This window comes from Streptomyces sp. NPDC038200 (genome assembly GCF_055600785.1).
Genome location: NZ_JBVJYH010000030.1, coordinates 1 through 57019 on the forward strand (window position 1 = coordinate 1; position 57019 = coordinate 57019).

45 protein-coding genes and 10 pseudogenes (1 of these 55 cut by a window edge) are annotated in these 57019 nt (G+C 70.4%); 23 read left to right on the forward strand and 32 right to left on the reverse strand.

Features of this window, described 5'->3' with window-relative positions; genetic code table 11:
* From ACZ7KF_RS38115 to ACZ7KF_RS38135, 5 genes are all read right to left on the reverse strand, one after another.
* Positions 1–968, reverse strand: a 968-nt coding sequence (locus tag ACZ7KF_RS38115) for a condensation domain-containing protein (RefSeq protein ID WP_471086093.1), incomplete at its 3' end; no start/stop codon positions are given.
* 47 nt (positions 969–1015) lie between these two features.
* Positions 1016–7759, reverse strand: a complete 6744-nt coding sequence (locus ACZ7KF_RS38120; protein WP_471086096.1) for an amino acid adenylation domain-containing protein — start codon at positions 7757–7759, stop codon at positions 1016–1018.
* Between the two features lie 263 nt (positions 7760–8022).
* Entirely contained in the window at positions 8023–9429 is a 1407-nt protein-coding gene (locus tag ACZ7KF_RS38125) for an MFS transporter (protein WP_471086099.1), read from the reverse strand.
* A 5-nt stretch (positions 9430–9434) separates the two neighbouring features.
* Positions 9435–10049 carry a helix-turn-helix domain-containing protein gene (locus ACZ7KF_RS38130; RefSeq protein ID WP_471086102.1) on the reverse strand — a complete coding sequence of 205 codons (615 nt, stop codon included), beginning with the start codon at positions 10047–10049 and terminating at the stop codon, positions 9435–9437.
* A gap of 210 nt (positions 10050–10259) precedes the next feature.
* Positions 10260–10976 carry an alpha/beta fold hydrolase gene (locus ACZ7KF_RS38135; protein ID WP_471086105.1) on the reverse strand — a complete coding sequence of 239 codons (717 nt, stop codon included), beginning with the start codon at positions 10974–10976 and terminating at the stop codon, positions 10260–10262.
* Positions 10977–11609: 633 nt separating this feature from the next.
* Here ACZ7KF_RS38135 and ACZ7KF_RS38140 point away from each other — a divergent pair.
* The 3 genes from ACZ7KF_RS38140 to ACZ7KF_RS38150 all read left to right on the forward strand — a co-directional run bounded on the left by ACZ7KF_RS38140 (position 11610) and on the right by ACZ7KF_RS38150 (position 13962).
* Complete coding sequence (locus ACZ7KF_RS38140) at positions 11610–12821, forward strand: hypothetical protein (protein ID WP_471086108.1); 1212 nt, start codon at positions 11610–11612, stop codon at positions 12819–12821.
* 58 nt (positions 12822–12879) lie between these two features.
* On the forward strand, positions 12880–13392 hold the full coding sequence (locus ACZ7KF_RS38145; protein WP_471086111.1) for a RipA family octameric membrane protein: 513 nt from the start codon (positions 12880–12882) through the stop codon (positions 13390–13392).
* 78 nt (positions 13393–13470) lie between these two features.
* Positions 13471–13962: a hypothetical protein gene (locus tag ACZ7KF_RS38150; protein ID WP_471086114.1), complete on the forward strand. Its 492-nt coding sequence runs from the start codon at positions 13471–13473 to the stop codon at positions 13960–13962.
* Positions 13963–14106: 144 nt separating this feature from the next.
* On the opposite strand, the gene tpg is transcribed toward ACZ7KF_RS38150, so the two are convergent.
* Together tpg and tap are read right to left on the reverse strand one after the other, a co-directional pair.
* Entirely contained in the window at positions 14107–14664 is a 558-nt protein-coding gene (gene tpg / locus ACZ7KF_RS38155; protein ID WP_471086117.1) for a telomere-protecting terminal protein Tpg, read from the reverse strand.
* Between the two features lie 12 nt (positions 14665–14676).
* Positions 14677–16902 carry a telomere-associated protein Tap gene (gene tap / locus ACZ7KF_RS38160; protein ID WP_471086120.1) on the reverse strand — a complete coding sequence of 742 codons (2226 nt, stop codon included), beginning with the start codon at positions 16900–16902 and terminating at the stop codon, positions 14677–14679.
* A gap of 576 nt (positions 16903–17478) precedes the next feature.
* On the opposite strand from tap, the gene ACZ7KF_RS38165 reads away from it, so the two are divergent.
* Positions 17479–17976, forward strand: coding sequence for a cupin domain-containing protein (locus ACZ7KF_RS38165; protein ID WP_471086123.1), 498 nt, complete (start codon positions 17479–17481; stop codon positions 17974–17976).
* Between the two features lie 84 nt (positions 17977–18060).
* Here the strand turns inward: ACZ7KF_RS38165 and ACZ7KF_RS38170 are convergent.
* Positions 18061–18279 (reverse strand): annotated as a pseudogene (locus ACZ7KF_RS38170) (IS982 family transposase); the annotation flags it as partial.
* 65 nt (positions 18280–18344) lie between these two features.
* On the opposite strand from ACZ7KF_RS38170, the gene ACZ7KF_RS38175 reads away from it, so the two are divergent.
* Positions 18345–19274 carry a patatin-like phospholipase family protein gene (locus ACZ7KF_RS38175; RefSeq protein WP_471086126.1) on the forward strand — a complete coding sequence of 310 codons (930 nt, stop codon included), beginning with the start codon at positions 18345–18347 and terminating at the stop codon, positions 19272–19274.
* A 460-nt stretch (positions 19275–19734) separates the two neighbouring features.
* Here the strand turns inward: ACZ7KF_RS38175 and ACZ7KF_RS38180 are convergent, their stop codons facing one another.
* From ACZ7KF_RS38180 to ACZ7KF_RS38190, 3 genes are all read right to left on the reverse strand, one after another.
* Positions 19735–21777, reverse strand: coding sequence for a hypothetical protein (locus ACZ7KF_RS38180; protein ID WP_471086128.1), 2043 nt, complete (start codon positions 21775–21777; stop codon positions 19735–19737).
* Positions 21778–21950: 173 nt separating this feature from the next.
* Positions 21951–22187, reverse strand: coding sequence for a hypothetical protein (locus ACZ7KF_RS38185; RefSeq protein WP_471086131.1), 237 nt, complete (start codon positions 22185–22187; stop codon positions 21951–21953).
* 484 nt (positions 22188–22671) lie between these two features.
* Complete coding sequence (locus tag ACZ7KF_RS38190) at positions 22672–23241, reverse strand: TetR/AcrR family transcriptional regulator (RefSeq protein WP_471086134.1); 570 nt, start codon at positions 23239–23241, stop codon at positions 22672–22674.
* A gap of 70 nt (positions 23242–23311) precedes the next feature.
* On the opposite strand from ACZ7KF_RS38190, the gene ACZ7KF_RS38195 reads away from it, so the two are divergent.
* The 4 genes and pseudogenes from ACZ7KF_RS38195 to ACZ7KF_RS38210 all read left to right on the forward strand — a co-directional run bounded on the left by ACZ7KF_RS38195 (position 23312) and on the right by ACZ7KF_RS38210 (position 27213).
* Positions 23312–24487 carry an FAD-dependent monooxygenase gene (locus ACZ7KF_RS38195; protein ID WP_471086136.1) on the forward strand — a complete coding sequence of 392 codons (1176 nt, stop codon included), beginning with the start codon at positions 23312–23314 and terminating at the stop codon, positions 24485–24487.
* A gap of 83 nt (positions 24488–24570) precedes the next feature.
* Complete coding sequence (locus ACZ7KF_RS38200; protein WP_471086140.1) at positions 24571–25476, forward strand: zinc-binding dehydrogenase; 906 nt, start codon at positions 24571–24573, stop codon at positions 25474–25476.
* Between the two features lie 490 nt (positions 25477–25966).
* Positions 25967–26311, forward strand: a pseudogene (locus tag ACZ7KF_RS38205) (transposase); the annotation flags it as partial.
* 122 nt (positions 26312–26433) lie between these two features.
* The gene (locus tag ACZ7KF_RS38210) at positions 26434–27213 is read left to right on the forward strand and encodes a hypothetical protein (RefSeq protein ID WP_471086144.1); all 780 of its coding nucleotides are present in this window, start codon (positions 26434–26436) and stop codon (positions 27211–27213) included.
* Between the two features lie 12 nt (positions 27214–27225).
* Here the strand turns inward: ACZ7KF_RS38210 and ACZ7KF_RS38215 are convergent.
* Positions 27226–28091: pseudogene (locus tag ACZ7KF_RS38215) on the reverse strand (IS5 family transposase).
* A gap of 151 nt (positions 28092–28242) precedes the next feature.
* Between ACZ7KF_RS38215 and ACZ7KF_RS38220 the strand changes: the two are divergent.
* Positions 28243–28833, forward strand: coding sequence for a hypothetical protein (locus ACZ7KF_RS38220; RefSeq protein ID WP_471086146.1), 591 nt, complete (start codon positions 28243–28245; stop codon positions 28831–28833).
* A 292-nt stretch (positions 28834–29125) separates the two neighbouring features.
* Here the strand turns inward: ACZ7KF_RS38220 and ACZ7KF_RS38225 are convergent, their stop codons facing one another.
* On the reverse strand, positions 29126–29377 hold the full coding sequence (locus tag ACZ7KF_RS38225; RefSeq protein WP_471086149.1) for a hypothetical protein: 252 nt from the start codon (positions 29375–29377) through the stop codon (positions 29126–29128).
* 26 nt (positions 29378–29403) lie between these two features.
* Between ACZ7KF_RS38225 and ACZ7KF_RS38230 the strand changes: the two genes are divergently transcribed.
* A complete protein-coding gene (locus ACZ7KF_RS38230; RefSeq protein ID WP_471086262.1) occupies positions 29404–29814 on the forward strand; it encodes a transposase in 411 nt (136 codons plus the stop codon).
* A gap of 351 nt (positions 29815–30165) precedes the next feature.
* Here ACZ7KF_RS38230 and ACZ7KF_RS38235 read toward each other — a convergent pair whose 3' ends face one another.
* A complete protein-coding gene (locus ACZ7KF_RS38235; RefSeq protein WP_471086265.1) occupies positions 30166–30903 on the reverse strand; it encodes an SDR family NAD(P)-dependent oxidoreductase in 738 nt (245 codons plus the stop codon).
* 84 nt (positions 30904–30987) lie between these two features.
* Here ACZ7KF_RS38235 and ACZ7KF_RS38240 point away from each other — a divergent pair, with 84 nt between their 5' ends.
* From ACZ7KF_RS38240 to ACZ7KF_RS38260, 5 genes and pseudogenes are all read left to right on the forward strand, one after another.
* Entirely contained in the window at positions 30988–31629 is a 642-nt protein-coding gene (locus ACZ7KF_RS38240) for a TetR/AcrR family transcriptional regulator (RefSeq protein ID WP_471086152.1), read from the forward strand.
* Positions 31626–31763 (forward strand): annotated as a pseudogene (locus ACZ7KF_RS38245) (IS5/IS1182 family transposase); the annotation flags it as partial. The gene ACZ7KF_RS38240 and the pseudogene ACZ7KF_RS38245, both read left to right, overlap by 4 nt.
* Positions 31764–31880: 117 nt before the next feature.
* A pseudogene (locus ACZ7KF_RS38250) lies at positions 31881–32353 on the forward strand (ATP-binding protein); the annotation flags it as partial.
* Positions 32354–32492: 139 nt separating this feature from the next.
* Positions 32493–33095 (forward strand): hypothetical protein, encoded by a 603-nt coding sequence (locus ACZ7KF_RS38255; protein ID WP_471086155.1) that lies wholly within the window; start codon positions 32493–32495, stop codon positions 33093–33095.
* Positions 33096–33317: 222 nt separating this feature from the next.
* The gene (locus tag ACZ7KF_RS38260; protein WP_471086159.1) at positions 33318–33959 is read left to right on the forward strand and encodes a hypothetical protein; all 642 of its coding nucleotides are present in this window, start codon (positions 33318–33320) and stop codon (positions 33957–33959) included.
* On the opposite strand, the pseudogene ACZ7KF_RS38265 reads toward ACZ7KF_RS38260, so the two are convergent.
* A pseudogene (locus ACZ7KF_RS38265) lies at positions 33909–35078 on the reverse strand (ISL3 family transposase); the annotation flags it as partial. The gene ACZ7KF_RS38260 and the pseudogene ACZ7KF_RS38265 sit on opposite strands and share 51 nt — an antisense overlap.
* Before the next feature lie 988 nt (positions 35079–36066).
* On the opposite strand from ACZ7KF_RS38265, the gene ACZ7KF_RS38270 reads away from it, so the two are divergent.
* On the forward strand, positions 36067–36825 hold the full coding sequence (locus tag ACZ7KF_RS38270) for a hypothetical protein (RefSeq protein ID WP_471086162.1): 759 nt from the start codon (positions 36067–36069) through the stop codon (positions 36823–36825).
* A gap of 327 nt (positions 36826–37152) precedes the next feature.
* Here ACZ7KF_RS38270 and ACZ7KF_RS38275 read toward each other — a convergent pair whose 3' ends face one another.
* Complete coding sequence (locus tag ACZ7KF_RS38275; protein ID WP_351961169.1) at positions 37153–37557, reverse strand: winged helix-turn-helix transcriptional regulator; 405 nt, start codon at positions 37555–37557, stop codon at positions 37153–37155.
* Positions 37558–37701: 144 nt separating this feature from the next.
* Here ACZ7KF_RS38275 and ACZ7KF_RS38280 point away from each other — a divergent pair, with 144 nt between their 5' ends.
* Positions 37702–38574, forward strand: a complete 873-nt coding sequence (locus ACZ7KF_RS38280; protein ID WP_471086166.1) for an SDR family oxidoreductase — start codon at positions 37702–37704, stop codon at positions 38572–38574.
* Positions 38575–38602: 28 nt separating this feature from the next.
* Here ACZ7KF_RS38280 and ACZ7KF_RS38285 read toward each other — a convergent pair.
* The 6 genes and pseudogenes from ACZ7KF_RS38285 to ACZ7KF_RS38310 form a co-directional block, all read right to left on the reverse strand.
* A protein-coding gene (locus tag ACZ7KF_RS38285) for an IS630 family transposase (RefSeq protein ID WP_471086170.1) occupies positions 38603–39669 on the reverse strand; the annotation gives its coding sequence in 2 pieces (ribosomal slippage) (positions 38603–39223 and positions 39226–39669; 1065 coding nt in all).
* 38 nt (positions 39670–39707) lie between these two features.
* On the reverse strand, positions 39708–40208 hold the full coding sequence (locus ACZ7KF_RS38290; protein WP_471086173.1) for a hypothetical protein: 501 nt from the start codon (positions 40206–40208) through the stop codon (positions 39708–39710).
* Positions 40209–40472: 264 nt separating this feature from the next.
* Positions 40473–40946 carry an SMI1/KNR4 family protein gene (locus ACZ7KF_RS38295; protein WP_471086177.1) on the reverse strand — a complete coding sequence of 158 codons (474 nt, stop codon included), beginning with the start codon at positions 40944–40946 and terminating at the stop codon, positions 40473–40475.
* Positions 40947–41018: 72 nt separating this feature from the next.
* Positions 41019–41759 carry a dienelactone hydrolase family protein gene (locus ACZ7KF_RS38300; RefSeq protein ID WP_471086180.1) on the reverse strand — a complete coding sequence of 247 codons (741 nt, stop codon included), beginning with the start codon at positions 41757–41759 and terminating at the stop codon, positions 41019–41021.
* A 604-nt stretch (positions 41760–42363) separates the two neighbouring features.
* Positions 42364–43335, reverse strand: a pseudogene (locus tag ACZ7KF_RS38305) (IS701 family transposase).
* A gap of 113 nt (positions 43336–43448) precedes the next feature.
* Positions 43449–43853: a MerR family transcriptional regulator gene (locus ACZ7KF_RS38310; RefSeq protein WP_471086268.1), complete on the reverse strand. Its 405-nt coding sequence runs from the start codon at positions 43851–43853 to the stop codon at positions 43449–43451.
* Between the two features lie 77 nt (positions 43854–43930).
* Between ACZ7KF_RS38310 and ACZ7KF_RS38315 the strand changes: the two genes are divergently transcribed.
* Both ACZ7KF_RS38315 and ACZ7KF_RS38320 read left to right on the forward strand, forming a co-directional pair.
* Entirely contained in the window at positions 43931–45115 is a 1185-nt protein-coding gene (locus ACZ7KF_RS38315; RefSeq protein WP_471086183.1) for an MFS transporter, read from the forward strand.
* A gap of 38 nt (positions 45116–45153) precedes the next feature.
* Positions 45154–46032 (forward strand): NADP-dependent oxidoreductase, encoded by an 879-nt coding sequence (locus ACZ7KF_RS38320; RefSeq protein ID WP_471086185.1) that lies wholly within the window; start codon positions 45154–45156, stop codon positions 46030–46032.
* Positions 46033–46339: 307 nt separating this feature from the next.
* On the opposite strand, the gene ACZ7KF_RS38325 is transcribed toward ACZ7KF_RS38320, so the two are convergent.
* The gene (locus tag ACZ7KF_RS38325; RefSeq protein WP_471086188.1) at positions 46340–46681 is read right to left on the reverse strand and encodes a transposase; all 342 of its coding nucleotides are present in this window, start codon (positions 46679–46681) and stop codon (positions 46340–46342) included.
* On the opposite strand from ACZ7KF_RS38325, the pseudogene ACZ7KF_RS38330 reads away from it, so the two are divergent.
* Positions 46629–47270, forward strand: a pseudogene (locus ACZ7KF_RS38330) (polyketide synthase dehydratase domain-containing protein); the annotation flags it as partial. The gene ACZ7KF_RS38325 and the pseudogene ACZ7KF_RS38330 sit on opposite strands and share 53 nt — an antisense overlap.
* Positions 47271–47578: 308 nt before the next feature.
* On the opposite strand, the pseudogene ACZ7KF_RS38335 reads toward ACZ7KF_RS38330, so the two are convergent.
* From ACZ7KF_RS38335 to ACZ7KF_RS38365, 7 genes and pseudogenes are all read right to left on the reverse strand, one after another.
* Positions 47579–48390, reverse strand: a pseudogene (locus ACZ7KF_RS38335) (MFS transporter); the annotation flags it as partial.
* A gap of 27 nt (positions 48391–48417) precedes the next feature.
* Positions 48418–48711, reverse strand: a complete 294-nt coding sequence (locus ACZ7KF_RS38340; RefSeq protein WP_471086191.1) for a DUF1330 domain-containing protein — start codon at positions 48709–48711, stop codon at positions 48418–48420.
* A 33-nt stretch (positions 48712–48744) separates the two neighbouring features.
* Positions 48745–50178, reverse strand: coding sequence for an MFS transporter (locus ACZ7KF_RS38345; RefSeq protein ID WP_471086194.1), 1434 nt, complete (start codon positions 50176–50178; stop codon positions 48745–48747).
* Entirely contained in the window at positions 50175–50537 is a 363-nt protein-coding gene (locus ACZ7KF_RS38350) for a MarR family winged helix-turn-helix transcriptional regulator (protein ID WP_471086271.1), read from the reverse strand. The genes ACZ7KF_RS38345 and ACZ7KF_RS38350 overlap by 4 nt, the downstream gene beginning before the upstream one ends.
* 1129 nt (positions 50538–51666) lie before the next feature.
* On the reverse strand, positions 51667–52716 hold the full coding sequence (locus tag ACZ7KF_RS38355; protein WP_471086196.1) for an NAD(P)H-dependent glycerol-3-phosphate dehydrogenase: 1050 nt from the start codon (positions 52714–52716) through the stop codon (positions 51667–51669).
* Positions 52717–52987: 271 nt separating this feature from the next.
* A pseudogene (locus ACZ7KF_RS38360) lies at positions 52988–53404 on the reverse strand (class I SAM-dependent methyltransferase); the annotation flags it as partial.
* A gap of 357 nt (positions 53405–53761) precedes the next feature.
* Positions 53762–54127 (reverse strand): YcaO-like family protein, encoded by a 366-nt coding sequence (locus ACZ7KF_RS38365; protein ID WP_471086199.1) that lies wholly within the window; start codon positions 54125–54127, stop codon positions 53762–53764.
* Between the two features lie 38 nt (positions 54128–54165).
* Here ACZ7KF_RS38365 and ACZ7KF_RS38370 point away from each other — a divergent pair, with 38 nt between their 5' ends.
* On the forward strand, positions 54166–54459 hold the full coding sequence (locus ACZ7KF_RS38370; RefSeq protein ID WP_471086203.1) for a Tn3 family transposase: 294 nt from the start codon (positions 54166–54168) through the stop codon (positions 54457–54459).
* Positions 54456–55145, forward strand: a complete 690-nt coding sequence (locus ACZ7KF_RS38375; RefSeq protein WP_471086207.1) for an SDR family NAD(P)-dependent oxidoreductase — start codon at positions 54456–54458, stop codon at positions 55143–55145. The genes ACZ7KF_RS38370 and ACZ7KF_RS38375 overlap by 4 nt, the downstream gene beginning before the upstream one ends.
* Before the next feature lie 140 nt (positions 55146–55285).
* On the opposite strand, the gene ACZ7KF_RS38380 is transcribed toward ACZ7KF_RS38375, so the two are convergent.
* The gene (locus tag ACZ7KF_RS38380) at positions 55286–56539 is read right to left on the reverse strand and encodes a cytochrome P450 family protein (RefSeq protein WP_471086210.1); all 1254 of its coding nucleotides are present in this window, start codon (positions 56537–56539) and stop codon (positions 55286–55288) included.
* Positions 56540–56857: 318 nt separating this feature from the next.
* Positions 56858–57019: the final stretch of a DUF4232 domain-containing protein gene (locus tag ACZ7KF_RS38385; protein ID WP_471086274.1), read on the reverse strand. It continues 549 nt past the right edge of the window; the window shows 162 of its 711 coding nt (coding positions 550–711); the start codon falls outside the window, past its right edge; the stop codon is at positions 56858–56860.

Sequence of the window (57019 nt, forward strand, 5' to 3'; positions counted from 1 at the left end):
AGCGTGTTGACGAAGAAGCCGATCAGATCCTCGGTCTCCGCACGATTGCGGCCCGCGATCGGAGTGCCGACCGCGATGTCGTCCTGGCGGCAGTAGCGGGCCAGGACGATCTGGAACAGGGACAGCAGCGCCATGAACAGACTCGCGCCCTGCCCGCTCGCCGTCGCCCGCAGCGCCTCCGTCACCTCCGGCGGCACCGAGAAGGTGACCACGTCACCGCCGCCGTTCGGCCGTGCCGGACGCTGGTGGTCCGTGGGAAGTTCGAGGGGCGTGACTCCGGCGAGGCGCTCCCGCCAGTACGCCACGTGCCGCTCCACGGAGTCGCCGCCGAGCTGCTCGCGCTGCCAGACGGCGAAGTCGGCGTACTGGATGGGCAGTTCGGGCAGTGACGCCTCGCGGCCGGAGACGGCGGCCGCGTACAGCTCGCGCAGCTCTCGCGCGAGGATCCCGGACGACCAGCCGTCCGACACGATGTGATGCAGCGTGATCAGCACGTACTGGTCGTCGTCCGCGAGCCGCACCACGTCGGCCCGCAGGAGGCGGCCGGCGTCCAGCTCGAACGGCCGCGTGGCCTCGGCGCGCAGCACCTCGCCCGCGCGGGTCTCCGCGTCCGCCTCGGCCCGCAGGTCGTGGACCGTGACGTCCACCGGCCAGGGTGCGTTGATCACCTGCCGCGGTGTGCCGTTGTCGTCCGCCGGGAACGCCGTCCGCAGCACCTCGTGCCGGGCCACCAGCCCCGACAGTGCCGTGCCCAGGGCGGCGACGTCCAGCGCGCCCCGCACCCGCAGCGCCGTCGGCACCAGGTAATCCGCGCTGTCCGGCGTCAACCGGTCCAGGAACCACAGCCGCTGCTGCGCGAACGACAGCGGCTGCGGTTCGGCCTCCCGGTCGGCGCGTACGATTCGGGTCGCTTCCGCGCGCCGCCGCATACGGGACAGCAGCCGCGCCTCGACCGAGTTCTCGCCCATGATGTTCCGTCCTCTTCGTCTTCTCGCGTGGGCAGTGGGCCGCTGGTTCAGGAATCCTGTTCCTGCGCGTCGAACGATTCGATGAGCTGTTGCTTGATGCCGATGACCGTGGGCGACTGGAAAAGGCGTCGCAGGCCGATGCGTACTCCGGTCGCCGACTCCACCTGGTTGACGAGCTGGATGGCGAGCAGGGAGTGACCGCCGGCGTCGAAGAACCCCTCGTGGACTCCCACGCGTTCGACGCCGAGCACGGCGGCCATGATTCCGGCGATCTCCGCCTCGATCTCGTCCTTCGGCGCGGTGTATCCGGCCGTGCTGTCGCCGTCGCTCCCGAGGGCCGGCAGTGCCGCGTGGTCGACTTTGCCGTTCCGGTTGAGCGGCAGTTCCGGCAGGACGGCGAAGGCGGACGGCATCATGGCGCGCGGCAGGCGTTCGGCGGCCCACTCGCGCAGCGCTCCGGCCCCCACCGTGCCGCCGGGCGCGGGCACGCAGTAGGCGACCAGCCGCTTGTCGCCGGGCGTGTCCTCCCGGACCACCACCGCGCACGCCCCGACCGCGTCATGGGTGAGCAGCGTCGCCTCGATCTCGCCGAGCTCGACCCGGACGCCGCGCAGCTTCACCTGACGGTCGATGCGTCCCAGCAGGTCCAGTTCGCCGTCCGCGGTGAACCGGCCGAGGTCGCCCGTGCGGTACATCCGGCCGCCGCGGAACGGGTCGGCGACGAAGCGCTCGGCCGTGAGCTCGGGCCGCTGGTGGTAACCGCGTCCGACGCTGTCGCCGCCGAGGTACACCTCGCCGAGCACACCCGCGGGTACGGGACGGCGGTCCGGATCCAGGACGTACACGGTCTGGTTGACCATGGGCCGGCCCGCGCGGACCGGGCCGGCCGGGTCGGTGCGCGAGGCCCGCCAGTACGTCGTGTCCACCGAGACCTCGGTGGCGCCGTACAGGTTGACGAGGTCACCGGGGAAGCGTTCGGTGAACCGGCTCACCAGCGTCGGCTGGAGTGGCTCGCCGCTGGCGAAGGCGTACCGCAGGTGCGTGCAGTCCGCGGGCCGCACCCGGGAGACGAACAGGTCCAGCAGGCTCGGCACGAAGTGCAGGCCGACCACGTGGTGGTCGCGCATGAGGCGGGACACCTCGGCCATGTCGAGCCGGTCGGAGCCGGGTACCAGCACGACCTTGGCGCCCTGCCACAGGGGCCAGAAGATCTCGTACGCCGAGACGTCGAAGGACAGCGGCGTGGCCTGGAGGAAGCCCTCGCCCTCGGCGAGCGGGAACGCGTGCTGCATGCCGGCCAGGTAGTTGACCACTCCGCGGTGTTCGATGCGGACGCCCTTGGGGCGGCCCGTGGAGCCGCTGGTGTAGATCAAGTAGCAGAGGTCGCCGGGTTCCGCGAGGGGTTCCGGCGCGTGCGTGGGGAGGGTGTCCGGCAGGTCGGCGGGCCGGTCCACGGCCAGCAGGTCCGGGCCCTCGGGCAGCAGGGCGGCGTGCGCGGTGTCGGTGATGATCAGCGGTGCGCCGGAGTCCGCCACCAGGTACGCCAGCCGCTCCGCCGGGTGCTCCGGGTCGAGCGGCACGTAGGCGGCGCCGGCCTTGAGGATGCCGAGCAGCGTCCACACCATGGCGGGCGAGCGTTCCAGGCAGACGCCCACGCTTACGTCCGGACCGATGCCCGGCACAGCGCGCAGCCGATGGGCGAGGCGGTTGGCCCGTTCGTCGAGCTGACGATAGGTCAGGGCGTCGGTGCCGCAGACGACGGCCACCGCGTCCGGGTTCTGGGCCGCCCGCTGCTCGAACAGCCCGTGCAGTGTCGTCGCCGGAACGGGCGAGGCGGTGTCGTTCCACTCGGTGAGGATGCGGTGCCGCTCGCTCGCGTCCAGCATCTCCATCTCGGACAGCGCGCTGTGCGGGCGAGCCGTGGCCGCGGCGAGCAGGTTGGTGAAGTGGCCGGCCAGGCGGCGCGCGGTGTCCTCGGTGAACAGGTCGTCGGCGTAGACGACGGCGCCGTCCAGGGTGCCGTCCGCCGCCTCCGCGAGGTACATCGACAGGTCGAACTTGGCGTTCCGGACCGGGGTCTCGACGGGTTCCGCCGACAGCCCCGGAAGGTTCCAGGCGTCCGCGCCCGGTGCGTTCTGCAACGCGAACATCGTCTGGAACAGGGGGTTGCGGGACAGGTCGCGGTTGGGGGCGAGTTCCTCCACGAGGCGTTCGAAGGGCAGATCCTGGTGGTCGTAGGCGCCCAGGGCGGTGTCCTTGACCCGGTCCAGGAGTTCGGTGAAGGCAGGGTCGCCGGAGAGGTCGGTGCGCAGGACGAGGGTGTTGACGAAGAAACCGATCAGGTCCTCGGTCTCGGCGCGGTTGCGGCCGGCGATCGGGGTGCCCACCGCGATGTCCCGCTGCCCGCTGTAGCGGGCGAGCAGCAGCTGGAAGACCGCCAGCAGGGTCATGAACAGGCTCGTGCCGCTCTCGGCGGACACCGCGCGGGCACGGGCGGCGACCTCGGCGGGCACGGAGAACCGGACCGCCTCGCCCCGTCCGCCGCGTTCCGTCGGCCGGGCGTGGTCGGTCGGCAGCTCCAGCGGCTCCAGTCCGTCCAAGCGTTCCGTCCAGTAGGCGAGTTGGCGCTCCAGCGGCGCGCCGGACAGCCAGGCGCGCTGCCACACCGCGTAGTCGGCGTACTGCACCCGCAGCGGGCCGGGCCCGGACGTGCCGGACCGGTCCGAGACGGCTTCCGCGTACCGAGCGGACAGCTCGCGCACCAGCACGCCCACCGACCAGCCGTCGAAGGCGATGTGGTGCACGGTGACCGCCAGGACGCACTCGTCGTCGGCCAGCCGGACCAGCAGCGCGCGCAGCATCGGTCCGGTGCCGAGGTCGACCGGCCGCAGTCCGTCCTCGCGCAGTACCTCCGCCAGGGCTTCCTCGCGGGCGGTGACGTCACCCAGCCCGCGCAGGTCGCGTACCAGCATCCGCACCGGCCGCGGCGGGTCGATCAGCTGCACCGGCGAGCCCGCCGTGTCCGTGCCGAAGCGGGTGCGCAGGATCTCGTGGCGCGCCACCACCGCGGTGAACGCGGCGTTCAGGGCGCCCATGTCCAGGGGGCCGCGCAGGCGGAAGGCGAAGGGCAGCAGGTACTCGGCCCGGTCCGGCTCCAACTGGTCGAGGAACCACAGCCGTTGCTGCGCGAAACTGAGCGGCGGCGGACCGCTGTCGCGCGGCACCGACGGGATGCGGTCCGCCCCGGTGCCGTCCAGCTCCGTCACGGCCGCGGCCAGCAGCGCCGGGGTAGGCGCGCTGAACAGCGTGCGCACCGGGACGTCGGCACCCAGCCGCCGGCGCAGCCGCGACACGACCTGGGTGGCCAGCAGCGAGTGCCCGCCCAGTGCGAAGAAGTCGTCGTGCACGCCGACCCGGTCGACGGCCAGCACCTCGGACCACACCTCGACCACCGTGCGTTCGGCGTCCGTGCGCGGCGCGGTGTACGCGGCGCCCAGTCCGGACCGGTCGGCGGCGGGGACGGGGAGCGCCCGGCGGTCCGTCTTGCCGTTCGGGGTGAGCGGTATGCGCTCCAGCGGAACGAACGCCGCGGGCACCATGTAGTCCGGCAGGTCGCGTCGGAGGTGGGCACGCAGCCCGCTCGCGTCGAGGGACCCCACGGGCACCACGTACGCCACCAGCCTCTGCGCTCCGGGAACGTCCTCGCGCAGCATGACGGTGGCGCCGGCGACCGCGGGGTGGGCGAGCAGCGCCGTCTCGATCTCGCCCAGTTCGACGCGGTAGCCGCGCAGCTTGACCTGGTTGTCGGCGCGGCCCGTGAACTCCAGCCGCCCGTCCGGCAGCCATCGGGCGTGGTCACCGGTGCGGTAGACGCGCCGTGGTGCGCCGTCCACGTCCACGACGGTGAACTTCTCGTCGGTCAGCTCGGGCCGGTTGAGGTAGCCGCGGGCCAGTCCGGGGCAGTCGATCCACATCTCGCCCGGCACTCCCACGGGCACCGGCCGGCCGTGGCGGTCAACCACGAAGACCTTCGCGTTGGCGACCGGCCGGCCGATCGGCACCCGGTCGACGGGCCCGGTGATCCTGGCGGTCGTCGCCTCCTGCGCGGCCTCCGTGGGCCCGTAGCCGTTGACCAGAGGCACCGAGCAGTGCCGGAACCACTCCCGGACCTGCTCCCGCTGGAGCGCCTCGCCGCCGAGCCGGACCAGCCGCAGCTCCGGGCCCAGCGTGTCCGGCCCGTCCAGGTCGGCGGCCAGCGCCCCGAACGCCGACGGGGTGAGCCACGCCACCGTGACCCGGTATGCGCGGAGCGCCGCCGCCAGCCGGCCCGGGTCCCAGGCGTCGTCGCGCAGCACCAGGCCGGCTCCGGAGACGAGCGGGGCGAATATCTGGCCCACCGACGAGTCGAACGCGATCGACGCGAACTGCAGGACCCGGTCCTCGGGGGTGAGCTCCAGCTCACGGCATGTCTCGCGCATCCGTGCGCGCAGCGCGCCGTGGGTGATCTGCACACCCTTGGGACGCCCGGTGGAACCACTGGTGTAGATCACGTAGGCCACGTCGTCCGGACCGGCCTGCGCCACCGGACCGGCGGGGGCGGTGTACGGCGGCTCCGGCCAGGACCCGTCCAGCAGCAGCGTCGGCGTGTGGGCGGGCAGGCGGCCGGTGTGCGCGGACTGGGTGACGATCAGCGGGGCGCCGCTGTCCTCGACCATGTAGGCGAGCCGGTCCGTGGGGTACGCCGGGTCCAGCGGCACGTACGCCGCGCCCGACTTGTGGATGCCGAGCAGCGCGCACACCATGTCGGCACCGCGGTCCAGGCAGACCGCCACCAGGGTGCCCGGCCCGGCACCGCGCTCGCGCAGCCGGCCGGCGATCCACTCCGCCCGCTCGTCGAGCTGCCGGTAGGTCAGCCGGTCGGTGCCGCACGTCACGGCCGGCGCGTCCGGGTGGCGAGCGGCCCGCTCCTCGATCAGCCGGGTCACGGTCAGGGTGTCCGGGGCGTCGGTGTCGGCGCCGTTCCACTCGTCCAGGATCGTCCGGCGCTCGGCGGCGGTCAGCATCTCCAGCTCGGACAGCCGGGCGTCCGGGGTGGCGCAGGCGGCGGCCAGCAGTGTCTCGAAGTGTCCGGCGAGCCGCGCCATCGTGGCCTCGTCGAACAGGTCGGTGGAGTACACGACGGTGCCGTCCAGAGCGCCGTCGGCGGCCTCGGTGGCGTAGAAGGTGAAGTCGAACTTGGAGTCCTGGGCGGACACGTCGAGCTGCCGCACGGTCAGGCCCGGCAGCTCCCACGACCGGCTGTCGGGGGTGTTCTGGAGGACGAACATCGCCTGGAACAGCGGATTGCGCGACAGGTCCCGCTGCGGCGCCAGCTCCTCCACCAGGCGTTCGAAGGGCAGGTCCTGGTGGTCGTAGGCGCCGAGCGCGGTGTCCTTGACCCGGTCGAGCAGCTCGGTGAACGTCGGGTCGCCGGACAGGTCGGTGCGCATGACCAGCGTGTTGACGAAGAAGCCGACCATGTTCTCGATCTCGGCCCGGTTGCGGCCCGCGATCGGGGTGCCGACCGCGATGTCCTCCTGGCCGCTGTAGCGCGACAGCACCGTCTGGAAGACCGCCAGCAGTGTCATGAACAGGCTGGCGCCGGTCTCCTTGGAGAGTCTGCGGGCGCCGTCGGCGGTCTCGGCCGGCACGCGGAAGGTGAGCATGGCGCCGTGGCCGCTGCGCCGCGCCGGTCGCCGGCGGTCCGTGGGCAGTTCCAGCGGCTCGGTGCCGGCCAGTCGGCCGCGCCAGTAGTCCAGTTGCTCCGCCAGCACGTCGCCGGTGAACCACTGGCGCTGCCATACCGCGAAGTCGGCGTACTGGAGGGGGGGTTCGGACAGGCCGGTGGCCCTGCCCGCGACCCGTGCGCCGTACAACGCGGTCAGCTCCCGGGACAGCACCCCCGCCGACCAGCCGTCGAAGGCGATGTGATGCACCGTCAGGGACAGCAGGTGCTCGTCCTCGGCCAGCCGGATCAGCAGCGCACGCACCATCGGTCCGGTGCCGAGATCCATCGGGCGGAAGCCCTCGGTGTCCACGAGCGCGGTGGCCGCCTCCTCGCGCGCGTGGTCCCCGGCGACGGATCTCAGGTCGTGGACGGCGAGAGGGAGCGGCCGGGGCGGGTCGACGATCTGGCCGGCGTGGCCGTCCGCGTCGCTGACGAAGCGGGTGCGCAGCACCTCGTGCCGGGCCACCAGCTCCGACAGCGACGCACGCAGCGCCGGGACGTCCAGCGGACCGCGGATGCGCAGTCCCATGGGGATCAGGTATTCGGCCCGGCCGGGCTCCAACTGGTCCAGGAACCAGAGCCGGTGCTGCGCGAACGACAGCGGCAGCGGACGCCCGTCCCGGGGTGCGCGGGGTATGACCGGAGCATCGTCCGGAGTCCCGACCGCCATCAGGGCGCCCATGGCGTCCGCCGCCTCCTCGGCGTCGAAATCGGGCGACTCGAACAGCCGGCGGGCCCTCAGCACGGCTTCCTCCGCGAGGAAGGACGCCACCGCCCGCACCGTCAACGGCTCGGGCAGCGGTTCCGTGCCGAATTCCGAACCGAATTCCTCCGCGATCCGGCGGGCCATTTCCGTCGCCTGCCGACGGGTTCCGCCCAGTCGGAAGAATTCGTCCTCCGCCGCGGCCACCTCAGTGCCGATCACCGCATTCCACACTGCGGCGATGCGGGCTTCGGCCGGGGAGAAACCGCCCCGCTCGGCCGTCTGACCGGAGTCCGCGGTCATCATCGGATTCGTCGTCATGTGTCCACCAGTTCCTCGTCATCGACCGTTCGCGAAAACCCCTCGGAAACTCAGCCGAATCCGATGCTCGCAGAGCGATCTTGAGGAGATAACTGGTTACTTCTGCCCGCCGGACGTGGACACTTCTGCCCCTCCGGATGCGGCACCTGGCGGTTCGCCCGCCGGGCGGAGTGCCGCGCACCTCGGCGGAGGCGGGCGCACGAAGCGGGCAGCCGGCCGGGGCGGTCCCACCGCCCCGGCCGGCGCCGGTCCCCTGCCGCGGCTCAGGCGGCCGCCCTGGCCACCGCTTCCCCGGGGACGGGAGCCGTACCGGCCGTACTCCCGTTCTCGTGCGCGGTGCCGAGGGGGCTCACGTCGGACACCGTCCGCTTGCGCATGCCTGCCCACTCCCGGTTCAGGGCCGGCACGCCGATGGCGACGAGGTAGAGCCCGCCCACGATCCACAGCGCGCCCGAGGTGCCCGCCACCGTCACCAGTCCCGCGCCGAGCAGCCCACCGAACGGGATGCCCGCCCAGGTGACGGCCTGGGCCAGTGTCTTGACCCGTCCCAGCAACGGGGTCGGGATCAGTTCGTACGTCACGGCCCCGACGATCGGATTGACGAAGCCCGACCCCAGGCCGCCCACCGCCAGCACCGTGAGGACCAGCCACAGCGGCGCGCCCGTGGCCATGGCGACGAAACGCGGGACGCCGCCCAGGGTGAAGCCGATCAGGTAGACGGCACGCCGGGGCAGCCGCTCGGCGACTCCCGCCGCCACGAGCGCGGCGACGATCGATGTCGCGGCGAAGACGCTGACCACCAGGCCCACGGCCTCCGCGCCGTTGCCCGTCTCCTTCGCCCAGACCGGCAGCAGCACGGACATGAACGCCTGGTCGAGCAGGTTGGTGGCGGCGAGCATGCACACGATGGACCGCAGCAGCTTGGCGTCGCGCAGGAACACCGCGCCCTGGCGCAGCCGCGAGAGATAGCCCTCGGCCTCGTCGACCGGCGTCTCGTGCGGCTCGGGCACCGGGTCGCTGAGGGTGGTGGAGACGACCAGTGCCGACACGCCGAACAGGCAGGCGGTGATCCACAGGGCGTAGAGGCTGCCGAAGGAGGCGACGACCACGCCGGCGATGGCCGGCCCGATGGTCGTCGCGGTCCGCTCGACCGCCGCTGACAGGCCGGTCCCCCGTTCCAGCGGCACTCGGGCCGCGCGGGTCGCCGCCGGTACGAAGAGCCCCTTGGCCCCGTTGGCCGGGCCGTCCGCCGCGCCGACCACGGCCAGCAGCCCCAGCAGCAGGCCGAAGGACAGGTGTCCCGTGAGGTAGAGCAACGGGGCGGTGGCCGTGGCGACGGTGGAGGCCAGGTCGCCGGCAACGCTGATGCGCTTGGGGCCGACCCGGTCGATGATCGGCCCGGCCAGCGCCTGGGCTATCACGTACGGCACGATCTGGCAGAAGGCGACCAGGCCGGTCTTGCCGACGCTGCCGGTCGTCGTCAGGACGAACCAGGGCAGGGCGATGGAGAGCACCCGGTTGGCCGACAGGGCCGCCGCGTTGGCCGACAGCATGCCGACCAGTCCGCGCAGGACCCGGGGCCCGCCGGCCGGGGCGTCCGGGGCGTCCGGGGAGGGCGTGCATGTGCCGCTGTCCGCCGCCTGCTGGGCGGCCGCGTGCCGAGAGGTCATCTTTCTCACTCCGAGTCTGGGGGGTGGGAGACGTGCCGGTCCGCACTGGTGGGGAACAACTGGAACTGGAAGGCGACCCGCGCCGCGCCCTCGGGCAGCGGCGAACCCGCCGGATCCGGCGGGGAGGTGCGCCGACGGAGCAGTCGGTGGATGTCCGCCGACAGCTCTTCGGCCTCGGCGGGGGTGAGGGTGAGCACGTAGTCGCCGAAGTCCTGGGCTTCGCGCCACTCGGGCGACAGCGAGGCGGTCGCTTCGATGGCGGTCGTCATCGCGTCGGACCAGACGCGGCCGAGCGCCTGCAGGTAGGCGATGCCGAGACCTTCCCCGCCCGCCAGCACCGAGTCGTCCGGTACGACCGTGTTGACGTGCGCCGCCTGCCACCACCGCTCTCTGCGGCCGCCCCGGGACGGCGCCTCGACGATGAAGCCGTACTCGGCGAGCTGGCGCAGGTGATAGCTCGTCGCGCCGGTGTTCTGGTCCAGCCGCCGAGCGAGCGTGGTGGCCGTGGCCGGCCCCTCCGTCCGCAGGACCGTCAAGATCCGCACCCGTAGCGGATGGGCGACGCCCCGCAGGTTGCGAGCGTTCAGTTGGACCTGGGGCGGCTGCTCGGGATGTTCCATGGACCCCACGGTAGAAGACAAAGACTATTGTGCAAAGACTTCTGTGCACAGAAGTCTTTGCAATCGAGGGGATGGCTGAGTTCCGTCGGTTGGATGGCCTGATGTCAGCGCCGGCTGGGGTGCCCGCCTGCCTGGCCCGCCATGCGGGCCCTATGAGCGGGGCTGCCGCTCGGGCGGCCTGCCCCTGTCAGTGCGTCGACTCCTCCGCGGTCATTCGCCGAGCAGGAGTGCGGCAACGGCCTCCGGTGCCTCATGCATGGCGTCGTGGCCGGTCGGGAGGTCGTGCACCTGCCACCCGGGATCGGTTCCGAGTCGGGTGCGCTGCTCAGTGAAGGGCGTGCCGTCCCATCCCGAGCAGAAGACGAACTCGCGGCGCGGGATGTCGGCCAGGGCGCCGGTCAGCCGGATCGCCTGGAGGAACGACGCGAGGGGGTGAGGGCGGCGGCGGGGATCGCCGCCGTCGGGCGGGCGGACGGCGTAGCCGCTGTCCGCGGCACCGGCCACGAACACCTGCCGATAGCGCTCGGTCGTGGAAGACCAGCACGGCTCCCCGTTCCGCGGGACGTAGGCGTCGAGATGGACCAGGCGGGTCACCCGGCCGCGGGCGCGATCGGCTGCCGCGGCGACCACCATGCCGCCGTAGCTGTGGCCGACCAGCGTCGCGCTGGTGATGCGGGCGCGATCCAGGTGCCGCAACACGTCGTCAGCGTGGGTGTCGAGGTTCGCGGCGGCGACGGTCGAGTCGTCGTCCGGCCGCAGACCGGTCAAGGTCAGCGCATGAACGCTGTGGCCGGCACGCTCCAGAAGAGGCACCACCGCCTCGAACGACCAGGAGCCGTGCCAACCGCCGGGCACGAGCACGAACGTCGCCATGCGCTTCCCCTTTCCGCAAGCCGAGGCTTCGAGCTCCGCGTGATCGAAGACCACTCCGTACGACGTCGAATGTCACCCGGCGGGGGTGTAGCCGGCGACCGATAGGCTGCCAACCGATGCCTCTTCGCCGCCAACCTCGCCAGACCCGTGTGACATCACGCAGCTGCGCATCCGGCGGCCAGCACCTCTCGCCGTCCGGGGAATCGAGCGCGACACAGTCCCACGCCCAGGGACACCTGGTGTACGCCGCCAGTGGCGTCTTGGCGGTTCACACCGAGCGTGGTGCGTCGATCATCGGAACGACCCCTGGGCGCTACCGAACCAGCGACCCGACCACCGCCCACGCAGCTCAACTCCCGCCGACGGGCGAGAACTCGGGGTAGTTCGTTACCCCTACCAGGGACGATGCGGTCCGACACGGGACAGCGGATGACCGCCGTGCGTTCCTCGCTCCCGGGAACAGCCGGACAGAAACATGGATGTGAGGACGACTTGCCGCACCATCTGCCACCCTGGTGGAACAAGCGGGCGGTGGTCGGCCGGCCTGGTCGAGGGGGCGCCCGGGACGGGGGCGACGGTATGTCGAAGGAGAACACGGACCACGCGAACGCCGACGGGTGCGACAGCGACCGTACGGCACCCGCATCACACTCGTCGGAGGCACCGGCCCGCGCGTTACATCCCGCGGTGCCCCGGCAATCGGCCGTCTGGGGCCGGTTCCTCACCATCAGCGCGTGGCCGACTGGCGCAGTCGGCGCCGCCCTGGCACTCGTGGCCGTGCAGCACTGGCAGGAGACAAGACTCCCGGAAGGGGCCCTCCTCGCCGACGCACACGAGAAGTGGTGGCACCTGGCGGTGGCCCTGGCCGGCGCGGTCGCCGCGGGAGCAGTCCTGGTAGTCGTCTACCGGGCGGCCATTCTGCGCAGACTTCCCACCGAGGGGACATTTCTTCCCGTGCGGTTGTTCCTGGCGATCGCCGCATTCAACGCGATCAACAGGAGTTGGCGGGACGACCTCTCGGTGCCCTGGTGGGACTTCGACCTCCTGATTCCCCTGGCCTCGGCATCCGGGTACACGCTTCTGTCGGGCGCCCGGCAACTCGCGGTGCTCGGACGACAGCACCTGTCCGAGATCATCCAGTCGCCCGAGGACCTGCGGAGCGGTTCCTACTCCCTCTACCTGAGGTCCTTCGAGGACGACCTGCCGCGCACCATGCTGGAGCAGACCGAGCACAGAGCTCCCGGACCAGGCGCCGTGCTGCCGGACTTCCGCCTGTCCGGACTGACGGAGGAAGAGCAACTCGCCGAGGCACTCAAGCCGGTGGCACCGATGGTGGCCGTGGGCCGCCCCGGAGAGAGACTTCCCCTGGTGGGCGCCCGGCGGTTGTACCTGCCGATCGACAACTGGCAGGACACGGTGCGCGACCTGATGCTGCGGGCCCGACTGGTGGTCATCGCGGTCGGCCCGGGTGCCGGACTGCAGTGGGAATTCTCGGAGGCGATGCGGTTACTGCCCGCACGACGTCTCGTGCTGCTCGTCCCGGGCCGGGAGACCTACGTGCGCTTTCGCGCCGCGGCCGGCACGGCCCTGGCCGAGGCGGCTGGAAGCCCCATGAGGGACGGCGTCCGTGCCCCCTGGCCACCACCGGCGCTGCCGCCCTATCCGGAGGGAGAGCCGGCCGGCAACCTCTCGCTGAAGGGCGCGGTCTACTTCGACGACGGCGGGAGCCCGCACTTCGTCTTCTTCGGGAGCGACAAGATCCGGGACACCAGGCACCGTGACCGGGTGCTGGGGTTGGTGAGAAAGGGACTGGGCCCGGCGCTCGACCGGCTTCCGGCATGGGAGCCCTGGCGTCACCCGGAGGAGTCGGCGGCCGGTCAACGGGGCTGCGGAGTCTGAACGGACCCGTTTGGCGGAATCGATCCGGCCGCAAGGGGTGTTCGGTCATCATGAACGCATGGCCGGCATCGACGACAGGCTCTGGAACGAGGGCATCAGCCCGTCGGACTTCTGCGACGGCACCGCCAAGTACCAGGCGGCGATACTGGAGCAGTACAAGCTGTGCGTCGAGATGGCCGACCGGGTCAGTGCCCGGCGCAATCTCACCAACACCTTCTTCCTCACACTCAACACTGCGGTCGTCGGCGCCCTCGCCGCCGGGTCCGGCGCGGGCTGGCCGCACTCCTCCGCCTGGCTCCTGGTGGCAGGACTGCTGATCCTCCTCGCCCAATGCCTGGCCTGGTACGTGATGGTGCGCTCGTACCGGCAGCTCAACGCGGCCAAGTACGCGGTGATCGGTGCCTTCGAGGCGAAGCTCCCGGCCTACGCGTACTCGCGGGCGGAGTGGGGCGCGCTCGGCGAGGGCCGCGACTGGCGCACCTACATGCCGCTGACGCACGTGGAGCAGTGGGTGCCGGTCGTCTTCGCACTGTCGTACCTCGTGGCCTTCGGGGCCGTGGCGACACGGTGAGCCCACCGCCAAGCGGCAAGGACGGTGCCAGGACCCGCGGTGGATAGGATCCCTCCGTCGAGGTGAAGGGGACGGTCCATGACAACCATCGCGGTGACCGGGCACATGGACCTGGCCGCGGACAGCGTCCCCGCGGTCCGCGCCGCCCTGGACGGGCTGCTCCGGCCGTACGCCCGCGACGGCGCACTCGTCGGCGTCTCGTGCATCGCCGAGGGTTCCGACTCGTTGTTCGCCCAGTCCGTACTGGCCAACGGCGGACGGCTGGTCGCGATCATCCCCTCCCGCGACTACCGCCGCACCGTCGTCGGCCCACGCCACGCGCCCCTCTTCGACCATCTCGTCGAAGCCGCCGACGAGGTCGTGGTCATGCCGCACGAGACGGCCGACCGGGCTGCCTACGACGCCGCCAACGCCGCCCTCCTGCAACACGCCGACCGACTCGTGGCCGTCTGGAACGGGGAGCCCCCCAGCGGAAAGGGCGGGGGCACGGCGGACGTGGTCCTCCAGGCACGGGCGCAGGGAATGCCCGTGGATGTGGTGTGGCCGGAGGAAGCCCGTCGGGCCGGCTGACCGGGGGGCGCGGAGCCAGAGCGTGTCTCTTTGACGGGTTGAACGGTTGATCGGACGGGCCTGTCCGGTCAGTGATCACCGACCGTCCCCGTGATCCGGCTACCCGGCCGTACCGGGGCTCGCGGGCTGTGCCTGGCGTGGCTTCTACAGCTCGAACTCCACGTGCTCGATGTCCGTGAAGCGGACCTCCTCCAGGCTGCCGGCGCGTCGGCCGCCGTCCTGGAAGTACACCTCCCTCAGCCCGTCGGCGGCGATCTGCTGCAGTTGCCGGTCTTCGGCGCCCGCCTGCTGCGCGTCGAAGAGGCGGGCGGCGTACGGCGGTGGGAGCGCGACGGTCAAGTGGCGAATGCGGGCGTCGTCGGTCGAGCCGATCGGCGCGGTATAGCCGATCCGGGCGCGGGTGTCCATGACGATGCCGCCGGTGGTCGCCGCCTGCTGCCGGGCCCTGGCCCGGATCTGCGGCTGCCACCGCTTCTTCACCTCGCGCTCCATGCGTGCGGCGAGGTCCGGGCGGGGTTTCTTGATCTGGTCCCTCACGTACCGTTCGACGGTGCGCTGGGAGATACGCAGCGTCTGGGCGACCGCGCGGGTGCCCTTGAGCTGCTTGACCAGGTAGCGCATCTGCGCGCCCGCGCTCTTGGGCGCCGGGCGGGTGAAGGACTGCTGCAGCGCGGCGTCCAGGCCGTCCCCGAACAGAGTCATCGTCGCCTTCGCCTACTCTCCGTTGTCGGCGTCGGTGACGGTGCCGTCCTTGATGTAGCGGGCCAGGTTGAGTTCCGGGGCGTTGAACCGCTCGCGGACCTCTTCTCCCCACAGGACGGTCTGGGTTCCTTCGTGCTTGACCAGGCCGGGGTTGATGCCGAGCTTGAAGCCGCCGGGCAGTGGCTTGCCGTCCCGGTAGGGCAGGAAGTCCAGCGGCGAGGTGCCGTCGGCCGCGTACACGACGCAGTCGGACAGGACGGCGACCGGGTACTGCCCGGTGAACGCCGCGTGCTTGACGATCTTGCGGTGAAGGTTGATGCGTGTGCGGGAGATGACCGCGGCACGGATGTCCGGCCGCCACGTCGGCCGGGACAGGGCCCGCCACGGATGGCCCGGCCGCCAGCCCTCACCGCGCGGACGTTCCCGCAGTTTGCCCAGGCCGCCCTTCACGGTCGCCTTGATGGCCGAGACCACGATGGCCAGCTCGGGGTCGCGGTCCTTGTAGCCGTCCATCGCCGCCAGGAAGTCGGCCGGCGCCATGTCCGTGTGCACGCCGAGATCGGCCATCGTGGCGAGAAACGCGTCGCGCAGCCGCTGGTACCAGCCGTCCAGGTAGCGGCCGTTCTCGTACCGGACCCACGCCTCGATCGGCCGCACGTCGTACCCGAGCTCCACCGCGTACGCCACGGTCGGTGTCGCGTACCAGGCCGGCCCCTCGGGCCGCTCGCCCTTCGGTGTGAACGGGCTGGGCAGCAGACTGGCGTCCAGTTCCGTCCACTTGTCCTTGCCGACTCTCACCCGGGCCAGGTCCACATGGCTGAGGTCGACCAGCCATGAGCCGGGCAGCTTCGGGTCGAACACCGGCGCCTTGACGTGTGTGGGAGCCCCGAGGCCGACGACCAGGCCGTTGGCGCCGGCGGCGAAGGCCATGTTCACGTCGATGCCGACCAGGTGCCGCTGGGTGCACTCGGCGTCGGTCATCGGCCGCGCCCAGTCGTACGCCTCCTCGAACAGCTTCTCGTCCGGTCCGCGTACGTGGAAGCGCGGCAGGTCTGCCAGCAGCGGGTGGCCGTCGGGGGCCTCACACGGCGCGCAGTCCACCGGGTCCTTGCCCAGCGAGCCGGGGTTGTGCTCGGCGTGCCGGCGGCCGTCGGCGTCCGGTTCGGAGGCGCGGGTCGGCGGATGCAGGGCGGTCATCAGCTCCAGACCGGTCACGGCCGTGGAACCCCGCGGCGTCATCACCCGGGAGGCGTACACATTCAGGATCCGGGCGAGCTCCGCCGGTGGTAGCTGCGCGGCCTCGCCCCAGTGGCGGGAGCCGAGCGCGTGCCAGGACGGGATGCACAGTTGGACGCAGGCCCGCTCCGAGCCCTGCGCCGGGCGGTAGATCCTCGCCCACGGGCCGAACCCGCGTTTGGTGAGCTTCCAGTCGGCGCGAGCCAGCTGCTTGACGACCTTGTGGTCCTCCGGGATCCGTCCCGAGAGCCGTTCGTGCTCCGTGAGGGTGGCCGGCAGGCCGTAGCGCTCCAGCGCGGCCTCGGTGAGCACGAGCAGCGGATCGGCGTCCTTGCCCGGCCCGGACAGCTTCGGCTGTCCGAGCCGTGCTTCCTTGAGCGTCCACTCGACCAGGGCCGGGAGGGACTTGGCGGGCACGTCCAGGACCAGGCCACCGGTGCAGTACGCCAGGGCCCGCCCCTCCTCGACATCGACGACCGCGAGAGGCCCGTGCTCGAAACGCGGGTCGGGGCCCGCCGAGGTGCCGGCCAGGGCCGTTCTCCTCGCCTCCGGACGGTGTGACGTTGCCGTGCCCCGAGCGGTGCGCGCCGGACGCGGCGGGGCCTCGGTTCGGGTCGCGGGGGCAGTCCGGATGTTCTCGTGGGCTGCCGTGGCCGGAGCCTCGGGGGCCGGCTCCTCGGGCGGAGTCCGCGACTCCGGCGAGGCGGGCTGTTCGGCAGACGGGGTAGCCACGTCCGGCTCCGCAGCCTGGGGGAAACGCTCGGCAAGCTTCTCCAGGAGCCGGGCATAGGCGGCGCGCTGCGGCGGCCGTGGCTCGGTCTTTCCCAGCTCCCAGTTGGCGACGGTCTCACGGCGGGTGTTCAAAGCGGTCGCCACCTGGGTCTGGGTCAGCCCGGCAGCCTCCCGCAGGCGCCTGCGTTCGGCAGGGGCGGGCAGATCGTCCTGGGCTACTCGCTCCAAGAGCGCGTCCACCGCACTGAACAGCTGATCCTCCGTGGACACAGAGCTCACCTCCGTGAGAATCCTACCCTGAACGCTCATTGAATCGCACATTAAATCGCTTATTCAATGCCACGCGATGAGGGAATTTCCCCCATGGTTCCGGCGCCCATCCCCCGTTGTTGCGCGCCCATCCCCCGCGACTACTGCAACGTCACGAGCTCGTCGTCCCCGCCCAGACGCACATTCGACGCGTCGAGCCCAGGTCGATCCTCTGAGCGCGCTGTCCGACGCTGTCCGACTGCGGCCCCCTCCCCGCCCGCCACGGCACCCGCGAACCGTTCCGCGACGTCATCACCGACATCGAAACCAACCTCGATCTCCACCAGCACAAAACCGGCACCCTCCCCCGCACCCGCTGACCCCACCCGTCGACCAGACAGACCAACCCTGACCAGCACGTCGCGGCCAGGTGAGGGAGCCGATTCCGATGGCCAGGGCCCCTCAGGGCGTCGGCCGATTGACCCATGATCAGCCATCAGAAATGAACCACTTCATGGGCCTTTTCCAGTCGTAGAGTTATGGACGCAAGGCCGGGAGGGAACACCGGAACGGCCGCTGAACAGGGGAGACACCACCATGAGCACCAACATGCTGAAGCCCGTCCTGACCCGTGCCGTCGAAGCGGAGACGACCAGTGACCCGAGCAGCACGATGACGCTGCTGGCCGACTGCGGTACCGACGGCAGCCCGATCACCAGTTACCGTTCGACGTTCGCGAAGGGCGCGGTCGGGGCCCCGGCGCACTTCCACACGCGGGCCTCGGAGCTCTTCTTCGTGATCGGCGGCGCGCTCCAGGTCTTGGTGGACGACGAGGTGAAGACGCTGAACGAGGGTGACTTCCTGCTTGTCCCGCCGCACACCCCGCACGCCTTCGCCGCGGCTCCCGGCTCCACGGCCGATGTGCTGTTCACCTTCACGCCCGGCATGCCGCGCTTCGACTATCTGCGCCTGCTCGGCCGCGTCATGCGCGGCGAGGCGAGTCCCCAGGAGATCAAGGACTCCTCCGAGCTGTACGACAACCACTACGTCGACAGCCCGCTCTGGCACGCCACCCTGGAGGCGGCGGCAAAGTAGGCCCGGCGCCGCGAGGAAGACCCGGACGCCACCGACCGTCCGCACACCTCCCGCTTGCTCCGCCGAAAGCAGCGCGCACGAACGGAAGTCAACCAGTGCTCGTTCGACGGGTTGGCCGGTCCTGTCGTCGAGCCAGACTGCCGCGGTCAGCGCGAGGATGCGGGACAGGGCCCGGACGGCGACTTTGGCGGGACTTCTGCCGCCGTGTCGTTCCGAGTCGAGCTGGCCCTTGACGGTCTGGTTGATCGACTCGATGGTCCTCCGCAGCGGCTTGCACGGGTGCGCTCCGGCCCGCGCGGGCTCGCAGGCGATCCCTTCAGCTCATTCGTCTTAGGGTGTAGATCGCCACAGCAACGGATGGGGGAACGATGCATTCGCCGGACAGCGCGCTCGCGCTCGGCCCGGGCGGGCCAGTGGGTACCGCTTGGATGGCCGGACTCGCCCACGGCCTGCGCTGCCTGGGCGTCGACCTGGGCGCGGCGGACCTGGTCGTCGGCACCTCGGCCGGCGCGATCGTGGGCGCCGCGCTGGCCACCGGCCAGGACCTCGCGCACTTCGCCGACCCCGCCGGCAGCCGCGGCGACGGTCCGCGGTCGCCGCAGGCCGATCCGCAGCGCATGGGTGAGGTCTTCGCGGTCCTCGGTGCCGGCCTGCCACCGGAGGAGGCTCGCCGGCGGGTCGGACGGATCGCCCTCGACGCGGCCGATCCGGAGGCCGAGCGGGCCTTGGTCGCGGTGCGACGTCGACTCGTCGGCACGGACACCTGGCCGGCTGAGCGCCGCCTGCTCATCCCTGCCGTGGAGGCGGGAAGCGGCGAGCCGGTGGTCTGGGATCGCGACAGCGGCGTCCCGCTGGCGGCTGCCGTCGCGGCCTCGAGCGCGTTCCCGGGCGCGGCGCCTCCCGTATCGGTCGGCGGACGCCACTACATCGACGGCGCGCTGCGGGCGGGCACCAACCTGGACCTCGCGGCCGGTGCGCGTACGTTGGTCGTCGTGGAGTCGATGGCGCGTCAGGCTCCCGGGCAGGAAGCGTTGGCCGCGCTGGGCGCGGAGACGGTGGTGTCGCTGTTCCCGGACGCGGCATCGGCGGCGGCGCTCGGCACGGACCCGTCGGACCCGTCGGCGTGGGTGCCTGCGTTCCAAGCGGGGCAGCTGCAAGCCGTTGCCGCGCGGGAGCAGTTGGCCGGACTCATCCATCTGGGGCCTGTTGGGAAAGTGGCTGGAGATGCCGGGTGTGGTTCAGAGACGGCGAATGGCCTCGGCCAGGTCGGCTCCGCAGGAAGCCCAGCAGATCACTGAGCCGCCATCGTCGAGCTGACCCATGAACCACTCGCCGTCGTCTTTCACGACGCACAACTCGTGGAACGTAAGGATCACATCGGGCCGGAGCGGTTCGTAGCCGCCTTGACCGACCACCTCGACGACTACGAGTCGGTCGACAGAGAGCGCGGCGGCACTTGGGTCTCCGGAAAGAGCACGCACACGCGCTCGGGGTTCGGGGCGCGGACGAAGGGGGCACCGGCCAGGAGATCGAGGTCGGGCCCGCCCGACTGGAGGCCCTGGAGGGCCGGCATGGGGCCGAGCTGCCTCAGTTCGTCGGCGGTGAGGGTCTGCAGGGTGTAGCGGCCCTGCGGGATCCGTGCCCCGGGGAGGTCGCCGGTGAGACCCCTGTGTCCGGCCGATGCTGCCGCCGGGCACCGTCCGCGGCCGGTCGGCGGATCAGCAGTCCGCTGGCCGGCCGGAGTGACGCGACCGGACGTCAGGGGAGCGCGAGCACCGCGGCGATGGCGGAGCGGAGTTCCTGGTCGTCGAGGACGGCCCGGTAGTCCCGGTGGTTGGAAAGCCGCAGATCGCGGGCCCCGACGAGGCGCAGTGCCCGCCGTGCGGCCGGCGTGACCGTGCCGATGCGCAGGAACCCGCGGAGTGCCTCGGCCAGGTCGCCGTAGCGGTCGTCGTCCCCGGTGAAGCGCACGACGACCTGCTCCAGCACCGCCAGGGGGGCACCCGGATCGCCGGTGATCGCCCACAGGGCCACCGCCGCCGTCGCCCTCCCGTACTCGGCGTTCTCCATGACCTCACGCACCCGTCCGGCGTGCGCCGCGGCGGCGGGGCCGAAGTCGGACAGGAGGAGGACCGGTCCGTACGGCGACGCCTGCTCGTCGTGCACCGCCTCGCCCAGGAGCCGCAGGGCGGTGCCGTCGTCACCCCCCGCGATGCGCCACGCGGCCCAGGCGGTCCTGAGGTGGTTGCCCGGATGGTCGAGGACGACCGCGTCACGCACGGCGGGCGCCGTCCAGGCGGCACCGGGACCCATCGCCAGCAGCACGTCGACCACGCGCAACGAATACCGCGTGTCCTTCAGGAGCGGCAGGACGACCGGGAGCACGGGCAGCGCGTCCGGCCCCCATTCCTCGGCGACGTGCAGCAAGGTGCCCATGATCTCGCCGTGGTCGCCGTGCCGCTCGTAGTCCTGTCGCACCTCCTCCAGCAGCGCGGGCAGCAGGACGTCCGTGTGCTCGCGCAGCGGCGCGAGGACTTCGTGCATCTCCGGCCGGCGCGGATCGCCCGCCACCCAGCTGCGCCCGAACTGCTCCCGGTAGGGCGCCCAGAGCGACTCGACCAGGCCGGGAAGGCCGCGGGGGTCGCCCAGCCTGACCAGGGCCCAGCGTGCGAAGTCGCCGACGGTCCCCTCGATCCAGGAGATTTCGTCGGTCCCGGGATCGTCGAGCAGTCCCGCCACGCGGTCGGCGTACGGGCCGGAGTCAGGGGCGAGCATCGCGAGGAGGTGCGCGGCCTTGAGCCGCACGCAGTCGTCGGCGCAGTCCAGCAGGCGTGCCGCGAGCGGCAGCACCGTCGGTGCGGCGGAGCGCCGCAGCACCAGGTGCCGCCACGCCTCGTCCAGGACGACCCGGCGCAGCCCGTCGTCCGCGGTGCGTTCCGCCGCCTCGGCCAGCCGGGTCACGAACGACAGGGCGGCCGGGGGTGCGTGATCGAGGAGACCGGACACCCATGCGGCGACGTCGTCACGGGTGAAGGGGGTCTCGACGTCCGGCAGCCACCAGATCCGCTCGAACCGGGACCGCAAGGCCGGATCGGCAAGGACGTCCAGCAGCAGGCCGGCATGCCGGAGGGGAGCGTCGCGGTCGAGGGACGCCCGGGCGATCACGGCCGCCACCTTCATCACCGGCTCGTCGTCGCGCAGCACCCGGCTCAGCACCGCCTCCACCGCACCGGCGAACCGGTGCCGGCCGCCGGGAGACCCGGCCTCGGGCGCACCGGCGCTCGTCGCGGCGCGGGTGCCCAGCGCCAGCAGGAGGGGCAAGCGTACGGCCGGCTCCGTCTCGGCGTACCACCGTGCCAGCAGCGCGTCGTCGTCCGCGAGGAGGAGGGCGGCCCGCCGGACGTTCGGCGCGGGGTCCGCGAGGAGCGCCGTGATCTTGCCACCCTGACGCCGCCACTCCTCCCGCCACGCTCCGTGCGTACCCTGTTCACCGGCCTCGCGCGCCGCACCGTGCAGGGCGCCGAGCAGTTCGACGAGAGTGACTCGTGCGCCGTTGGAGGGGTCGGAGGCGAGCGCCGTGAGAAACGGCAGGGCCGCGGCCGCGGCCGACGGCAGCCCGCCTTTCGGGGCGAACAGGCAGGAGTACAGCGGGTAGCAGTCCTCCTCCGTCGCCGCCGGGCCTCGCCTGACCAGGCGGCGCAGCGCCCGCGGGACCTCCTTGACCGGATGGTGCTCCGGCACGCCCGTCCGGAACCGGCTCCAGTCCACCGCGTCCACCGCCTCGACCGAAGTCCCCGCCACTGCCACCCCGTAAGTCCGCCGTACGTCGACCGACCGACATCCTGGCATCGACCCGACGGGCTGATGACACCCGGGATACTGGAGGACCCCCGCGATCCACGTCGCTCCGTCGCGCATCTGGCGAACGCGCCGCTCGGGCCGGCGGCCCTGGCCGTGCCGCCCGGGTCCGGCTGTCAGCTCCCGTCGCGGGCGATGTGCCGGCAGACGGCCGTCCAGACCGGCTCGGCCGGTTCTTCGGGCACGGCGCCGGTGAGGCCGTCGAGGTGCTGGACGGCCTCACGGGTGATGTAGCGGTCGGGGTCCGGGGGCTGCAGGTAGTGGCGCAGCAGGTCGGCGTCGAGGTCCTGGCGCTGGAGGCAGCTGGCAGGTGGACGGCTGAAAGCACCCCGACTGCCGCGGTCACCCCCCATGCCTGCGCGCCTCGGGGGCGGCCGTGGTGGCGGGCGGGCGGACTGTGCCAGGTCGCGCTGTATCCGGTCGGCTTCCCCGCGGACCTGGACGGGGACGTCGCCGCGCTCGGCGAGGAGGCGGTCGTAGACGGGAGTCTGCGAGAAGACGGTGGGGGATTCCCTTCAGCGGGCGGTTCGCCGGGCTGGCGCAACCCGGTGCGTTGTGCTGATGTGCAGCCGGCCGGCCGCACACGGTATCGATCACGCCGCCGGGCTCCCCATCCCGCGCGGCCGGTCGGTCTCCGACACGGCCGAGTTCACCGAGCAGGTCGCCTGGCTCGACACCGCGCTTGCCGCCGCCCGCACGTGGGCCCGCGAACTGGCCGCCGCCCACCGCACGCGCTCACCAGTGCCCGTCCCGACCTCGACGCCACGGTCCGGGTCCGCCTCTGTCCAGGATTCGAACGGCTGTCCTTCGGTGTCAGGGCGGGCGCCAGCCGCTTCATCAGGTGGAGGGACGGAGGCCTCGCAGCAGGACGGCGAGGTAGGCATCGATGAGTTGCGGGGAAAGAGGCTGAGTGCGGGCGATCGCGAGGGCGGTTCGGCCGATCAGACTGGTCGTGACAGCGGCATCGATGTCGGTGCGGACCGCGCCGTCGCGCTGAGCCCCTTCGACCATCTCCTCCATCAGGCGGGCGAGGTCACCGCGCAGGGCGCTGGTAGCGGGCATGTCCAGTCCCCCCCACTGGTCGCTGGCGGAGTGGTGTGCGGCCTGGAAGGCGATCAGCTCGCGCAGGAAGAGGCCCAGAGCCTCTCCGGGCGCCGTCTCGGCCAGCAGGTCGCGGGCCCGTTGCACGACTGGGGCGAGCAGACCGGAAACCGCCGCGTCGAGAAGGGCGTCCTTGCCGCCGAACGTGCGCACGACGGTGGCCGCTCCCAGCCCCGCTCTTCTGGCGATGGTCTCGACAGTGAGAGGTGTGCCGGGCTCGGCCAGCAGCGCGGTTGCCGCGTCGAGTGCGAGCCGGCGGTTGCGCAGGGCGTCCGCCCTGCGCGGGGATCCCGAGGACGTTGACAAGTGAAACGCACCTTCCACATAATCTACTGGAACGTCTATTCCACTTAGTCTAGCGGGAAAGCGGCTGCCCATGAACGAGCGGGTCCTGATCTCCGGAGCCAGCATCGCCGGTCTGACCCTGGCCCACTGGCTGACCCGGCATGGCTTCCGGACCACGGTGGTCGAGCGGGCTCCGGCACTACGCACCGGCGGCAACGGGGTGGACGTGCGCGCCCAGGCCGTCGAAGTCGCCGAGCGGATGGGGATCATGTCGCGGGTCCGTGAACAGGCCACCGACGTCCGGGGGATGAAGTTCGTCGACTCCTCGGACCGGGCCGTCGCCCGAGTCGGCACACGGGACCCGGCCTCTGTGGAGATCATGCGAGGCGACCTGGTCGCACTGCTGGACGCAGTGACCGACACCGAGTACCTGTTCAACGACTCCATCCAGCGCTTGGAGCAGGACGACGACGGCGTGCACGTCACCTTCGAACAGGCGCCCGCCCGCCGCTTCCACCTGGTGGTCGGCGCCGACGGGATGCACTCCGCCGTCCGTCGGCTCGTCTTTGGAACGGAGGAACGCTTCATCCGCTTCAAAGATCACTACTTCGCCTTCGCGAACGCCGACGCCTCCCTCGGTGAGGACCGCTGGGTGACGATGTTCAACACCCCGGGCCGCATGACCGGGATCTACCGTTCCGGGAATCATGCCCAGGCCAAGGCCTACTTCATGTTCCGCTCCGCGCCGCTGAAGTACGACCCCCGAGACGTCACCGAGCACAAGCGCCTGATCAGCGAACGGTTCGCCGGCGACAAGGCGTGGCGAATCCGGGAGCTTCTCGACTCGGCTCTCGCCGACCCGGAGTTCTACTTCGACGCCCTGGGCCAGGTCAGGATGAGTTCCTGGCACGACGGCCGCGTCGCGCTGGTCGGGGACGCCGCCTGGTGCGCGTCCCCCGCGTCGGGCGCCGGTGCGGAACTGGCGCTCGTCGGTGCCTACCGCCTGGCCGGGGAGCTGGCTGCCGCGGACGGCGACCATCAGGCCGCCTTCCCCCGCTACCACGCCGTCCACCGCCCGCTGGTCGACCGGAAGCAGCAGATCGGGCCCAACGTCCGCATGATGATCCCCAGGACCGCCGGCGGCCGGTACGCCCGCGACGCCTTCGCCCGCCTCCCGCTCATGGACGCGATCGGCGCACTGGACCGCCGTTTGCAGGCGAGGAACGCCGCCTCCTTGCCGGACTACTCCCGGCCCCGGCAGCCGTAGACCGCCGTCGCATCCCGCCACCGGCGCACACGCCCCTCGGCCGGATCCCCCTTTTCCGAATTCGTCCAGCCCGAGGAGGGCCCATGCGAGCACTGCTCAGCACGCCGGACACCCCCGCGGGGGTGCGGCTCGGCCAGGCACCAGACCCGGTGGCAGGTACCGGCGACGTACTGGTGGAAGTGGAGCGGTTCACCCTGCTCGCCCGTGGCCTCGAGCACGCGGCCACGCTGCCGCCCGGAAGCATCCCGGGATACGACGCGGTCGGCGTGGTCCGGCAAGCCGCCGCGGACGGCACCGGCCCCGCCCCCGGCACCCGAGTGGCCACACTGACGACCGGTGACGCCTGGGCACAGATGCGGGCCGTCTCCACCCACGAGGTGGCGACCGTACCGGAAGGCGTCGACCCCGGCCAGGCCACCACCTTGCTGGTTCCCGGAGTGAGCGCGCTGCGGGCGGTGCGGCGCCTCGGTGCCCTGACCGGCCGCCGTCTGCTGGTCACCGGAGCCACCGGCGCGGTCGGACACTTCGCCGTCCAGCTGGGCCGGCGCGCCGGTGCGCACGTGACCGCCGCTGTGCGCGATCCTCGCAGCCGGGACAGGGTACTGGCACTCGGAGCCGACGAGGTCGTCACCGATCTCGGCACGGCGTCCGCCCCCGTGCACGGTGTGATCGACCCAGTCGGCGGACCAGTGCTGTCCCAGGCCTTCGACCTCCTGGCCGAGGACGGCGTCGTCCAGCAGGTGGGCTCCAGTTCGGGGCAGCCGACCACGTTCCACCCCTACCAGCTGGCCGGACGACGCCGCGTCATCGAGGGATTCGGGGCGGGTGAACGGTTCAGCGCCGACATGACGTACCTCCTCGGTCTCCTTGCAAACGGCAAGCTGGTTCCGCTCGACGCCGAACACGCCCAGTGGGACGACATCGACGCACTCGCCCACCGGCTCCGCGCCGTCGACGCGCCCCGCCGGATCGCGGCAGCTGTCGCATGACGCCGTCTGACCGCCTCCGCGATGTCCGGGTCCGCCAGACGCGGCGGAGCGGCCTGCCGGTATGCGGCGAGCGCGCGACGATAGCGGTCCGAGGCGGTCTCCAGTCGGCCCGCACGCGCGGCCAGGTTGGAGTTCTTGGCGTGCAGCAGTTCGGGGTCGGCGACGTAGGCCTGCTGTCCTGCGCGGTGGCCGTGGCCTGCTGCGTTTCCAGCCCTTCGACGGCGTGCTGCGCGGTGACACAGCTGCGGCGCCAGGCGGTGGCCGGGCCGCTGCTGTGCACCGAACGGGCCGGGACGGGAAGGCGTCCAAGATGCGCTGCGCCTGCGTCCTGTGCCCCGAGTACGCTGCGGCGGTGTAGGCCCGCACCGCATCGCGGGCCTAACAACGGCTAACACAATGAGGTGGATCGGTCCTGGTTGCCGTGTCCAGGGCAGTAGTTGAGCGTTCGGTCCAGTGTGGGGACGTCGCTGCGGATCGTGTCGGATGAACTGTGGGACGCCTTGAGCCGCTGCTGGATGCAATCCCGCCGGTCCGCGGCCGGGTCGGCCGTCCCCGCCGAAAGCCGGACTCGCTGTTTGCCGACCGCGGCTACGGCCATGACGTCTACCGCGACCAGGTCCGCGCTCGCGGCATCGTGCCCGCAATCGCCCGCCGCGGCACCCGGCACGGCACTGGGCTGGGTACCTACCGCTGGGTCGTGGAGAGGAGTTTTGCGTGGCTGCATGGCTTCCGGCGTCTGCGGATCCGATGGGAACGACGGGCTGACATGCACGAAGCGTTCCTCAAGCTCGCCTGCTGTCTCATCACCCACCGACAACTCGGCTCACTCTGTTAGCCCTTGTTAAAGCAGGTCACCCAGCCGGGTGGCCTGGCGCAACACATAAAGGTTCACGCGACGGCATCGTTTACGTTGTGGTCACCTGGCAGTACGGCGGTCTAGGGAGCAGGAGCTATCCGATGCCAGTTGAGCCCGAGCATGTCCGTGATCTCGCCAACGCGTACCGAAAGATGCTCGATGAAGGTGATTCCCGCTTCCGGGCACGCTGGCTAGACGAAAAGGTGCTCCTCGCGATCGTCGTGAAGTCCGCAGGGGACCAGGCCACCTGGATCGGCTCCCGCGTCCCCGACGGCGGCGCGCTGAAGGGGGAACTCGATTCCCTGGCGGAGGACCTCCGCAAGCGGGACGTCGTCGGATACAGCCTGCAATCGATGATGAGCTGGGTGCAGCACCAGATGATTACGCTCGTCTTGGCTGCGGTCGGCTTCGCTTCATGGCCGGCTTGGCTACTGATCGTCCCGGTTCTCCTAGGACGGTGGGGTGCTGTCGTGGTCCTGGCCGGGGAAAAGACTGGCTTCCTGCTGATCGGGCTAGCAACTGTCGGCGGTGCCTCCTCACTGCTGTACATCGTGTTCCGACTCCTTCATGAGGGGGCCGAGAAAGTCAAGACCGCGCAGTTGTCCATCGGGGTCGCCGTCATCGGCAGCGGCCCGGAAGCTCTTTTCCGCACGCACGCCCGTCCCGCGTTGGAGAGACTGCGCAGCCAGCACGGTCCGGTCGACCAGCCCGCGCTCAACACCCCAGTCGTCCCCACACTCCGCACCCTGGCAGCACTCGGCCTCACTGCCTCGTGCATCTTCCTCGTCGTCAGCGTGTTGTGGTTCGTTGACGGTGTGTCGCAGGCGTGGGAGGAGCACAACAAACTACCCTGCATTCCTAGCGTCACCACCACTTGTTAGGAGTTACAAGGGCTAACAGAGTGAGCCGAGTTGTCGGTGGGTGATGAGACAGCAGGCGAGCTTGAGGAACGCTTCGTGCATGTCAGCCCGTCGTTCCCATCGGATCCGCAGACGCCGGAAGCCATGCAGCCACGCAAAACTCCTCTCCACGACCCAGCGGTAGGTACCCAGCCCAGTGCCGTGCCGGGTGCCGCGGCGGGCGATTGCGGGCACGATGCCGCGAGCGCGGACCTGGTCGCGGTAGACGTCATGGTCGTAGCCGCGGTCGGCAAACAGCGAGTCCGGCTTTCGGCGGGGACGGCCGACCCGGCCGCGGACCGGCGGGATTGCATCCAGCAGCGGCAGCAGCTGAGTGACGTCGTTGCGGTTGCCACCGGTCAGCAAGACCGCCAGCGGTGTGCCGTGCCCGTCGGTGATCAAGTGGTGCTTCGAGCCGGCCCAGCCCCGGTCGACCGGCGACGGGCCCGTCTGACTCCCCCTTTTAGTGCCCTGACGTGGGAGGAGTCGGCCACGCAGCGCGACCAGTCCAGCTTCGCCGCCGCGTTCAGCTCGGCCAGCAGCACCTCGTGCAGCCGCTGCCAGACGCCGGCCTCATTCCAGTCCCGCAGGCGACGCCAGCAGGTCATGCCCGAGCCGAAGCCCAGGTCCTTCGGCAGGTACTCCCACTGGATCCCGGTGTGCAGCACGTACAGGATCCCGCACAGCACCTCACGGTCCGGCAATGGCTTGCGCCCCGGATAGCGAAAGCGCCGTTCCCGCTGCGGCAGCAGCGGCTCCAAACGGTCCCACAACTCATCCGACACGATCCACGGTGACGTCCCCACATCGGACGGAACGCTCAACTCCCGCCCTGGACACGGCAACCAGGACCGATCCACCTCATTGTGTTAGCTGTCGTAAGTCCAGCGAACGCGCGGAGGGGGATGTTCGGCAACCGGTCGCAGGTCTGCTGCAGCCAAGCAACGGGGCGGCTTGCATCGGCTACGGTGGCGCCGTCCCCGTTTCTTTCGCGACAGGAGACGCTGTTTCATGACCGACGGCCTTCAGTGGCTCGAGGATCCGATGCCTCTCCCCGGCGGCTACTGCGCCATCTTCGCTCGCGGTATCGATCCCGAAAACCTCGTACGCCGGCTCGCTCCTGGGAGCGAGCCTCGCTTCATGGGTCTGCGTACCCATGCAGCATTCGAGACCGACCTGTTCGAGCTTGACCGCAGCAAGCTCGTGAGCACGACCGTAGGTATCCGGTACGGATCGGCCGGCGACCTTTCTTTCTCCATTGCCTACGGACCCTGGTATGAGCTCCTCAGCCGGTTCGACACGCATGAGATATCTCACGGAGGTGCGCATACCTACGAACTCTATTTCATGGCCGAGCATCCGAACGTTCCGCCTCCCCATTTCCGTTATAACCATGACGGCGTGTACGAGGTGATGTGCGATCTCAACAACGACGACTGGGCGGGATTCGACGACGTCCTTGGAAACAACGCCGAGCTAGTCGCTGCGCTGGAAGCCGACAAACGGCACCCCATGGAAAGCTTGGAACAACGGTTCGATCTGACGCTTCCGAAGGAAGAGATCCTCACGGGCGCCCTTGCCGCCGCGATCATCAGAGATTGACAGCGCCGAGACCGGTCCTGGAAACCTCAGCCGACCGGTCTCTCTGTTGTGGCGCTACCGGGTTCAGGGCTCGGAGGTGTCGGTCAGCTGCTGACGAGCGCCGACCGAGTGCGCGGGGACGAGGCCAGGGGGAGATCACATCTCCGGGTGCGTGTACTGCCTGCACCAGGTGGAGCCTTCACAGCCCGAGGCGTGACAGCGGACTCCCGCCGTCCTTGAACAGGACGACTCCATACACCGGGCCCCGGGAATGCCTTCACTCCCCGGGGCGCGTGGTGTGTCCGGACGCCGGTCAGATCTCCCCAGCCGCCGTGGCGGTGAGCCAGTCGGCAGGTTCTGCATCGTTCATGAGCAGCGCCTGCGTCGGGGGGGGCGTCGCCGTCCTGGACGACGTGGACGCGGCCCGGGAGCGGGCTGCTTTCGGGGCAGAGCCTTCTATCGGGGCGAGCCGCTGCCAGGTGCCGGCGCTGACGCGGGCGAGGATGACGGTGAGGAGGGCGGTCACTCTGCCGATGAGCACGCCCGCCACGGCGAAGTACCACATGCGCGCATGGCGCTGGGGGCGAGGGCCTGGGCCGCTCACGCGGCGGGTTCACCAGCAGACTCCACCTGAGCGCGGACGGCCGCTGCCGCCCGCTGTCCCTGATCGTCACCGCAGGCCAGCGAGCAGACTGCACCCAGTTCAAGCCCGTCCGTCACAAGATCCGCGGGCCCCGGCCGGGGCCGGGCAGATCCCGCAAGAAGCCGGACAGCCTCGCCGCCGACAAGGCCTACAGCAACGGCCCCGTCCGCGCATACCTGCGGCGAGGCGGAATCCGGACACGATCCCGGAGAGGACCGACAGCCAGGCCGCCCGCCTGCGCAAAGGCTCACGCGGCGGACGGCCACCAGGCCTCGACGAGGACGCTACAAGAAGCGCAACACCGTCGAACGAGCGATCAACCGCCTGAGACAGCACCGGGCCGTCGCCACCCGCTATGACAAGCGCGGCTACGTCTACCTCGGCCCCGCGACCGCGGCAGCCCTCACCATCTGACTACGAACTCGATAGGCCGGACAAGTCCTAGTAGTAAGTACCCCCTTCGCCGCGTCAGGCAGCTTCCTGCCGATGTCCGCGTGCGCCGGTTGCCGTCTGGTCTCCTCGACGACATGGATGAGCATCCAGCGAGGTTGGCGTTGCCGGAGCGGCAGTCAGTCTGGCGGCGACCTCATCACAAGAGGCCGCGGCCACATCTCGTTGCTGCGTGCGCACTGGGCCTCACACGACGCACACACGGTCGGGAGTGCGCGCCATCGCTTCGAGGGAACCGGATGCGCACTGCCGGCCGTCGTTCAGGCTCGGGTGTAGCCGCCGTCGGCGAAGAGTTCGGCGCCGGTGACGAACGACGAGGCGTCCGAAGCCAGGAAGAGGGCGGCCTCGGCGATTTCCTCGGCGTCAGCCAGCCGCCCCAGTGGCACGACGGCCTCGGCGAACTGGTCGACGTCCGGCCCCGCGGCGCCCAACAGGCCAGGGGTCCGTGTGGGTCCCGGGCTGAGTACGTTGACCCGGAATCGACGCTCCCGCGACTGCCGGGCCCAGTTGTGCACGAGGTTGCTCACCGCCGCCTTCGAGGCGCTGTAGACCTCGAGTTGCTCATTGGGCCGCACGCTGTTGCTGGACCCGACGACAAGGATGGAGGCGCCCTCCGCCAGCAGCGGAAGCGCCTTCTGAACGGTGAAGAGTGGGCCCTTGACGTTGACGGCGAGCGTCAGGTCGACGTTCGCCTCGGTGTGGGCGCCGAGCGCGGCGTCCGCGACGATTCCCGCGTTGGCCACCAGCACGTCGATGCGTCCGGCCTCCTCGCGGACTCGCGCATAGAGCGCGTCCAGGTCGGCCAGGACCGAGACGTCGGATCGTACGCCGGTGGCCGCAGGGCCCATCTCCTTGACTGCCGCTTCGAGGCGGTCGATGTCCCGGCCGGTCACGAAGACCCGTGCGCCCTCCCGGACGAAGCGGTGGGCGATGGCCAGCCCGATCCCGCTGGTCCCTCCGGTGATCACGGCCACCTTCTCCTGCAGCACGCCTGGCATGTCGAAACCCTTCAGTTGTGGAATGGATCGTCCATAACGTAGGCAGTAATGGACGATCGAGTCAAGAATGGCTAGGCTGAGACCATGCCAAGACCACGCGCATTCGACGAACGCCAAGTCCTGGAGCAGGCGCGAGAACAGTTCTGGGCGACCGGCTATGCGGGAACCCGGATGGACGACATCGCCCAGGCGACCGGCCTGGGCAAGGGCAGCCTGTACGGCGCGTTCGGCGACAAGGGCAAGCTGTTCCACCGCGTGTTCGGCGACTGGTGCACCGCAGTCGTTGAGGTGGCCGAAGGGCGGCTGGCAGGTGGCCCGGACGCAGAGGCCTTTGCCCGGCTTTCGGGATACGTGCACCTCATGGCGGAGAACACCGCCTCAGACACCGAGCGCCGCGGGTGCCTGTTGGCCAAGGGCGCTGCGGAACTGGCCCAGCACGATCCAACGGTCGCCAGACGGTCGGCCGAGACCATGACGGCACTGTTGACCCTGCTGCGGACGGAGATCAGCGCCGCCCAGCGCCACGGCGACATCGATAGCGCTGCAGATCCAGAGCGGTTGGCGGCACTGCTGTTGACGGTGGTCCGCGGTATCGAGGCGGTAGGCAAGGCCGGCCTGGACCCAGAGACGCTGCGGAACATCGCAGACACCGCACTGGCGGTCCTGCCCATGCCCGAGGGGCAGAAACGCCTCGCAAGCGAGCGCAGTCCGGCCCACGAGAACTGACTTGGTGGATAACCCCGTTCTCCGGGCTGAGCCCGTCCTGCTTCCGCAAGCTGAACACCGCGTTACGCCGCGAAGCCGCGGAGCCGGTGCGCAAAGGCCGTCCCCGGAGCCTGCCGCTGGAGGACCGCGTCGTGTAGGTCCACGCCGTCGTCCAGGAGCTCGCGCTCCATGCGGTCGGCGCCCGGGTGCCGGCCTTCTCCTGACAACAGCTTCATCTGCCGCTCCGTCACCACCTGACCGGCGGTGAGACCAAGCGCGGAGTGGAGCTCTGCCTGATCGGCAACTCCGGCACCGGCAAGTCCCACATGCTCATCGCCCTGGGCACCGAGGCCACGATGAAGGGCTAACGCGTCCGCTACACACTCGCCACGAAACCGGTCAACGCGCTGGTCGAGGCCGCCGACGAGAAGCAGCTGAACAAGACCATCGCCCCCTACGGCCGCGTCGACCAGCTCTGCATCGACGAACTCGGCTACACGGAACTCGACCGCCATGTCGCCGAGCTCCTCGTCCAGGGCCTGACCGAACGGGAGGAGAAGAGCAGCGTCGCCATGGCCTCGAACGAGTCGTTCGACGGTTGGACCAAGACGTACACCCACCCCCGGCTCTATGCGGCCATCGTCGACCGGCTCACCTCAACGGCACCATCATCGAGACCGGCACCGACTCCTACCGCCTCGCCAGCGCCCGAGCCCGAGCCGAGGAACCGGCGAAGGCCGGTTGACATCTGCCCCTGCCTGACTCATGGCCTGCCGCCCTGACGGGCGGCTGGTGGTTCCGCGTCCTGTTGTCCTGTTTCAGCGGAGGATGCGGCTCCGGGAGTCGCAGCCCACGGGACGAAAAGCATCCTCCAGAATCGAGGCATGGACGTTCCCAAGCTGCTGGAAGCCGCCTCACTGCTGGTCCCCGAAGCCGTCGCCACCAAGAACGACATCACGGTGAACGACGTCTGGGAGTACCTCGCCCACGACGAGTGGGCAGTCGCTCTCGACCTGCTGGAGGAGCTTGGTGATGTCCACCCGCTTACGCTCGCCTTCTGGCAGACCCTCGCCATCGCCGCCGAGCAGATGCGACTCGACAGGAGCGCGGCCTGGTGTCACTGGCGCTGCTTCGAAGCTCGCAACGGCAGCATCCGAGCCGACCTCACCCTCAGACCAGCCCACGAGGCCCGCCGACAGACTCCCTTCCCTGGAGCCGGCGTCCTACGACCGATGTGGGACATCGGAAGGAAAACCCCGACAGGGGAACCCGACCTCTTCATCGCCGCCCTCTGGGTGGAGTTCACGCCCTTTCTGGAGCCCGGAGGGCAGGCCACGGTGCGTCTCACCCCGCTCTCCCCGTCGAAGTGGCAGCAGCTTCGGCCCGGTCAAGTGATCACCATGCACGAGGACCGGACTGTCGCTGGAACGGCGGTCGTCCTGGAGATCCAGGGCCCATCAGTCCCGCCTGCCACATTGCAGTCGTAGCCGACGGGATCCCCCAAAAAACTGCCGTCATTTCGCCTCGACATCTTCGGACCAGTTGATCAACAAGTGCCTTCCGAACCGATCGACAAGTGCTGTTCCTGGAGAGGTTCTGGTCCAACCTTTGTGGAGCGGTGACGCTCAGTGTTTGTTGAAGGCCTCCGTGCATGGTGACGTGCCACCCTGACCGACGGGGTGTCGGTGGGACGGTCGACAATGCCGGTCATGGCAGATCGCAAGCCGGTCCTCCGGATCATCACCTCGGCGGCACGGGAGTCCCTGAAGCCGCTTGGCCTGGCCCAGCGCGGCCGGTCGCGGCTGTGGATCGATGATCACGAATGGTGGCTCGGGGTTGTGGAATTCACTCCGCCGCGGATTGCTGGCAGTGGTCTGTACGTCGGTGCGATGTGGCTGTGGCATGACGTGGACCACCTGGCCTTTCATGTAGACGCAGTCCGGGTCGGCTCCGAGCTGTTTCGCACCGAGGACCAGTTCACGCGCGTGGCGCTCGAACTCAGTCAGCAGGCGACTACGAGCGTGACCGCGCTGAGGGAGAGGTTCCGGGCTCTGCCGGATGTAGCCCGATACCTGACGTCCAGGCCGGTTCGGCGGGGATTCCTCTGGGACAGCTTCGACTCCGGGATCGCAGCCGCTCTACTCGGGGACCCGGACACTGCCCGCGATCACTTCGAGCGAGTCCTTCGAGAGGATCCGCCGGCCCCGTGGATGGTCGATGCCCAGGAGAAGACGCGTGAGCTTCACGCGATCGCGGCAGATCGCGACGCCGTGATTGCCTGGGTCACCCGGGCCGTCGACTCATGCCGGAGCAAGCTGGGGCTGGATCCCGTGCCGCTCGGGATCAGGTGAACGAACCCGCTCGTTGAGCGACAGAGCTGCGGTCAGGCCAGGAGGAACTCGCTTCCGCAACAGGCCGAAGCCGGCCCGGCCGTACATTTGACGCTTGATCATTTTGATCCGGTTGACGCGGCCCTCGACGACGCCGGAGCTCCAGGGCAGCGTGAGGCCGGCGGTGACGGCGGCGAGGTCCCGTTCGAGGCCGTTGACGAAGGTGTGGAGGCTGGGCAGGTCGTCGGCGCGGACCGCCTTGATCCACTGCTGCAGCTGGTCACCCTGGAGCTGGGTGAGTATTTTCCCGAACGCGCGGACGTGCCCGGTGAGGGCATCCAGTTCGGGGCAGCTGGCCAGGACAGATTTGAGCTTCAGTCGCTCGCCCTCCGGCAGGGTGTCGGGGTGGGTCAGGATCCAGCTGGCGACCGTGCGGGGGGACGGTGGACGGGCTGCAGGTGCGGTCGGGGTTGTGCGAAACGGCTGGAGGTAGGCGCGGACGGCTCCGTAGCCGCCGCTACAGCCATTCGTCTTGATCTCTTCCCAGAGGGTCCAGGCGTTCGTGCAGCCCTCGGCCCATCGTTCGTGCAGGTAGGGCTTGCTCTCGGCCGGTGCCGGGGCCGGAACCTTCTCCGGCACCGACTCGGCGAAGGTCACGCGAAGGCACGAGCGGTGGCGGGAGACGCCCCGCTCGACCGCTTCGCCGAGGTTGCGCCACAGGTGGAACCGGTCGGCGACCTGGACCGCGGTGGGTGCTGCCCCGATCCTGGCACCCTCGGCGAAGAAGGGGGCACGGTCGCGACAGACGACCTCGATCCCCGGGTGCTCGGCCAGCCAGGCCGCGACAGTGCCCGCCTCGCGATCCGGCAGTAGGTCCACCGGCCTGCGGGTCTCGACGTCGACCAGGACGGTCCCGTAGACACGGCCCTTGCGCATCGCGTACTCGTCGACGCCGACCACACGCGGGACCTGTGGCTGGGGTTCTGGGAGGGCGTCGACCAGCCGTAGGACCGTGTTCCGGCTGACCCTCGCCCCGAAGACGTCGGCCAGCCGAGCACCGGCGCGACCGGCCAGGGCGAGGCCGACCTCGGCCAGCACCGACCGCATTCGTTCGGTCCGCTGGCTGTACCGCCGGAAGAGCAGCTCTTCCAGCCGGAGCAGTACCTCGCGCACAGCCCAGAACCATCAGCCCGAACGCGGTCAGCACCGGCAGTTTCCAGACGATCTCGCGAGACATACCAGCAAGACCACAGTCACAGGGAGTGGGCACACCACAGAAGTTGGACCAGAACCCCTGTGACAGACGAAGCCACGTGAAAGGCGTCCAACGCTCAGGGCGTTTTCGAGCTGGCCTGGGACGGTGACGGCCGTGCCACGTGGTCCTACGGGGAGGAGATAGTCCGCGGCGAGGGCACATCTTCTGGCGCCGCATCGGAGGCCACGACGTCTTTGCCGGGCCCTGACGGTCACAGACGACCGCTGTCGGGGGTCCAAGGGAAGCGGCCGTGGGAGCGGTTTACGCCGTAAGACTCAGCGGTACTGCTTCATCTGGCGGCCGATCTTTGTGTATGCCTCGGCTACCACAGTCGAGGGGCTGTAGAAGGTCACCGGCTGAGCAGCGGTGTATGCCTGCGGGACCCGCACGTCGGCCCACACCGTCTCGACGCCTCCGCCACTCCCCGGCCGCGCGTAGGGGCGGATCTGCGCCAGTCACGTTCATGGACTTCAGCGGCGTCAACGTCCTCATCGCCGCCCACTGTGCCCTCAGTGAGGCCGGCGGCCGGCTGCGTCTGGCCGGACCGGCCGAACGACATCAGACCTCGGCCATGTCACCGACCCGCTCAGCTAGCTCCTCCAGGAGTGTGCCCCCCTGCGCTGGGCCCGTGCATCAACTCTTGCTCCACGCAGGCGAGTTATGCGCTTCGTGCCATTAAGTGGCGTGACGGCGTGTGGGCGAAGTGAAGAAAACGTAAGGACATGTTTAATATGTGATCGCTTCTGATCACAGCCTGCTGGGTCCCGCGCCGCGACGGCGGGGTTCTTCGGCATGCCTGATGGGGACAGGGCGCGCAAACCAGACTTGAGTATTTGGAGAAAGACACATCATGGGTTTGGAGAAAGACACATCATGGGTAAGGGCAAGTGGATCGTGGGCGGCGTCGTCGCCCTGGTAGTCATCGGTTCTGCCGGTAGTTGCGGCGGTAGCGACGACGCGAAGGCGGACAAGCCGAAGGCTGCCAAGCCGTCCGCTACGACTTCGAAGCCCGCCCAGTTGCCCTCGACCCCCTCGCCGAACGCTCATCAGCGGGCGGAACTGCTGGCCGCGCTGAAGGGTATTGACGCTGGCCTGGTTGCTGACGAGGACCGCGCCGTTCGCCGGTCGATCAACGTTTGCTCGGACATCAAGGACGGAAAGGACTCGAACACGGTAAAGGCCAACGCCAGATATCGATTCGAGGGAGGAAATGTCCCTCACCTGTCCAACGCTCAGTCCGGGCAGGTCGTCTCGGCCGTGAAGGACACCTTCTGTTCGGTTCAAGGGAAGACGGACACGAAGACGAAGAAAGCAAAGACGCATGCGGAGGCTGAACCCAAGTCCTCGCCCACCATGTCGTCGGAGGCGGACATCTTCAAGCGGTGGACGAAGGCCAACGGCAGCGCAGCGGACAAAGCCGCAGTCGCTCACGTCACCCGCGTGCACGGAGCGTTTGGCGGTAACGGTCTGGTCGACGTTTACACCGATTGGACGGGCGGCATGTTTGGTGGTCACAACCCGGATGGCAAGCTGGTCGTCTCCGCCTATCAGACCTGGATGCCGGGAACGGGTAGCGGTCTGGTGACCGTGTACGACGCTCATGGCGAAATCCTGGCCAACGGCAACTTCTGACGGATGCGTTAACAGGCCATCTCGTGTGGTTCGTTCGGGAGCCTGCGGATGCGGGGATCATTGAGCGGCTGGTGCCAGATGAGCTGTGGGAGTTGTGCCAGCGGGTAGCGCCAGAGGCACCCACTCGCCCACACGGCGGAGGTCGGCGTCGGCACGGCGACGGGAGGTTCTGCCCGCGGGGAAGCTCCACGCTCTCGAAGCGCCCGGCAACAACTCCCAACTACTGAGGTTGAACTCGTGATGTCGCCGGGTGGCTTAGGTGGGTCTGATTGTCGGGCCGGTCTCGGCGAGGCGGCCGTCTATGACCAGACCGCTGGCCGCCGCTGACTACCTGGTGCGCTCAGTGCGGTCGTCGTACTCTTCGCGGGCGGTGATGACTTCTTCGATGTGCAGCACGGACCACTCCGTGAGCGCCTTCAGCGGTTCCCGTAGCGTCTGGCCGAGCGCGGTCAGCTCATACTCCACGTGCGGCGGCACCTCTGGGTAGACGGTCCGGCTGACCAGCCCGTCGCGTTCGAGGGTGCGCAGCGTCTGGGTGAGCATCTTCTCGCTCACGCCCGCCAGCGCCTGCCGGAGCTGGCCGAACCGGGAGGTCCCGTTCCGGCCGAGTTCGCCGAGCACGAGGACCGCCCACTTGCTGCCGATCTGGTCGAGCAGGTCCCGCGACGGGCAGCCGCGCTCGTACGGATCGAATGACGGCGTGGGCCCGGTCACGTTCTCGACAGCAGCCATACGGCTCACCTCCATGCTTTCGCTGCGGTAAGTACCCTACCAATAAGTGGCTACTCCCCAACAGAGAGTGTCCAGGTCATTCTGTGTTCCATCCCGCGGCGGACGGACCGCGGCAGGCGTGCAAGGCACGCGCGGAAGGAAGGAATGACCATCATGCCGATCGTCGTCACCGGAGCCACCGGCCAGCTGGGCAGGCTCACCGTCGAGGCACTGCTGCGGCGCGGGATCCCGGCCGCGGACATCATCGCGACCGGCCGGGACATCGCAGGGATCAAGGATTTGGCCGACCGAGGCATCACGGTACGCCGCGCCGACTTCACGGACACCGACGGCCTGGCCGAGGCATTCGCGGGGGCGGAAAGGCTGCTGCTGATCTCGGCCTCGGTCCCCGTGGGCGAGCGGGTCGCCAACCACCGCCGCGTGATCGACGCCGCGGCGTCGGCAGGCGTGTCGCTAGTGGCGTACACGAGCACGACGCACGCGGACACGGCCACCACCGTCATCGGTGCCACGCACGGCGAGACCGAGGCGTATCTGCGGGACCGCGGAATCCCCAGCGTGCTGCTGCGCAACGGCTGGTACCTGGAGAATTACACCAGCCAACTGCCGCAGATCCTGCAGAACGGCGCGGTCGTCGGCGCCGCAGGCGAGGGGCGAATCAGCGCCGCGTCCCGCGCCGACTACGCCGAGGCCGCAGCGGTCGTCCTCACCGCTGAAGGCCACACCGGCGCCGTGTACGAGCTCGGCGGCGACGAATCCTTCACCCTGACTGAGCTCGCCGCCGCGATCTCCGCTGCGGCCGGAAAGCAGATTACCTACGCTGACCTCCCGGTGGCCGACTTCGCCCAGGTACTGGCCGCCGCGGGCCTACCCGCCGAGCTGGCGGAGGTCCTCGCTGACGCTGACCGCGGCATGAACCGCGGCGAGATGTACACCGACTCTGGCGACTTGCGCCGCCTGATCGGCCGCCCGCCCGTGACCCTGGCCGAGGCACTCGCGGCCGCCCTGCATCACTGAGGTTGAACTTGTGATGTGGCCGGCTTGCTCAGGTGGGTCTGATCGTCAGGCCGGTCTCGGCGAGGCAGCCGTCTATGAGTTCGCTGCGGTACTGGATGTGCCGTAGGCCGCGCCGGATGCGCTGGACGTGGTGTTCGGGGGTACTGAAGGCGACGTTGGAGAGCCAGCCGCGTCGCAGGAGGGACCAGATCCCCTCGACTGGGTTGACGTCGGGTGCGTAGGGCGGCAGATAGTAGATGGTCAGCCAGTCCCGGGCCTCGGCGAACGTTTGCAGGTCGGCGGCCTTGTGGACGTTGAGGTTGTCCCAGACGAGAACGATCGGGCCGCCGAGCTGCTGGTGTGCTGCGATCAACAGGTCCCGGTAGTCGCGCCAGGAGAAGCTCTTGCGCCCATCGCGACGGCCGTCGTCATGGCGGGGCCGGTAGATGAGCCTGGAGCGGTGACCGAGTTTGTAGCAGGTCAGCGCGGCGATGGAGATCCGTCTACGGGAGCGGCCGCGGACCCGAACCACCGGGGTCCGGCCACGCTGTGACCAGGTCTTCGCGTGCGGCGGCGTCATGGAGAATCCGGCTTCGTCCTCGAAGACGAGCCAGGCTCCACGGGCCGCCGCGAGTCTTCCGCGCAGGGCCACACCTCCTTGACCCACCCGGCCACCACCCCGTCGTCCCGCTCCATGGCCCGTCGGGCCGGGACCTGCCAGGACCAGCCGTTACGCGCCAGCAGTTTCCGCACGCCCTGGATCGTGTAGGCCATGTGAAAGCGCCGACCGATCACCGTCTTGATCCGCGCCAGTGTCCAGCGCTGGTCCTCCCAGCCGTGCTCGGCCGGCCCCTTGCCCAGCTCCGCCTCAAGCTGCGCGAACTGCTCCTGGCTCAGCCTCGGCAGCGATGCCGGCCCCTGCGACCGCAGGGCCCGCGGACCGCCCTCGTCCCACTTCTGCCGCCACCGTTGTACCGAGCGGACGTTGACGCGCAGAGCCTTGGCGATGACCGACCTCGCCTCGCCCTGGGCGAACCGCTCGGCCGCCTTGAGCCGTAACTCCTCGCGGAACTGCTGCCGTTCGGCAGTCAGCCCGCCTCCTTGTGGATACCGCATGTCCCGGTGATACCGCACGGGCGACGAGTCATCAGCCCCTACGACACCACGAGTTCAACCTCAGTAACCCAATAAGCATGGGGTGTTCGAGGCGCTGGCGAGGCCTTCGGCTGATGGAACGCCTCACCGGCAGGTTTGACGGCACGAGTGACGAGGAGCCCGACGCGTTCTCGTTCGGTCGACAGCGCCAGCAGCGCCTCCTGGACGGGCGAGGGCGGCTTCAGGTACTCGGTGGGCACGGCGTCGTACGAGACGCCCTCCCACGGGTCGTGGACGGGGACGGTGGCGCGGCCCAGTACAAGCCGGTCCGCAAACGGGGCAAGCGCATGCGCCCCGGCATGCTCAACCAACGACTCCGACTCCTCGCCGAGCGTGCGGGCGAGCCGTACATCGACGGCAAGAAGGTGACCTCTCACGCCTGGCGGGCCGGAGCGAACACCGACATGGCCGAACAGGGCGTCCCGCTCCCCGAGCGCCACAGGACCGGCCGATGGGCAGAAGGCTCCCACACCGCGGACACCGTCTACGACCGTCGTCACAGCGTTGGCAAGCGTGATCCGCTCGCCGCGGTGCCGCTGTACGGGGGCCCGGCCCACGCAGCGGTCGGGGCCGGCACGGCTACCGCACTGAATGACCCGCGGTACGGAAGGTGGGCCGCCCTCACACGAGGCGACCCACCGTGGAGATGTCCGGCCCATGGGCCGGTGTAGTAGCCCGCACTGCACGAGGCGGGTTGAACCGGCGATCTCCTTGCCCGCCCGACATGGCGCCGTGATACCGGGAGAACGATCCTCTTATGCCGTCTATCCGTTGGCGAAGATCTCCTCGTTGGTTTCGAAGTGGTGCTCATCCAAGGGCATGTCGGGGAAGTACTCGGACTCGATCTCTCCCGTCATCAGTCCCAGCAAGAAGGGTGTGCAGGGGCCGTCGTGCCGCTCCCCTTCGGGGCCGCGGCCTGCATTGATCATGATGGGCCAGTTCTCGGGCTTCTGGCCGGGGGTGGACAGGAAGTAGAGGACTTCACCGCCCTCGTCCTCGTAAGCCCACGGGATGAGGCGGGCTCCTTCCTGGTCCAGTTCGGCGGGGCGGGGCTCGCCACGGCCCCACAGAAGCTTCAGGGACTCGCGGCACTGAGCGTCCATGGCGATCAGGTCGTAGCGCGGGCGCTGGCAACCGGGCTCCAGCAGCCAGACGTTCTCGTCGAACAGACCGCCACCGTAGGTGTCGACGAGTTCCTTGTAGTCCTGCGGCAGCTCAGTACCCAGTTGCTCCTCCACAGCAGCCCAGTTCTTCGGGGCCACTTCGGGGGGGCGACAGCAGCTCGGTCAGGCGGGTGAGGGAGGGGTTCATCAGCGTTCCGAGTTGGCCAGGGTGCGGCCGAGGAGGGGCAGCAGGTGGTCCCAGTGAAGCTGCAATGCAGCGGGGTTGAAAGCGTCGGTGTCGGCCATGGTGAAGCCGTGGACGGTGCCGGGGTAGATCTCAGAGGTGTAGTCGACACCCGCGGCGTCCAAGGCCTGGTTGAGTTCGGCGAGGGCCTCGGGCGTCAGGTCGGTTTCGGCGTGGCCGAAGTGGACCTGGGCGGTGAGGCGGCGCAGGCTGTCGGGCCCCGCAGCGCCCACGGGGGCATGGAATGCGGCGACGGCGGCCACATGGCCGGGGTGGGCCGCGGCGGTGCGCACCGCCAGGAGGCCGCCTATGCAGTAGCCGGTCACCGCGACGGGTCCGGCACCGGCCTCAGGCTGGGTGGCGAGGAACCTGAGGTAGGCGTCGGCGTCGCGCAGGGTCCGTTCGACGGTGTGCGCCTCAATCAGGGGCATCAGCCGACCCATGACCGCGGTCCGGGCCTCTTCCCCGATGTGCTCGGGAAGTTCGACCACAGGTGCCGGGCCGTGCCGGTAGAAGAAGTTGGGGACGAGCACGTAGTACCCGTGGTCGGCCAGTTCGCGGGCCATCTCTCGCAGCACGGGCCGGATGCCGAAGCCGTCCGCGTACATCAGCACCCCTGGGTGCCGCTCGCCGTCGTCGGGGAAGGCGGCGAAGGCGTCGGCCTGGCCGTCCGCGGTGGGAACCTGCAGCGTCTTGGTGGGCATGAACTCTCCTGTCGTGGTTGATGTGTCCTGTGATCAACACGACGGAGGCGGCGCCCGTGCGGCAGCGCAAGACTTTCGATCGAACAGCGGGCCTGCACTGGCCCGTACGGCGCTCAGAAGAGCACCGGGTCACCCATCCGTGTGTGGCGCAATGCCGTCCCGGTAGTCATCCCCACAACCTAGTCCACCGAACAAAGCCGGCACCAGCACACCCCGTCCGCAGCGCGGTTCGCGAGAATGATCTCGGCCAACGCCACGGGTCCTGAACCCGGTCAACGCGCTGCCTGAGACTCCAGTACCGAGCTTGTGGCTGCACGGTCCTCACCGCGTTTCTGGAACACGCCCTAAAGGGTGTTGCAGGAGGCTTGGTGGCGAACATCTTGCCTGTGTGGGTGGGGTGTTGAGGGCTGAGCCTGTGTGGATGGAGCCAGCGCCCAACCGGTCCAGCCGTGTGATCGACAGGACAGCGCCTAGTAGTGCTTCGTTAGGTTCTGGGCTGTCTATGACTGCTCCGAGGGCTGGGCAAGGGGGTGTCCGCAGGTGGTGCAGGTACCGGTCCAGCACCTCAACAGGTCCTGAAGAGCGTCGAGGACCTGGTAGAGAGTCAGGCCGGTGTGCGGACTTTTGGGTCGTGCCGCCTGGGGGTGAGGAATGCCTGGGCGGCGGTGACGAGGGTGACGTGGTGGTGCCAGCCGCGCCAGGTGCGGCCCTCGAAGTGGTCCAGTCCCAGGCCGTGCTTGAGTTCGCGGTGATCGTGCTCGATCCGCCCGCGCATCTTCGCCCACCGCACCAGGTCAGCGACCGATGTGGTGGCAGGCAGGTTCGACATCCAGTAGTCCGTCGCAGTGTCCTGGCCGCCCGGCCATTCGATGAGGAGCGTCTGGACGGGCAGGACACCGTCCCATTGCGGCCGCCGCCGGCCTCCTGGGCTGCGGTCAGGGACTGCTTGCCCGCGGGCCACACTGCCAGCACCGCGAATCGTGAGGCCATCGCGCCTTTACTGCCCTGCCTCCAGGTCACCTCGGTGAACCGCTCCGCACCCGCCTCCGCGGTGAGGACGCGGACGGCTCGCGGTGGGGTGCGGTAGCGGGGAAGGGTGGGTGGTCCGAGCCCGCCGTGAGCAGGCTGGTGCGGCTCGGCATCCTCCCGGTGGGCGACTTCCTTCCCGTTCAGGGCCAGGACGTAGGACAGACCTCGCTCAGTTCGCCCGTTTGCCGACCGCTCCGCAGTACTGGCGGGCCACCTCGACCGACGCGGTGCCGCACCTGGGGAACGACACGTCGTCGATCACCCACACCTCAGGGCGGATGGCCTCGCACAGCCGCTCGGCGATCCGCCGCCTGACCGGAAGCGGATCCCACGGCGACTGGTTCACGAACTGCTGCAGAGCCTGCATGTTCCCGTCCGGCAGCCGCTCGGCCATCGGCTGGATCGACTTGCGCCGGCCGTCCAGCATCAGGCCCCGCAGATAACACGCGCCCCACCGCCGCTGATCCCGCCGCGGCAGCGAGGCGAACACATCGGCAACGAACTCCGACAACTCACCCCGGAGCCGTTCCACCTCCCCCAGCCTCATACCAGAGAAGATGCCCACCACCAGGCGAGATCACCCGACGTAACGAAGCACTACTAGGCGGTGCGGGTCAGGACGTTGTTGACGGTGGCAGCGCTACTCGGGGCTGTTGGCGGTCATGCCCGTGTGGTGCGGGCTGTTGCGCCGCGTGTCGCGCGTTCTGCGACATCGGCGGGAGCTGCGGCGATGACTTTGTCGAGTGCGGAGCGGGAAGTTTGCAAATCGGTGATGGCCTTGGTGATCCGCTCGCGTTCCTTGGTCAGGTCGGCGAGGAGATCGGAGCAGGTCGGTACCAGGCGTTCGCCCTCGTCACGCAGGCAGGGCAGGATTGTCGCGATGGTGGCGGTGTTCAGGCCGGCGGCGAGCAGGCTGCGGATGCGGCGCACGGTATTCACGTCCGCCTCGCTGTATTCGCGGTAGCCGCTGGGCCGCCGCTCGGGCTGGAGCAGGTTCTGTTCTTCGTAGTAGCGCAGCAACCGTTCGTGTACGCCGGTCTTGCGGGACAGCTCACCGATCCGCACGTCATCCTCCACATAGATGTCCAGGCGGGCAAGACCGCTTGACTCTCACACCGGTGTGAGACTTTAGCTTCCCCGGCATGAACAAGAGTTACGCCTCGCTCGCGGCCTTGTGCGCGAGCGTCTTCGTTGTCGGTACGTCTGAATACCTGGTCGCGGGCATGCTGCCCGACATCGGCGCGGATCTTCGGGTATCGCAAGGCACGGCAGGACAGGCGGTGACCGCCTACGCGCTCGGCGTGGTGATCGGTGGGCCCGCGGTGACCATGCTGACCGCGCGGCTGCCCCGCAAGCCCCTGGCACTCGGGCTGATGCTGCTGTTCGCCGCGGGCAGCGCGCTGAGCGCCCTGGCCTCCTCGTTCACGATGTTGCTGGCCGGGCGGGTGGTCTCCTCGCTCAGCCACGCCGCGTTCTTGGCGTTGGCGCTGGTGATGGCCACCACCGTGGTGCCCGAGCACAAGACCGGCTCGGCGATCGCCACTGTGGCCTCCGGGTTCACCGTCGCTACCTTGCTGGGGGTACCGCTGGGCTCGCTGCTGGGACACGCGGCAGGCTGGCGGGCCCCGTTCGCGGTGCTGACCGTGCTGGCCTTGGCCGCCATCGCGCTGTTGGCGCTGGTGCTGCCCGAGCGGCAGGTGTCGTCCGCCAGCCTGCGCGACGAGCTGCGCGTAGTGAGCCGCAAACCGGTGCTGCTGGCTATCGCCACCACCGCGGTCGGCTTCTCCGGCGTCGCCGTCGTCTTCACCTACATCGCGCCGCTGCTCACCCGCATCGCCGGTTTCTCCCCGGCCGCCGTCTCCGCTCTCCTGCTCGCCTATGGCGCCGGCAGCTTTCTGGGCAACCTGGCCGCTGGCAAGCTGACCGACAGGTCCATGTCCGCCACCGTGCGCGGGGTGTTCGGCGGCTTGACCGGCGTGCTGGTGGCCATGCCGTTCGCCGCCGCCTGGCAGCCCACCGCTGTACTCGCGGTCCTGGTCCTGGGCCTGCTGGCCACCGCCACCATCGCCCCGCTGCAGGGCCTGATCCTGAGCCAAGCCGGCTCCGCTCCGACATTGGCCGTCGCGGCCAACGTCGGTGCCTTCAACCTCGGCGCCGCCGCCAGCTCTGCCCTCGGCGGAGCCATGGTCGCTGTCGGCGCGCTGCGCTGGACCGGCCTGGCAGGGGCCGTACTCAGCCTCAGCGGCCTGGCCCTGACCTACCTGGCTCTGCCCCGAACCGGGACCGCGCAGCACACCGGCAGTGCCCCGGTGAGCACCGGTGTCTGACCCTCGAACCCACCCTCTCTGGAAGGTCCCTTCTGACCATGCGCGCTGTCCAGATCGACCGACACGGCGGTCCCGACGTCCTGGTCCTCCGCGAGGTCGCCGCACCCGAACTCGCCTCCGGTGAAGTCCTCATCCGCACCGCGGGCAGCAGCCTCAACCCTGTGGACTGGAAGACCCGCGCCTGGCAGGTCGGCCCGCCGCTGCCGGCCACGCTCGGCTGGGACATCTCCGGCCGCGTCGTCGCGAGCAACGACCCTGCCCACAAGGTGGGCGCCCACGTGATCGCCATGTCCGCGCAGATCGCCACCGGCCGCGGTACCTGGGCGGAGCTGGTCGCCCTGCCCGGCCACCTGCTCGCACCCGCACCGGCCACGGTGCCGTTGGCCGACGCGGCGTCCCTTCCGCTGGCCGGGACGACCGCCCTGCAGGCTCTGCGGGCCGCCGAGTTGAGCGCCGGGGAGCGCATTCTGGTCGTCGGTGCCGCCGGGGCGGTCGGCGGCCTGGTTGTCCAACTCGCCCGCTTGGCCGGCGCCCACGTCGATGCCCTGGTCTCCCGGCACGGCCATGAGCCGGCCGCGGTGGAGCTCGGCGCGGAGCGGGCCTGGCACCGCCCGCAGGACCTGCCCCGCGGCCGGTTTGCGGCCATCCTCGACACCGTCGGCGCGGACGTGGCTGCGGCGCTCGTCCCCGGAGGGCGTTTCGTCTCCATCGCCGACCACCCCCTACCCGACGTGCCAGGCGCCCGCAAGAGCTACGTCCAGGAGAACGCCACCGACCTCGCCCACCTCGCCAAGCTCGTCGACAGCGATGAGCTGCGGCTGCGGATCGCCGACCGCTTCTCGCTCGACGACATCCGCACCGCCCACGAGCGCTTCGAAGCCGGCGGCCTCCTCGGCAAGGTTGTCATCAGCTTCTGAGCTTGTCTTTTAACCTCGGTGTGAGACGAGACGGGCAAGTGGCTCCGCGGGCCGGCAGAGCCATTCGAGAAGAGGGTCGGTGACCACGAACCAGTGGATGCTGATTCGGCCCTGCTTCTTGTCCAGGAGCGGTGGGGCCTCGTCCCGGTAGAGGTAGCGGTGGTATCGGTGACGGATCGGCGCTCCGGCGCGCAGCAACACCGTTGAGGAGATGAGGATGGCCACCGGGACCGGCGCTCTCGCGATGGTGAGCTTGGCTTTCTCCTCGTATTGCCTGCGTTCAGTGTGCTGACGCCCATGCCACTCGTCACCGGGTCCTGTGGGGTTTGGTGCCGACCTTGTGGTGGGTGGGGCGCCGGTGGCCAGGGCGCGTCCGACCTCGTGACGGGTGGCGGGGCGACGGTTCTTCGAGCAGGTGGGCGATGCGGGGTGCGTCGTATCCGGCGTCCAGCACGACCAGGACCTCTTGAGCACCCGGCTGCCGCTGACCGGCAGGGACGAGCTGCTCGACGACCTCGCGGATCTGGGCCGTGGTCACCGCGGCGACGGCCGCCCCGGGTTCCAGGCGGACCGCGTCCAGCACCGCTGTCTCGGACGTGCGGCCGGACTCCAGTGCGGCCACGATCGAGTACGGCCAGCCGGGCGCCATCTGGTGCTCCTCTTCGAGAACGCCATCCGCGCCCTACCGGCCGAAGGCCACAACGCCTTCATCGAATGCAGCCCCCACCCCGTTCTCACCATCGGGCATCAAAGAAACCGTCGACACAACCGACGGCAACGCGATCGCCCTCGGCACCCTCCGCCGCCACCACGGCGGCCTCGACCAACTCCTCACCTCCACCGCAACGGCCTGGGTCCACGGCACCCACGTCAACTGGACCGCCTGCTTCCAAGGCGTCCAACCCGCCCCGGACGCCCCCACCTACCCCTTCCAAGACCAGCACTACTGGCTCACCCCCGCCGAACATCCTCGCCTCGGCGCGGCGGTCGAACTCCCCGACGGCACCCTCGTCCTCACCGCGGAACTCTCCACCCGCTCCCACGCCTGGCTCGCCGACCACGCCATCGGTGGAGCGGTCCTGCTGCCCCGTACGGCGCTGCTGGAACTCGCGGTGGCGGCCGGGGACCGGGTCAGGTGTGGCCGAGTGGAAGAGCTGACGCTCGCCACGGCGCTCGTGCTGCCCGCCGACCGAGCGGTGGAGGTGCGGGTGCTGGTGAGGCCCGAGCGGGATCTGGAGATCCACTCGCGGCCCCACGAGGGCACTCCGTGGGTGCGGAACGCGACCGGGGTGCCGGCCGCGGACGCTATGCCGGCGGAGGCGGAGGCACTCACCGCGTGGCCGCCGGCCGGTGAACCGGTCGACGTGACGGACTTGGACGAGCGGGCCGCCGGTCTCGGCTACCAGTTCGGACCTGCCTTCCGGGGGCTGCGGCAGGTGGGGCGGGCCGGGGGCGAGGTGTACGCCGAGGTCGAACTGACCGGCGGAGCGGCGACTTCGCCGTGCACCCCGCCCTGCTCGATGCCGCGTTGCACCCGCCGCTGCGTGATGACGGCGGAGGTGACCCGGCCAAGATGGGCCGGGTCCGCCGCTGTCTGTACGAGGGCGTTGTCCAGACTGCCGAAGACTCCCGCACACAGTCCGATGACCGCAGCCAGCACCACGGCGAGCCACAGCGTAGGCACCAGCGCGATCGTGGCCGCGCCCGCGCAGCCCCCGAGCGGCGTCCCCGCCATCATCAGGCCGGAACGGGGCAGCCAACCGGCGATCGCGAGCAGCGCGGCGCTGGCCGCGGCACCTGCGCTGAAACGGCTGACGATCCAGCCGCAGCCGGAAGGGCCCCAGCCGCGTTCGGCGTCGAGGAGCACCATGCCGACGTTGAGGGTGCCGATGAGGCCGAGTTCGCAGATGGCGCCGGCGGCGACGAGCGGGCCGACGAGGCGGTGGCGGCGGATGTAGCGCAGGCCATCGAGCAGGTCCTGCCGCGCGGTGCCGGGCTTCGTCTGCTCGGCGCCGCTGGCCCCGAGGGGCCGTATCCGTATCGTCAGCAGGAGCGGCAGGGACAGAGCGATGAGCAGTCCGGCAACGGTGAAGGCGGTTGCGGGTCCGCCGAGTCCCATGGCCAGGCCACCGATCGGCGGGCACGCGACCTGGCTGAGCGCATCGACAGCGAGCGCATGCCGGTGACCCGGGCCAGCTGATCAGGGGCGGTGATCCGGGGTGAGAGAGTGCCGACAGCGGGTACGAACAGTGCGTCGACGGCGCCGAGGACGAGCGCCACCGTGACCAGGATCCACCAAGCCAGAGCCGTCAGTGCGATCCCGGCGGCCACTGCCAGGATGAGGAGGCAGCGCAGCGTTCGAGTGAAGATCCGACTGGACCTCGGTCAGTCGATGCCTTCGACGATGCGGAAGTCGCGCTCGACGCCGTCGGAGAGGGCGAGCAGCGCCTCCTGGTAGGCCGCACTCTCGTGCGCCGCGACGGCCTGCTCGAAGCTGTCGAACTCGATCAGGACGGTGCGCTCGGCGATTCCGGCGTCATGCGCCACGACCCGACCGCCACGGACGAGGACCCGGCCGCCCCCGGCCTTGACGGCCGGACCAGCCAGCTTGTTGTAAGCAGCCAGCTTCTCGGGGTCTGAAATGGTGCGGTAGACGCTGACCCAGTAGCCCTTGGGCATGGAACCTCCAGTGTCGGGATGAGTGCATCTGACTTACGGGTTGGTCTCGGACGAGCGTCGGCGGGCGAGAGCGAGGCTTGTCAGCGCCGTGATCACCATGGCGCCGATGCCGACCAGCGCCGCGGTGGTGTAGGCGCTGTCGTCGGGGAAGAGGTGGCCGGGGCCGGTGCCCGCGGCGAGGATCAGGCCGCCGAGGGCGCTGCCCAGCGAGTACCCGACGCTGCGGACGACGTAGTTGAAGCTCATGGCGCTCGACGTCTCGCTCTTGGGGGTGACGGCCAGGATGACGCCGGGCATCGCGGCCGAGAAGCCGCCGACGCCGAAGCCGAGCACGCCCATCGCCGCGAACAGTTCGGCCAGGTCCGACCGGGCCGCCGCGAACAGGGCGAACCCGCCGCCGACCACGACAGCGCTGCCGGCCAGGAGCAGGGGGTCGGCGATCCGCGTCCGGGCCCGCGGCGTGAGCTTGCCGGCGACGAACCCCAGCACCGAGAACGGGATGAGGACCAGCCCGGCGACGAAGGTCGTCAGCCCGAAGCCGTAGCCGGCGCCGTGCGGCGTCTGCGCGTACCGGGTGACGAGCGTGAGCAGGAGGTACATGCCGATCCCGCCGACGAACATGGCGAGGTTCGCCCCGGCGACCGCCGGGTGCCGCACCGCCCGCACATCGACCAGGGGCGTCGTGCTGCGCAGCTCGATGACGGCCCAGACGCTGAGCAGCACCACCGCGACGACGGCGAGGCCCGCCGCCACGGCGAGGTGCCGGCTCCACAGATTCCGTTCGCCGGCGAGGAACAGCACCAGGAGCAGCGCAGCGGCCAGGACGACCGCGCCTGCCACGTCCACGTGGGCGGAGCGGCCTTCGGGGGCTTCGGGCATGGATCGCCACGCGGTCAGGAGGGCGGCGGCGGTGACGACCAGGCCGAGGCCGTAGGCGGCCCGTACCCCGCCGAGCTCGGCGAGCAGTGCGGCCAGCGGGTAGCCGACGCCGGCCCCGATGATCGAGACCACCGAGATCAGGGCGATCACGGCCGCGCTGCGCTCCTCGGGGAGGTGGTCCCGGGCCACGCCCATCATCAGCGCCGTCAGCCCGAGCCCGACGCCCTGGGCCGCCCTGCCGGCCAGCAGCCACGCGAACGGCAGCGGCAGCACGGTGAGCGCGCTGCCGGCGACGACGACCGCCAGCGTGGCGAGGATCGTGGCCCGCCGGTGCGGGCCGGCTCCGAGCCGGCCCAGGACCGGCGTGGCGACGGCGCCGCTGAGCAGCGCGACGGTCAGCGTCCACTGCGCGCTGCCGAGCGAGACGTGGAACGACGTCGCCACGCTGGTGATGAGCGGCGTCCCGAGGCTGGCGACCGCCGCCACGACCAGAGCGATGAACGTCAGTGCGGGGACCAGCAGCCGCGCCTCGGAACGCGCCACCGGGAACGCCTTCGCCGCGACCCCGCCGACCGGCTGCCCGGTCACTGCTTCGGCCCTTCGCGGTCCTGGCTTTCGAGCTCTGCCAGATGCTTCAGCGCCGGCAGGGCCGCCACCAGCGCCTCGACCTCGTCGCCGGTGAGCTCGCCGATCAACCGCTCGAACGCGTGGACGCCCGCCTGGCGCCGCGTCCGGACATAGGAGGCGCCGGCCTCGGTCAGGCACACCAGCGTGACCCGCTTGTCGGACGCGTCGCCCCGCCGCTCGACCAGGCCGGCCTGCTCCATCACCCGGACCAGGGCGGTCATCGCGGGCTGGGTGACGCCCTCGACCGCGGCCAGATCGGTGATGCGCCGCGGGCCGGTCCGGTCCAGGGTGGCCAGGGTGGCGGCGGACGTCAGGCTCATGTCCCGGGGCAGGCGTCGCGCGGCCCTGGTGGCCAGGCCGTAGAGGGCTGCCCCGATGGCGGCGGACGCGCCAGGAGCGGTGTCTTGACGACTCATGCTCAAAGCATAACATTTTTATATTCATAGTTTATGGAAGTGGCCGACTGGCGCGAGCGGCCTCGATCCGCACCCGCGACGGCGGCCGGCCATGTGCTCGGTGCGCGGCCGGAACCTGCCGCGCCCGTCGACCAGGAAGTGCTCGTCCAGCACCTCCGGCGCGTGGTGGGCCATGGCCGTCTCATGTGGGTGAAGGACGACGGCACCCGCGAGCGGGTGACCTTCCGGTTCCTGGCCAACCATCCGCAGTGCCGGCCATCGTCTCGGCCGTCGTCGGCGGGGGCGGACCGGGGCCGCCAGCGCAAGGCGCCTGAGGACCTGACAGCGGGCCGGCTGGGGCTGATCGAGCTGCGGATGGCTCACCTGCCGGAAGTGGCGACCGGGTTCCGCTCCGGTGACCCGTTCCGCCCGGGCCCGGGCGAGCCGGGAGACGAGTACGACCCGGCGACGACGACGTTCACCGAGCGCCGGCACGCGAAGGTGGCGGAGCTCGCGGCCCTGGATCCGCAGCCCGCGAAGCCGCTGGGGCTGGGCCGGGTCGGCTACCGCACGCTGATCCGGTGGGAGAACGCCCGTCAGCCCCGGCCGGCCGAAACGGCGAGCACAGCAGTACTTCACCGAGCTCATCCTGCTCGCCGGACCGGTCATGATCTGCTGGCCGCGCGTCCAGGCGGTCGGCACCACCCGCCAACTCGCCGCGGCCGTCGACCGACACCTCGCCATCCAGGAGAGAGCCGGCTCCCGTCCCTACCGCTCCAGCGGGGCACTCGCCGACGCCCTTGCCTGCGCCGGTCTCCTCCAGGTCACCGATCGCATCCTGACCGCCAGCGACCTTCGCGAAGCACTCGCCCCGCTCGCACCCGAGGAGAACCGGACCGGCAGCGGAATCCTGCCCACCCGGCACCTGCTCTGGGGACAAGAACTTCAAAGCGATCTGGACAGCGGACAGCACGAATGCGTGCAGGGGCAGGAACCTCCGGGTGGGGAGGGTGAAGGTGAAGAAGGGGGCGGCCCGCGCGGGCTGGGCCCGGGGTCAGCGCTCGGACTTGGGAGGCCGCTGCATCAGCGCGGCGGCGGCCTCGCCGAGGGTGACCTTCTGATTCAACAGGGCGGAGACGACCTGGGTGATCGGCATCTCGACGTCGTGGGCGCGGGCCAGGGCGAGGATCGCCGCCGCGGACTTGACGCCCTCGGTGGTCTGCCGCGTGGCGGCCGTCACCTCCTGAACGCTCAGCCCGGTGCCGAGGTGGGTACCGAAGGTGCGGTTACGGGAGAGCGGAGAGGAGCAGGTGGCCACCAGGTCGCCCATGCCGGCCAGGCCGGAGAAGGTGAGCGGGTCGGCGCCCATGGCGATGCCGAGGCGGGTGGTCTCCGCCAGACCACGGGTGATGAGCATGGCCTGGGCGTTGTGGCCCAGTCCCATACCGGAGGCGATGCCGACCGCGAGAGCGATGACGTTCTTCACCGCCCCGCCCAGCTCGCAGCCGGTCACGTCGGTGGAGGTGTAGGGGCGGAAGTAGCCGGTGTGGCACGCCTTCTGGAAGCGGTGGGCGGCGCCCTCGTCGACGCAGGCGACGGTGGCCGCGGCGGGCTGGCCGTCCATGATCTCGCGCGCCAGGTTCGGGCCGGACAGCACCGCGACCCGGTCGGCGTCCACGCCGGTCACCTCGGTGATGATCTGGCTCGCCCGCAGGTGGCTGCCCTGCTCGATGCCCTTCATCAGCGACACGATCACCGTGTCGGGTCCGATGCGCGGCGCCCACGCGGCGAGGTTGGCCCGCAGGCTCTGCGCGGGGATGGACAGCACCAGGAAGTCCACGCCGTCCAGGGCGGCGGCCGGGTCGGTCGTCGCGGTGAGGTCGGTGGGCAGCTCGATGTCCGGGAAGTAGCCGGGGTTGCGGTGGGTCGTGTTGATCGCGTCGGCGATCTCGTCCCGGCGGGCGTGCACGGTGACGCCCGTTCCGGCGTCGGCCAGGATCTTGGCCACGGCGGTACCCCAGGAACCGGCCGAGAACACCGCAGCACGGGTAGAGCGGTGAGGGGTCACTGGGGGCCTCTCGTCGGGGTGGCCGGGTCCGGTCATCGTATCGGCCGCAACGGGCCCGGCCGGGGAGGGCGGGGCGTCGCAGGGTCAGCACCACGGCGCGGCGGCCCGGCAGTGCGGGCAGCGCCTGGCGGGCCTCGCGCAGCATGTTCTGCGTCTGGCCGTCGCCCAGCTCCCTGCGCAGGTCGTCGGCGCGGGCGACCCACAGTCGGTAGAGCCGCTCCCACAGTGCGGACTCGGTGGGTTGCTCGTCCACGTGCTCCCCCGTGAGGCCGGCGGCGCGGGCCTGCTCCGTCCAGGAAGGGGCGGCGCCCTGCCGCGTGGCCCGGATCATCGCCAGTCGGCCGCCCGGGGCCAGGACGCGGCCGAGTTCGCGCACTGCCACGCTCGGGTCGGCGGCGCCGCCGAAGGCGTCCACGCACACGATCCCGTGGGCGCGGGCATCGGGCAGGCCGGTGTTCTCCAGTGCGGCGACGCGGAACGCGGCTCGCTCGGCGGGCAGGCCGAACCGGAGGCGCCGCTCGGCGGGCAGGCCGAACCGGAGGCGCCGCTCGGCGGCCTGGGCGATGGCGACGGTGGACAGGTCGAAGCCCTCCAGGCGCAGGGCGAGAGCGCGGGCCAGCCACAGACCGACGCCGCCGGTGCCGCAGCCCGCGTCCGCCAGGAGCTGGCCGGGCCGCGCATCCTGAGCCGCGCGGTCATCAGCCCCAGCCGGGGCCAGTCGCAGGAGCTGGAGGCGGCGACCTCAACGGGGTGGTCCTCGCCCATTGCCGCGGCGGACAGCCGGGCGACCAGATCGGTGCGGGCGCGGGCGGCGTGGAAGGCGTCGTACTGCGCGGAGCGCCCGCCGCCCGGCGCGGGCGAGACGCCGGGCAGTGCCGTGGTGGTGGGGCTCATCGGGGTATCGACCTTCTGATCCTCGATCGGGCACCGGGGCAGAGCACCTGCACGGCGTGGACGGGGGAGCCCTGGGCGGACAGGTCCAAAACCACCAGCACGTGCTCGACCCGGCGCGCCACGTGGGTCACCTCGGCGAAGCCGCCGCCCACCGGGGTGAAGTGGCCGGTGGCCTGCGGCCACGACGTCAGCCCGGTGGTCGTGGCGGGAGGGAGGGGGTGGTGTCGAACGAGGCGGGGTCTCCGGGCAGGTCGCCGCGGGTTCCGGCGATGGCGGTCAGCCGGGACTGCGCGGCCTCGGTCAGCGCCCGGGTCAGCGCGATCGCCGGACTGATGTGGCAGCCGCCGCCGGCGAAGACGACCGGCAAGTCCTCCGACCACAGGTAGGCGACGCACACCGGCAGTCCGTACGGGCCGGCCACCAGCGAGATCTCCAGCGCCCTGCCCGCGGTCGGCAGCTGGTCCACGACTTCACGGCCGTGCGGGTCGTCGACCGTGCCGGGCTCGATGAGGGTGCGCCGCCGACCGCCCGCCTGCCCGTCCCGGTGGAGCACGTCCCGCGCTGGGTACGAACACGGGGATCCGCGCGATCGTGGCGACCGGCGAGCACGGCGAGAGCGAGGCGGCGCTGTGGCACGTGCGCCGGCACTTCATGACCGTCGACAACCTGCGGACCTCCGTGCGCAAGCCGGTGAACGCCACCTTCACCGCTCGGGATGCCGACTGGTGGGGCACTGGCACCGCATGCGCGAGTGACGGCAAGAAGTTCGGGTCCTGGTCCGGCAACTTCACGACCGAGTACCACGCCCGCTACGGCGGCAACGGCGTGCACTCGTCCGAACCGCTGGTAGATCGCGTCGTCCCGGAGGGAGGCTGTGTCCCATGACGACAACTTTGATCACAGGCGCCAACAAGGGCCTCGGCCACGAGACCGCCCGCCGCCTGATCGCCGCGGGTCACACCGTCTACCTGGGAGCGCGCAGCCCCGAGCGGGGCGAGGCTGCCGCCGCCGCGCTCGGCGCCCGGTTCGTGCAGCTCGATGTCACCGACGACACGTCGGTAGCGGCCGCCGCGGCCACCGTCGAGGCCGACGGTGGCCTGGACGTCCTGGTCAACAACGCCGGTATCGAGGTGCTGTCCCCGGACGGCGACATCATCGGCGCCGCGGAGTTGACCGCCGACGTGATGCGGGAGGTGTTCGAGACCAACGTCTTCGGCCTGGTCCGGGTGACCCACGCCTTCCTGCCGCTGCTGGAACGCTCCGCCGCCCCGGTCGTGGTCAATGTCAGCAGCAGCCTGGCCTCGCTGGCCCTGGCCGGCAAGGGATACGCGGGGGTCGCCTACCCGGCCTCCAAGACCACGGTCAACATGCTCACCGTGCAGTTCGCCAAGGCGTTCCCGCGCATGCGGATCAACGCCGTGGAGCCCGGCTACACCGCGACGGACCTGAACCGGCACCAGGGCATGCAGACCGTCGAGCAGGGCGCCGAGATCATCGTTCGCATGGCCCAGCTGGGACCGGACGGCCCGACCGGCGGCTACTTCGACGTGGCGGGCCCACTGCCCTGGTAGCCGATGGGGCCGTGGCCCGCCCCGTCGGCGGGCACGACTTCCGGGTCCGCAGCGGGATGTGCCTCGATGCGCTGGGCCGGCTGAGCACAGGCACTGTCCTCGTCCGCCGCGGCCCAATGAAGGTCAGCACGACACGCGCCTCAGCGCCGGACCGGGCGGACCGGGAGCGCTTCGACGCTGTTGCCGATGAAGCTGCGCTGGCGGGGCAGTTCGGTCTCGGGAACGGCGAGGTCGAGGTCGGGGAAGCGGGTGAAGAGGCGTTCCAGAGCGATCGTGGCCTCGAGGCGGGCGAGCGGGGCGCCCACGCAGTAGTGCACGCCCTGGCCGAAGGAGAGGTGCCGGGCCGCGCCGGGCCGGGTGACGTCGAAGCGGTCGGCGTCCGGGCCGTGGAAGGCCTCGTCGCGCCCGGCGGCGGTGTAGCCGGCGAGGACCGGGGTGCCCTGCGGGATGACGGTGCCGCCGAGGGCCAGGTCGCGGGTGGGATAGCGGAAGGGGAACCAGCTGACCGGGCCGTCCCAGCGCAGCGTCTCGTCCACCACGTCCGACCAGGTGGCCTTGCCCTCCAGGACCAGCTCCAGCTGGTCACGGTGGGTGCAAAGTGCCCGTACGGCATTGGTGATCAGGTTGAGGGTGGTCTCGTGGCCGGCGACCAGCATCAGACGCATCGTGCCGATGAGTTCGGCCTCGCCGAGCCGGTCGCCGTCGTCGTCGCGGGCGGCTATCAGGGCGCTCGTCAGATCGTCGCCGGGGGCGGCCCGGCGGGCGGCCGCGATCGTGCCGAGCAGCTCGACGAGTTCGCGTACGGCGGCCATCACCTCCGCGGGGGTGGTGTCGGTGGCGATGATCACCGTGTAGGTAAGGTCGTGCAGCCGGCCGCGGTGCTCGGGGTCCACACCGAGCAGCTCGCAGATGACGCTCATCGGGAGCGGGAGCGCGAAGTGGGTGCGAAGGTCCGCGATGCCGTCCGGGTCAGCGGCGGCGGCGCGGCCCAGGTCGTCGAGGAGGCCGGCGGTCAGCTCCTCGATGCGCGGCCGCAGCCGCTCCACCTGGCGGCTGGTGAAGGCGTTGCCGACGAGGGAGCGCAGTCGGCGGTGGTCGACGCCGTCGGCGGTATGCATGCCCTGGGCATTGGCGAAGACCCGCAGCGGCCAGTCAGCGGGGATCGTGCCGTCGTTCAGAGCTGGGCAGTGGCGGGCGTCCTTGGCCACGTCGGGGTGGGCGAGGAACTCCTTGAGCGCGTCGTGCCCCAGGACGACCGCCGCGGGCACCCCGCCGGGCAGGACGATGTCCGCAACGGGTCCCCGGGCCCGCAGGCCGGCGTTCAGGGCGTGCGGGCAGCCGCCGGCGGGATCGACGACGTGAGCGGGCGTGGGAGCGGGGATGTGGGTGGACAAGCCGGGACTCCTGACCGTATGAATGATTATCGGCCAACAGTGCGGTGTCGGGGGCCGCTTGTACAACTCCGTCCCGCCGACGTCCGGGCCGAGAGGCCCGGCCCGGCCGGCCCGGCCGGCCCGGCCGGCTTCCGAACTCTGAAACGCGTGACGCGCGCAGGTCTCTTCAGCGGTCACAGGGTGGGGCTCAGCGGTCACAGGGTGGGGCTCAGCGGTCACAGGGTGGGGCAGCGATGTATCGCGCCGGGGCCTGTGCCCGCCTTGATGCCGAGGCCTCGAAATACCGCCTGGCTTCACGGGCCGCACGTCACGTGCGGGTCAGCCGCCCTGTCCGGCGTTTCCGACCGGGCCGACCTTCACCGGGGAGCCGGTGCCGTCCGTGACGGGCAGCGTGGCGGCGCCCGGCCAGTTGAGGGTGACCGTCTTCGTTTCGTCCGGAGGGGTCACCAGCAACCCCGTGACGCGGACGCCGGAGCCGCC

What these genes read in the sequence shown, in the direction of transcription:
- ACZ7KF_RS38120 (WP_471086096.1), bottom strand. Translation starts at nt 7,759, where the DNA reads ATGACGACGAATCCGATGATGACCGCGGACTCCGGTCAGACGGCCGAG.
- ACZ7KF_RS38125 (WP_471086099.1), bottom strand. Translation starts at nt 9,429, where the DNA reads ATGACCTCTCGGCACGCGGCCGCCCAGCAGGCGGCGGACAGCGGCACA.
- ACZ7KF_RS38130 (WP_471086102.1), bottom strand. Translation starts at nt 10,049, where the DNA reads ATGGAACATCCCGAGCAGCCGCCCCAGGTCCAACTGAACGCTCGCAAC.
- ACZ7KF_RS38145 (WP_471086111.1), top strand. Translation starts at nt 12,880, where the DNA reads ATGGCCGGCATCGACGACAGGCTCTGGAACGAGGGCATCAGCCCGTCG.
- ACZ7KF_RS38150 (WP_471086114.1), top strand. Translation starts at nt 13,471, where the DNA reads ATGACAACCATCGCGGTGACCGGGCACATGGACCTGGCCGCGGACAGC.
- tpg (WP_471086117.1), bottom strand. Translation starts at nt 14,664, where the DNA reads ATGACTCTGTTCGGGGACGGCCTGGACGCCGCGCTGCAGCAGTCCTTC.
- ACZ7KF_RS38165 (WP_471086123.1), top strand. Translation starts at nt 17,479, where the DNA reads ATGAGCACCAACATGCTGAAGCCCGTCCTGACCCGTGCCGTCGAAGCG.
- ACZ7KF_RS38175 (WP_471086126.1), top strand. Translation starts at nt 18,345, where the DNA reads ATGCATTCGCCGGACAGCGCGCTCGCGCTCGGCCCGGGCGGGCCAGTG.
- ACZ7KF_RS38185 (WP_471086131.1), bottom strand. Translation starts at nt 22,187, where the DNA reads ATGGGGGGTGACCGCGGCAGTCGGGGTGCTTTCAGCCGTCCACCTGCC.
- ACZ7KF_RS38195 (WP_471086136.1), top strand. Translation starts at nt 23,312, where the DNA reads ATGAACGAGCGGGTCCTGATCTCCGGAGCCAGCATCGCCGGTCTGACC.
- ACZ7KF_RS38200 (WP_471086140.1), top strand. Translation starts at nt 24,571, where the DNA reads ATGCGAGCACTGCTCAGCACGCCGGACACCCCCGCGGGGGTGCGGCTC.
- ACZ7KF_RS38210 (WP_471086144.1), top strand. Translation starts at nt 26,434, where the DNA reads ATGCCAGTTGAGCCCGAGCATGTCCGTGATCTCGCCAACGCGTACCGA.
- ACZ7KF_RS38220 (WP_471086146.1), top strand. Translation starts at nt 28,243, where the DNA reads ATGACCGACGGCCTTCAGTGGCTCGAGGATCCGATGCCTCTCCCCGGC.
- ACZ7KF_RS38225 (WP_471086149.1), bottom strand. Translation starts at nt 29,377, where the DNA reads ATGTGGTACTTCGCCGTGGCGGGCGTGCTCATCGGCAGAGTGACCGCC.
- ACZ7KF_RS38235 (WP_471086265.1), bottom strand. Translation starts at nt 30,903, where the DNA reads ATGCCAGGCGTGCTGCAGGAGAAGGTGGCCGTGATCACCGGAGGGACC.
- ACZ7KF_RS38240 (WP_471086152.1), top strand. Translation starts at nt 30,988, where the DNA reads ATGCCAAGACCACGCGCATTCGACGAACGCCAAGTCCTGGAGCAGGCG.
- ACZ7KF_RS38255 (WP_471086155.1), top strand. Translation starts at nt 32,493, where the DNA reads ATGGACGTTCCCAAGCTGCTGGAAGCCGCCTCACTGCTGGTCCCCGAA.
- ACZ7KF_RS38260 (WP_471086159.1), top strand. Translation starts at nt 33,318, where the DNA reads ATGGCAGATCGCAAGCCGGTCCTCCGGATCATCACCTCGGCGGCACGG.
- ACZ7KF_RS38270 (WP_471086162.1), top strand. Translation starts at nt 36,067, where the DNA reads ATGGGTAAGGGCAAGTGGATCGTGGGCGGCGTCGTCGCCCTGGTAGTC.
- ACZ7KF_RS38275 (WP_351961169.1), bottom strand. Translation starts at nt 37,557, where the DNA reads ATGGCTGCTGTCGAGAACGTGACCGGGCCCACGCCGTCATTCGATCCG.
- ACZ7KF_RS38280 (WP_471086166.1), top strand. Translation starts at nt 37,702, where the DNA reads ATGACCATCATGCCGATCGTCGTCACCGGAGCCACCGGCCAGCTGGGC.
- ACZ7KF_RS38300 (WP_471086180.1), bottom strand. Translation starts at nt 41,759, where the DNA reads ATGCCCACCAAGACGCTGCAGGTTCCCACCGCGGACGGCCAGGCCGAC.
- ACZ7KF_RS38315 (WP_471086183.1), top strand. Translation starts at nt 43,931, where the DNA reads ATGAACAAGAGTTACGCCTCGCTCGCGGCCTTGTGCGCGAGCGTCTTC.
- ACZ7KF_RS38320 (WP_471086185.1), top strand. Translation starts at nt 45,154, where the DNA reads ATGCGCGCTGTCCAGATCGACCGACACGGCGGTCCCGACGTCCTGGTC.
- ACZ7KF_RS38325 (WP_471086188.1), bottom strand. Translation starts at nt 46,681, where the DNA reads ATGGCGCCCGGCTGGCCGTACTCGATCGTGGCCGCACTGGAGTCCGGC.
- ACZ7KF_RS38340 (WP_471086191.1), bottom strand. Translation starts at nt 48,711, where the DNA reads ATGCCCAAGGGCTACTGGGTCAGCGTCTACCGCACCATTTCAGACCCC.
- ACZ7KF_RS38350 (WP_471086271.1), bottom strand. Translation starts at nt 50,537, where the DNA reads ATGAGCCTGACGTCCGCCGCCACCCTGGCCACCCTGGACCGGACCGGC.
- ACZ7KF_RS38355 (WP_471086196.1), bottom strand. Translation starts at nt 52,716, where the DNA reads ATGACCGGACCCGGCCACCCCGACGAGAGGCCCCCAGTGACCCCTCAC.
- ACZ7KF_RS38375 (WP_471086207.1), top strand. Translation starts at nt 54,456, where the DNA reads ATGACGACAACTTTGATCACAGGCGCCAACAAGGGCCTCGGCCACGAG.